The following is a 57671-nucleotide window of genomic DNA, read 5'->3' as shown; positions in this document are numbered from 1 at the left end:
GGCCTGCGCGCCGGACACCCAAATCGCGGGCACAAAAAAGACGCCCACAAGGAGCGCCTTTTCAAGCAGCCTGGAGATGCCCATGGGGCAGCCAGTCTTACTTCGCTTTGGTAGCGCCGAACGCACCGAAACGGGATTTGAACTTGTCGACACGGCCGCCAACGTCAAGCGTCTTCTGCTTGCCGGTGTAGAACGGGTGGCACTCGTTGCACACGTCCAGGCTCAGCGGAGCGGCCAGGGTGGAACGGGTCTTGATGACATTGCCGCAGCTGCAGGTAGCGTCAATGGCTTCGTAAACTGGATGGATATCAGCTTTCATCGGTACTTCCTCGGTCTAACGCGCCGCCATCCAACACTATTGTTGAATACCGCACGGAAATAGGCTGCGGATAGTACCAGACAATTGCAACGACGCAAGCGAACCTTCACACCGGTCGTCTGCTAAGATCGCGCCTCCGTCATCACTCATCATCACAGGGAAACACCGCGTGCCCGACGCCATCCTGCGCCTTGCCCTGCCCTCGCCGCTTCGCCGCCTGTTCGACTACCGCGCTCCTGCGGGCGTGTCGCGTAGCGCCTTGCAGCCTGGCATGCGTCTGCGGGTGCCATTCGGGCGACGGGAAATGATCGGCATTCTGGTGGAAGTGGTCGATCACAGCGAAGTGCCTGCCGACAAGCTCAAACCGGCCATCGCCCTGCTCGACAGCGAAGCGCCATTGCCGCCCGCGCTGTTCAAGCTGTGCCTGTGGACCTCGCAGTATTATCAGCACAGCCTGGGCGACACGCTGAGCTGGGCCTTGCCGGTGTTGCTGCGTCAGGGCGAACTGGCCGAAAGTCGCCAGGAACGCTTCTGGCACGTTGCACCGGGCGCCAGCGTCGGCGACCCGCGCATCGCGCGAGCGCCCAAGCAACGCGAAGCGCTGACCACCCTCGCCCAGCACCCGCATGGCGTGGCGCATCAGTTGCTGAGCAAGCTGATGCTTAATAAAGACAGCCTCAACCTGCTGCTGGCCAAGGAGCTGGTGTATGTCGAGGTTCGCAGCCACGCACCCAGCGCACGCCATGAACACTGGCTGGCCCAGCCTGAATTGCCGCTCAACACCGAGCAACGCGCTGCCTACGAAGCCATCCGTGCCGGGTTCGACAGCTTTCATGCGTTTTTGCTGGCTGGCGTCACTGGCAGTGGCAAGACTGAAGTCTATCTGCAACTGATCCGCGAAACGCTTGAGGCCGGCAAACAGGCGCTGGTGCTGATTCCGGAAATCAACCTGGGGCCACAAACCCTGACGCGTTTCGAACAGCGCTTCAATGCCCGCATCGCGCTGCTGCATTCGGCAGTCAACGACCGCGAACGACTGGATGCCTGGCTGGCGGCTCGCGATGGCGAAGCCGACATTATTATCGGCACGCGCTCGGCACTGTTCACGCCGATGAAGAACCCCGGCCTGATCATCATCGACGAAGAACACGACGGCTCCTATAAACAGCAGGAAGGTCTGCGCTATCACGCCCGTGATCTGGCCCTGGTGCGGGCGCGTCAGGAAAACATTCCGATTGTCCTGGGCTCGGCCACCCCGTCCCTGGAAAGCCTGCACAACGCCTACACCGGCCGCTACGGCCTGTTACGCCTGAACCAGCGTGCAGGCGGTGCGCAACAGCCGCGTTTCATGCGCCTGGACGTCAAAAGCAGGCCACTGGACAGCGGCATTTCCGGGCCGATGCAGCAGGCTATCGGCCAGACGCTTGCGGCAGGTCAGCAGGTGCTGGTCTTCCTCAACCGTCGCGGCTTCGCACCCACCTTGTTGTGCCACGACTGCGGCTGGATGTCTGGCTGCCAGCGCTGTGATGCGCGCATGACCGTGCACCAGCGCTCGGGCGAGCTACGCTGCCATCACTGCGGGTATGTCGAACGTGTACCGCGCCAGTGCCCGTCCTGCGGCAAGGTGGATTTGCGCCCGGTAGGCGCGGGCACCGAACGTGCCGAAGAGCGCCTGGCGATCCTGTTTCCGGACTTTCCCGTGCTGCGCGTGGATCGCGACAGCACCTCGCGCAAGGACGCCATGAATCAGTTATTCGCGACCATCCAGCGCGGCCAGCCCTGCATTCTGGTGGGTACGCAAATGCTCGCCAAAGGGCATCACTTCCCACGGGTAACGCTGGTGTCGATCCTGGATGCCGACGGCGGGCTGTTTTCCGGTGACTTCCGGGCCAGCGAGCGCATGGCGCAGTTGATCGTGCAGGTTGCAGGTCGTGCCGGCCGCGCGGAAGAGCCGGGCAAGGTGATCATCCAGACCCACCTGGCCGACCATCCACTGCTGATCCAGCTGACCGAGCAGGGTTATTTCGCCTTTGCCGAACAGGCCTTGAGCGAGCGCCGTTCGGCGGGTCTGCCACCGTTTTCACACCTCGCACTGCTGCGCGCCGAAGCGCACAAGCCGGGACAGGCCGAGGCCTTTCTCGATCAAGCCTGCAGTGACGCCGAGCAACTGGTTGCGCAAATGGGCCTGGGCGGCATCGAGCTGCTGGGCCCGGTTCCGGCACCGATGGAACGCCGCGCCGGGCGTTATCGTGCGCAACTGCTGGTGCAGTCCAGCGCACGCGCGCCACTGCACAAATTGCTTGCCACTTGGTTGCTCGCGCTGGAGCAAATGCCCAGCGGACGACAGGTCAGATGGTCGCTGGATGTGGACCCGGTGGATCTTTATTAAGCCACGCCGTTGGCAAGCAGGCTTGAGCAACGGATAATGCAGAGTTTTTCCACCCGCGCATCAAAGCGCCACCGCGCTTGCGGTCGAAGAGAGCACAATGAAAGACACCATTCGCCAGCTGGTTCAACAAGCCCTGACCCGTCTCGTCACCGAGGGCGTCTTGCCAGAAGGGCTGACGTCGGCGATTCAGGTGGAAAACGCCCGCGACAAGACGCACGGCGACTTCGCCAGCAATATCGCGATGATGCTCGCCAAGCCTGCCGGGATGAAGCCGCGGGACCTGGCTGAAAAGCTGATCGCCGCCCTGCCTGCCGACGAGCAGGTCAGCAAGGTCGAAATTGCCGGCCCGGGCTTTCTGAACTTCTTCCAGAACACTGCGGCGCTGGCCGCACGCCTCGACGCTGCACTGGCCGACGCGCACCTGTCAGTCCGCAAGGCGGGCGCTGTACAGCGCGTGGTCGTCGATCTGTCGGCACCGAATCTGGCCAAGGAAATGCACGTTGGCCATTTGCGCTCGACCATTATTGGCGACGGCGTGGCGAACGTTCTGACGTTTTTAGGCGACACAGTCATTCGCCAGAACCATGTGGGCGACTGGGGCACCCAGTTCGGCATGCTGCTGGCCTATCTACAGGAAAAACCGGCGACCAGCGACGAGCTGTCCGACCTGGAAAACTTCTACCGCGCCGCCAAGCAGCGCTTTGACGAATCCGAAGAGTTCGCCGAGCGGGCGCGAGGCCTGGTGGTCAAGTTGCAGGCAGGCGATGCCGAGTGTCTGGCCCTGTGGACACGCTTCAAGGACATCTCGCTGTCGCACTGCCAGGAAACCTACGAGCGCCTCAACGTCAAGCTGACCCCGGCAGATGTGATGGGCGAAAGTGCCTACAACGATGACCTGGCCAACGTGGTCAACGATCTGAAAGCCACTGGCCTGCTGGTCGAGAGCAACGGCGCGCAATGTGTGTTCCTCGAAGAATTCCGTACCGCCGATGACACGCCTCTGCCGGTGATCGTGCAGAAGGCCGGTGGCGGCTACCTGTACGCCACCACCGATCTGGCCGCCATCCGCTACCGCAGCAAAGTGCTCAAGGCTGACCGCGTGCTGTATTTCGTCGACCAGCGTCAGGCCCTGCACTTCCAGCAGGTGTTCGAAGTCGCTCGCCGCGCCGGTTTCGTCCACGACGGCATGCAGCTGGAACACATGGGTTTTGGCACCATGAACGGCGCCGATGGCCGCCCGTTCAAGACCCGCGACGGCGGCACGGTCAAACTCATCGACCTGCTCGATGAAGCCGAAGAACGTGCATACACGCTGGTGAAGGAAAAGAATCCGGAAGTCGCTGAAGCAGAATTGCGCAGCATTGCCAAGGCCGTGGGCATCAGTGCGGTGAAATACGCCGACCTGTCCAAGCACCGCGCCAGCGATTACAGCTTCAACTTCGATCAGATGCTCAGTTTCGAGGGCAACACCGCGCCCTACCTGCTGTACGCCTACACCCGTGTGGCGGGCGTGTTCCGCAAGCTGGGCAGCGCGTTTGACGCCAGCAAGGGCCAGATTGTCCTCGCAGCGCCGCAGGAACAGGAACTGGCCGCACGTCTGGCGCAATTCACCGAAACACTGAACAACGTCGCAGAAAAAGGCACACCGCACGTACTTTGTGCTTACCTGTATGACCTTGCGGGTCTGTTTTCGAGCTTTTACGAAAACTGCCCGATCCTTGGTGCGGAAAATCCCGATCAGCAGCAAAGCCGTCTGCGTCTGGCTGCCCTGACCGGCCGCACCCTCAAGCAAGGCCTGGACCTGTTGGGTCTGGAAACTCTGGAGCGTATGTAAGTTGGCAGTTGCGAAGAAGAAACCGGCACCCAAGCGGGGCGCCAGCCGTTATCAGGCACCCGCGAAGAAGCCGATTCCAGGATGGTTGTGGCTGGCGATTGGCTTGACCGTGGGCGCGTTCGTGGTCTTTCTGATGAAGCTTGAACCGGGCGGCGAAGACGTCAAGCGGGTCAAGGCGGACGCCAAGGCCGCGAAGATCGCCGAGGCGAATAAAACACCACCGAGCCCGACGGCTCCGGTCAAGCCGAAGTACGACTTCTACACATTGCTGCCGGAATCGGAAGTGATCGTGCCGAACGAAGCCGTGCCGGAGAAGACCCCGCCGCCTGTGGCACCCACAGCACCGGTCTCGCCGGAGCAGGCAGCCAAGATCGACACGGCACGTGCCCAGGCAGCCCTCAGCGGCTTGACGCCTCCGCCAGCGCCACCGGTTGCCACGACCAAGCCGGCAGCAGTCACGACGTTCTTCCTGCAGGCGGGCTCGTTCCGCAAACAGGCTGACGCCGAGAAAGTCCGCGCGCAGATCATCCTGCTGGGCCAGACGTCTACCGTCGAGTCAGGCACTGTGAAAGATGAAACCTGGTACCGCGTACTGGTCGGCCCGTTCAGCAACCGCGAACAACTGACCACCGCCCAGAAACAACTGGCAAGCGGTGGATTTAGTAACCTGTTGTTGCAACAGCGTCAGAGCCGTTAGTCAAAGCCCCTCTGTTTCCGTGCTCATCGCGATGTTTCGATGAGTACAAAGAACGGAGCTTCTGCCCGCTCGTCGTAGGAGCGGACTTGTCCGCGATCTGCCGGGAACCGGCAGCAAAACCAGCCGCATCGGTTTATCAGGCGCAGCCGAGGCAGCCTATTCTGGGGCCGCTTCGCAGCCCGTCGCGGACAAGTCCGCTCCCACAAAAGCAGGGAGATCGCGGACAAACGAAGCGTCGTCCGGTCCGCTTAAAGGGTTGGGACAAGAATCATACGATCATTTCCCCCCGATTTACCCCCAAGGTTGAAATACTCACCCACACCCCCATATGAGTTTGCATCAGGGCATTTTCGCCCCGCAGTGTGGAGACTCTACCTTGACCACCATCGTTTCAGTGCGCCGCCACGGTAAAGTCGTCATGGCTGGCGACGGCCAGGTTTCTCTGGGCAACACCGTCATGAAAGGCAACGCCAAGAAGGTGCGCCGTCTTTATCACGGCGAAGTAATCGCCGGGTTCGCTGGCGCAACCGCCGATGCATTCACGCTGTTCGAACGCTTTGAAGCCCAGCTGGAAAAACACCAGGGCCATCTGGTTCGTGCAGCTGTCGAGCTGGCCAAGGACTGGCGTACCGATCGCTCGCTGAGCCGTCTTGAAGCAATGCTGGCCGTCGCCAACAAGGACGCCTCGCTGATCATCACCGGCAACGGCGATGTGGTCGAGCCCGAGGACGGCCTGATCGCCATGGGCTCCGGCGGCGCATTTGCTCAGGCCGCCGCACGCGCCCTGCTGCTCAAGACCGACCTGTCGGCACGCGAAATCGCCGAGACCTCGTTGCATATCGCTGGCGACATTTGCGTGTTCACCAACCACAACATCACCATTGAGGAGCAGGACCTCGTCGGCTAAGCCCTTGCCGGGCCGCACAGTCTGCGGCCCCTTCGGCTTGACCGTACCAGAGGACCGTGAATTACCATGTCCATGACTCCCCGCGAAATCGTCCACGAACTTAACCGCCATATCATCGGCCAGGACGATGCCAAGCGCGCCGTCGCCATTGCCCTGCGCAATCGCTGGCGCCGCATGCAGCTGCCTGAAGAGCTGCGCGTTGAAGTGACGCCCAAGAACATTCTGATGATCGGCCCGACCGGTGTCGGCAAGACCGAAATCGCCCGTCGCCTGGCCAAGCTTGCCAATGCGCCGTTCATCAAGGTTGAAGCGACCAAGTTCACCGAAGTGGGCTATGTAGGTCGTGATGTCGAGTCGATCATCCGCGACCTGGCCGATGCGGCTATCAAGCTTCTGCGTGAACAGGAGATCATCAAGGTCCGTCATCGCGCCGAAGACGCGGCCGAAGACCGTATTCTCGATGCCCTGTTGCCGCCTGCGCGTGTCGGTTTCAATGAAGACCCTGCGCAAAGCAATGATTCCAACACCCGTCAGCTGTTCCGCAAGCGTTTGCGCGAAGGCCAGCTGGACGACAAGGAAATCGAGATCGAGATCAACGAAGCCGTAGGTGTGGATATCTCCGCGCCACCCGGCATGGAAGAAATGACCAATCAGCTGCAGAGCCTGTTTGCCAACATGGGCAAAGGCAAGACCAAGAGCCGCAAACTCAAGGTCAAGGACGCGCTCAAGCTGGTACGCGAAGAAGAAGCGGGCCGTCTGGTCAATGACGAAGAGTTGAAGGCCAAGGCGCTGGAAGCCGTCGAGCAACACGGCATTGTGTTCATCGACGAGATCGACAAGGTTGCCAAGCGCGGTAATTCGGGCGGTGTCGATGTGTCCCGCGAAGGCGTACAGCGCGACCTGCTGCCGCTGATTGAAGGCTGCACCGTGAATACCAAACTGGGCATGGTCAAGACTGACCACATCCTGTTCATTGCATCTGGTGCGTTCCATTTGAGCAAGCCAAGTGATCTGGTCCCCGAGCTGCAAGGTCGTCTGCCGATCCGCGTTGAACTCAAGGCGCTGTCGCCGCAGGACTTCGAACGCATTCTCAGCGAGCCACATGCGTCGTTGACCGAACAGTATCGCGAGCTGCTCAAGACCGAAGGCCTGAAGATCGAGTTCAAGCCTGAAGGCATCAAGCGTCTTGCCGAGATTGCCTGGCAGGTCAACGAGAAAACCGAGAACATCGGTGCCCGTCGCCTGCACACGCTGCTTGAGCGTCTGCTTGAGGAAGTCTCGTTCAGCGCTGGCGATCTGGCTATCAGCCCTGACGCAGCACCGATTGAAATCGATGCAGAATACGTCAACAGCCACTTGGGCGATCTGGCCGAAAACGAGGACCTCTCGCGGTATATCCTTTAAAGCTGCAAGCGGTTAGCTACAAGCTGCAAGAGGTTCTCCTCTTGCAGCTTTTTTGCTTCTGCCTGTAGCTTGTAGCTGCTATTCCTTGAGGCTGCTTTCAATGCTCCCCACCGCCATCCAGCTGCACAAAGCTTCCAAAACCCTGACGCTGAAGTACGCGCCGGATGAGGAATATCATCTGCCCGCCGAATTTCTGCGCGTGCATTCCCCTTCTGCCGAGGTTCAGGGCCATGGCAGGCCGATCCTGCAATTCGGCAAACTGGGCGTCGGTCTGAGCAAGGTCGAGCCGGCTGGGCAATATGCACTGAAATTGACCTTTGATGATGGCCACGACTCAGGACTGTTCACCTGGGAGTACCTGTACGAGCTGGCAAGACGCCAGGAGTCCCTCTGGGAGGACTATCTGCAAGAGCTGAAAAAAGCCGGCAAATCCCGCGATCCCTCCGAGCAAGTCATCAAGCTGATGCTCTGATCCCGCCCGCCCGCGCGATCCTCACAGAACATTCAAAACCGTGCAGCCTCACCGCTCGCCGTTTTAGGACGCGCTTTCTAATCGTTTTTGTTTCAATGTTCCGTGCAGCGGCCAATGAGTGGCTGACGCTGCTTGCGATTTTTTGAAATCTCGCGTAACCAATAACCTTGGCAAGTTCCCTGCATCGAAGTCGATGCGAGAAACAGCCTGCAAGGCATGAGTTACACGAGCAGTAGTGCTGGCTAACCGCCTGTGTCACTGGTTCACGGGCAAGGAATGTCAGTGTTCGCATCAAGACAATGGAGCGTCGTAGATGAGTAACGCGAAAGACGATGACCTGCAGCGCCAGGCTTCCGAGCACACCCTGGGCCTCAACCCGGTCGTTGGCCTGCGGCGCAAGGATTTACTGAGCACTGCACGGATGGTTTTGCGTCAGGCTTTCAAACAACCGATCCACAGCATCAAGCACGTCGCACACCTGAGCGTCGAACTCGGCAACGTGATCTTCGGCAAATCTGCCTTGCAGCCAACACCGGATGACCGCCGCTTCGCTGATCCGGCCTGGAGCCAGAACCCGCTGTATCGCCGTTACCTGCAGACTTACCTCGCCTGGCGCAAGGAACTGCATGACTGGATCGGTGGCAGCGATCTCACCCCGCAAGACATCAGTCGCGCGCACTTTGTGATCAACCTCATGACCGAGGCCATGTCACCGACCAACTCTGCCGCTAACCCGGCCGCCGTGAAACGGTTCTTTGAAACCGGCGGTAAAAGCCTGCTCGATGGTCTGTCGCACTTGGCCAAGGACCTGGTGAACAACGGCGGAATGCCTAGCCAGGTCAACATGGACGCGTTTGAGGTTGGCAAAAACCTGGGCACCACTGAGGGGGCCGTGGTGTTTCGCAATGACGTACTGGAACTGATCCAGTACAAACCGATTACCGAGCAGGTTCACGAGCGACCGCTGTTGGTGATCCCACCGCAGATCAACAAATTCTATGTCTTCGACCTGAGCCCGGAAAAAAGCCTGGCGCGCTTCTGCCTGCGCAGTAACGTGCAGACCTTCATCATCAGTTGGCGCAACCCGACCAAGGCGCAACGCGAATGGGGGCTGTCGACCTATATCGAGGCGCTCAAGGAAGCGGTCGATGTGGTGCTGGCGATCACCGGCAGCAAAGACCTCAACATGCTGGGTGCCTGCTCCGGCGGCATTACCTGCACGGCGCTGCTGGGCCACTACGCAGCCTTGGGCGAAAAGAAAGTCAACGCCATGACCCTGCTGGTCAGCGTGCTCGATACAACGCTGGATACCGAGGTCGCGCTGTTCGTCGACGAGCAGACTTTGGAAACCGCCAAGCGCCACTCCTATCAGGCGGGCGTGCTGGAAGGTCGTGACATGGCCAAGGTTTTTGCCTGGATGCGCCCTAACGACCTGATCTGGAATTACTGGGTCAACAATTACCTGCTGGGCAACGAGCCGCCCGTCTTCGACATTCTGTTCTGGAACAACGACACCACACGCCTGCCCGCCGCCTTTCACGGCGACCTGATCGAAATGTTCAAAAACAACCCGCTGACCCGCGCCAACGCGCTGGAAGTCTGCGGCACGCCGATCGACCTCAAGCAGGTAACGGCCGACGTGTTCTGCCTGGCTGGCACCAATGACCACATCACGCCGTGGGCCTCATGCTACAAATCAGCACGGCTGTTTGGTGGCAAGACCGAGTTTGTACTGTCCAGCAGCGGCCATATCCAGAGCATCCTCAACCCGCCGGGCAACCCCAAGTCGCGTTACATGACTCACGACGAGTTGCCAGCAGACCCGGCGGCCTGGCAGGAAAACGCGACCAAGCACACCGATTCCTGGTGGCTACACTGGCAAGAATGGCTGGCCACGCGCTCGGGCAAGTTGAAAAATGCGCCTGCCGGGCTCGGCAACAAAGCCTATCCGGCAGCCGAGGCAGCGCCTGGAACCTATGTTCACGAGCGTTAGACCCGTCAGTCTTGAAAAAAACCGGGGTGCGTTCCCGGCGGTTAAATCAACAGGGCTTAGCGCATGCCGCAACCGTTTGTTTTTCGCTCCATCGACCTGAACGGACACACAATTCGTACGGCCGTGCGCCCAGGCAAGAGCCACCTGACACCACTGCTGATATTCAACGGCATCGGGGCCAACCTGGAGCTGGTGTTCCCGTTTGTCGAAGCACTGGATCCGGACCTGGAAGTCATCGCGTTCGATGTGCCGGGGGTCGGTGGTTCGTCGACACCCAATCGGCCTTATCGCTTTCCGGGGCTGGCCAAGCTCGCAGCGCGCATGCTCGATTACCTCAACTACGGGCAGGTCAATGCGATCGGTGTTTCGTGGGGCGGGGCGCTGGCCCAGCAGTTCGCTCATGACTACCCGGAGCGCTGCAAGAAACTGGTGCTGGCCGCCACGTCGGCAGGCATGGCGATGGTGCCGGGCAAGCCTCGGGTGCTGTGGTTGATGGCCAGCCCGCGTCGCTACATTCAGCCGTCGCATGTGATCCGTATCGCGCCGGAGATCTATGGCGGGGCGTTTCGACGTGACCCCAATCTGGCGGCCAATCATGCTGCCAAGGTGCGCTCGTCCGGCAAGCTGGGCTATTACTGGCAATTGTTCGCGGGCATGGGCTGGACCAGCATTCACTGGCTGCACAAGGTTCACCAGCCGACCCTGGTTCTGGCCGGTGATGACGACCCGCTGATTCCGCTGGTGAATATGCGCCTGTTGGCCTGGCGAATACCCAATGCCCAGCTACACATCATCGATGACGGGCATTTGTTCCTGATCACGCGTGCCGAAGCCGTGGCACCGATCATCATGGGTTTTCTGCAACAGGAACGGCAGCGCGCAGTCATGCACCCGCAGCCAACGCCGCCCAGAACGCGCTGATAGCGCCAGCACGCCCGTTAATGTGAACAGCCCGAGAGAAACAACGTCACCCACTGCGCAACACACTGGAGTTTCAACCGCGCAGAACGACGCCAGCCCCTTCGCAAGCGGACTGGCGCCAACCCATGAGTTGCCTGACGAAGGAGTGTTGCCCTCATGCAAGAAAAATCGGCGAAGGTTGCCAGCGCTGCACCCACAAACTTCATCAACGCGCAGAGCGCCATCACCGGCCTGCGCGGGCGAGACCTGTTTTCTACCTTGCGCAACGTCGCAGCCCAGGGTTTGCGGCACCCGTTTCGTAGCGCTCGCCATGCTCTGGCGCTGGGCAAGCAGTTGGGGCGGGTGGTGGTGCTGGGCGAAACACCCTATCCGCACAACCCCAAAGACCCCCGCTTCGCCGACCCGACCTGGAGCCTCAACCCGCTTTATCGCCGGGGCCTGCAGGTGTATCTCAGTTGCCAGCATCAGGTCAGACAGTGGATCGATGACAGCGATATGTCCACAGAAGACCGGGCGCGCGCGCACTTTCTGTTCACACTGATCAACGATGCGCTGGCCCCTTCCAATACGCTGCTCAACCCGCAGGCCGTCAAAGAGCTGTTCAACTCGGGTGGTACCAGCCTGATCAAGGGCCTGAGCCACATGGCCGATGATCTGTTGCACAACAGCGGGCTACCCAGCCAGACCACCAAAGACGCTTTTGAGGTAGGCCGAACCGTAGCGACCACGCCCGGTGCGGTGGTGTTTCGCAACGAAATGTTCGAGCTGATCCAGTATCGACCGATGAGCGAAAAGCAGTTCAGCCGACCGGTCCTGATCGTGCCGCCGCAGATCAACAAGTTCTACATCTTCGACCTCAGCCCAACCAACAGCTTTGTGCAATATGCCCTCAAGAACGGCCTGCAGACCTTTGTCATCAGCTGGCGCAACCCGGATATCCGCCATCGGGAGTGGGGGCTGTCCAGTTATGTCGAAGCGACCGAGCAGGCGATGAATATCTGCCGGGCGATTAGCGCAGCACGCGAGGTCAATCTGGTGGGCGCCTGCGCGGGCGGTCTGACCGTTGCCGCGTTGCTGGGTCACTTGCAGGCCAAGCGACAGACACGCCGCGTGGCCAGCGCAACCTATATGGTCAGCCTGCTGGACAGCCAGATCGAAAGCCCCGCCACGCTGTTTATCGACGAGCAAACGCTTGAAGCTGCAAAGCGCCGCTCCTATCAGCGCGGCGTGCTGGAGGGCAGCGAGATGAATCGGGTGTTTTCCTGGATGCGCCCCAATGACCTGATCTGGACTTACTGGATCAACAATTACCTGCTGGGCAAATCGCCACCGCCGTTCGACATTCTTTACTGGAACAACGACACCACACGCCTACCCGCTGCGTTGCACGGCGATCTGCTGGACTTCTTCAAGCACAACCCGCTCAGCCATCCGGGTGGCCTGGAGGTCTGCGGGACCCCCATCGACCTGCAGAAAGTCACGGTGGACAGTTTCAGCATCGCTGGCATCAACGACCACATCACGCCATGGGACGCGGTGTACCGCTCTACGCTGCTATTGGGCGGCGAGCGGCGCTTCGTGCTGTCCAACAGCGGCCATGTGCAGAGCATTCTCAACCCGCCGGGCAACCCGAAAGCCAACTATGTCGAGAACAGCAAGCTGAGCAGCGACCCGCGCGCCTGGTACTACGACGCGCAGCATCATGATGGCAGCTGGTGGCCGAACTGGTTGAAGTGGATTCAGGAGCATTCCGGGGCCGAGCACGACACCAGGACGGAGATGGGCAACGCCACTTACCCGCCAATGGAGGCTGCGCCCGGGACTTATGTGCATGTGCGCTGAAACGCTGGATTGCGCCCTGCCCGATCAGGCAAAGCCGGCCCTTTGACTCTTGAACAAGAAGACTGGATGAAAACCCGCGACCGTATCCTTGAATGTGCCTTGACGTTGTTCAACCAGCAGGGCGAGCCGAACGTTTCTACGCTGGAAATTGCCAATGAAATGGGTATCAGCCCCGGCAATCTGTATTACCACTTTCATGGCAAGGAGCCGTTGATTCTGAGTCTTTTCGAGCGGTTCCAGGCAGAGCTGGCACCCCTGCTCGATCCGCCTTCGGATGCCAGGCTTGAGGCCGAAGACTACTGGATGTTTCTGCACCTGATTGTCGAGCGGTTATCGCACTATCGTTTCCTGTTTCAAGACCTGTCCAACCTCGCCGGAAGGTTGCCAAAGCTGGCCCGCGGCATTCGCAACCTGCTCAACTCGATCAAGAAAACTCTCGCGTCACTGCTGGCCCGTTTGAAATCGCGGGGGCAACTGGTCAGCGAAACCCAAGCGTTGGGGCAACTTGTGGAACAGATCACCATGAACCTGCTGTTTTCGCTGGATTACCAACGCATTCTGGGCCGCGAGGGTGATGTGCGGGTGGTGGTCTACCAGATCATGATGCTCGTGACCCCACACCTGCTGCCCACCTCGAGGCAGGCTGCCGAACAGTTGGCGATGGAGTATCTGGGTAGGTAAACCTGGGCACGATAAGAAAACGCATCGGCAGGCTGAACGCAACCCCTTGTGGGAGCGAGCTTGTTCGCGAAGTCGGTGGTTCAGGCGATACATATTCGCGGAATGTGCAGGCCCCTTCGCGAACAAGTTCGCTCCCACGGCCTCCGGCCAGAAGCATTGGCACAGGCGGTGTTCGGGATATCAAAAAAGCCCGGACTGCTTGGCAGGCCGGGCTTCGATGTTGCAGCTGTCTGTCAGGACTGGCTGGCGGGTGTTGCCGGTGCTGATGCAGCGGGGGCCGAACCGGTTGCCGGAGCCGCCGATGCAGCGGGCTTGGCGGCAGGCTTGGCAGCCGGTTTTCTGGCTGCTGGTTTCTTCGCCGTGGCCGGTTTGGCAACCGTCTTGGCCTTGCTGGCGGTGACAGCAGCGGCCTTGCTGGCTGCATCGACCGGTTTGGCCGCAGCTTTCTTGACTGCTGGCTTGGCCGCTGCGGTTTTCTGCGCCGTTTTATCCGCTGTTTTGGCGACGGTTTTAGCCGCAGCCTTGACCAAAGGTTTTGCCGCAGTTTTCGGTGCAGGTTTAGCCGCAGCAGCACGCGAAGCGACCGGTTTGGCTTTCTCACCCGTCAACAGCTCGATCTGCCGGGTCAGTTGGTCGACCTTGCTGTGCAGCGCCTGAACTTCATTGCGGCTCGGCACGCCCAAACGCGAAATGGCACTGTTCAGGCGCTTGTCGAAGGCCCCTTCCAGCTCATTCCATTTACCCACCGCAAGGTCTTTCACATCACCGACCCGCGATTTCGCGGTCTTGGCGGTGTCCTTGACCTCATCCAACTGCTTCTGCGCCTCGACCTTGGTCTGCTTCTCGGCTTTCTCGCCGTCTTTGACCAGTGTCTCGAAAAGCTTGCTGCCGTCATTGCTTATCTTGGAATAAGCGCCCAGGCCCGCCAGCCAGATCTGGCGAGAGTATTTCTCGACCTCACCAATCCATGAGCTGCCGTCTTTGTCGGTTTTTTTCTTGCCAGCCATCCTGCTCTCCTTATTGTCCAGACTCTGAACGTTCGAATCGTTTCGACCCGGAGCGTTCAAGCTTTTTAGGCACGACACGTTCAAGCAATGCCGTCAGCTCGTCGAGCTTGGCAGATAGCGTGTCAACATCATGTTTAGACGGGATTGCGATGCGGTTCAAGGCTTTTGCGACGCGACGGTCGAAAGCACTCTCGATTCTGCCGAGTTGCGCCTCGACACGACCTTTGGCGTAAGACACTTCGCCCTTGATCGAGTCGATTTCGCTGTTGGCCGCAAGACGCTTTTCATCGACCGTTTTGACGACTTCCTTTTCGGCCTGCTCGCCAGTCCTGATCAAGTCCCTGACGTACTGTGTGCCTTCCTCGTTGACCCTGGAATAGGCCCCCAGACCGGCCAGCCAGATCTTGCGGGCATACAGCCTGACGTCGGAAAGCGTGGAGAATTGCTGGTCTTGGATGTTTTTCTTCGTGTTCGCTCTGGCCATGGTGCACCTCATGCTCGAAAGTTGAAGGAACCGCCCAGCTATGGGCATAAGCACAACGTTACGGAGAAAAATTAGAATGCTCACCCTAGGGTCTGTTCCCGTTTCGACGTAACCCATTGATCTCTATGAGAACAGGCCCGTATTGTTGGAGTTCTCACACAACACCAATACGAGCCTGCAATGCCCCGATTAATGCTCAGTGATGAGCACTGGCCGAAGCTTCGAGAAATTTTGCTGCACGAATCGATCTACAACAAGCGAGATTTGCGCACCACGGTTGAAGGCATGCTGTACCGCATGCGTGTGGGTTGCCCTTGGCGAGACCTGCCGAAAGCGTTTGGAAACTGGAGCAAGGTCTACAAGCGGTTCAATGCCTGGTCTGCTTCAGGCAAGTGGGTCAAGGTGCTTGAGGTGCTGATGACCGATCCTGACATGGAGTGGGTTTTCATTGATGGCAGCTATGTAAAGGCTCATCAGCACAGTGCAGGTGCTGCCAGCACGCAGGACCAGGCCATCGGAAAAAGCCGAGCCGGTAACACCAGCAAGATTCACCTGGCTGTAGACGCTTGTGGGCTGCCCATTGCATTTGACGTGACCGGAGGCCAGACCAATGATTGTTCGCAGGCGGCCTCGTTGATTGCCAAGATGCCCAATGCAGAAGTGATCATTGCGGACAAGGGCTACGACACTGAAGCGATACGCGCTCAGGTCGAGCAGCAAGGCAGCAAAGTGGTGATTCCACGAAAGCGCAATTCTCTGAAAGGGAACGCAGATCTGGACAAAGGGTTATATCGCAATCGACATCTCGTAGAAAACGCCTTTGCCCGGTTGAAGCATTTCCGGGCGGCGGCTTCTCGGTTCGACAAACTCAAGAGAAACTATGAAAGCGTCATAGCAATGGCCTGCGCTTTTCTGTGGCTGCCAATGTGAAACGGGAACAGACCCTAGGGCGAATGCTCAGGCGGCCAGTGCTTTATCCAGGACGCGCTCGACTTCAGTCTTGATGGAGCCGCTCATGGCCGACAGGATGAAGTTCAGCTCGATGTTGATACGGATCAACGCGTCTTCGACTTCAACCTTGCCCTTGGCCCCCTTGCCTTCCAGTTTTACGGTATCGCCTGCCCATTCGTGGGCCAGTCCGTATTTGTCGGAAAGCTTCTCGACCAGTTGCTCGGCCCTCTCGCGAGCCTTTTCCCGGCCCAGTGCGTGCGGGCGTTCAACGGTTATCTTGGCCATGCAGGCTTCCTTGATGATCAGATGAAATGCGGCGCAACTATATACAGCCGCCTGCATCCAAGAAAGCGTTGCCGGTGAGCCTTGTCAAGACAAAGCCGGCCCTGGCGATTAGAATGACCCGCACTCTATTCCGGTGAAGCGATATGAACGATCAGCGCAAAGGCAGCGATGCCGAACCTACGACTCACTTCGGTTACAAAAATGTACCGGAAAGCCAGAAGGCAGAAAAAGTCGCTGAGGTTTTCCATTCGGTTGCAGCCAAGTACGACCTGATGAACGACCTGCTGTCCGGTGGCATGCATCGTCTGTGGAAGCGTTTTGCAATCGAGCTTTCGGGCGTCCGTACCGGCAATCGTGTGCTCGACATTGCGGGCGGCACGGGCGATCTGACTCGCAAGTTCTCTAATCTGGTCGGTCCGACCGGGCAGGTCGTGCTGGCAGACATCAACGCCTCCATGCTCAAGGTCGGCCGTGACCGCCTGCTGGACCTTGGCGTGTCGGGCAACGTCGAGTTTGTCCAGGCCGACGCCGAGAAACTGCCCTTCCCGGACAACCATTTCGACTGCGTGACCATCGCCTTCGGTCTGCGCAACGTGACGCACAAGGAAGACGCTCTGCGTTCCATGCTGCGCGTGCTCAAGCCCGGTGGACGCCTGCTGGTGCTGGAGTTTTCCAAGCCGACCAACAAGCTCATGTCCAAGGCCTATGACGCCTACTCGTTCGCGTTCATGCCGCTGATGGGCAAGCTGGTCACCAATGACTCGGAAAGCTATCGCTATCTGGCCGAATCGATCCGCATGCACCCCAACCAGGAAACCCTCAAGTCGATGATGGTGGAAGCCGGTTTTGACCGCGTGACCTACCACAACATGACGGCGGGCGTCGTGGCCTTGCATCGCGGTATCAAACCCTGATGTTGCTTCGGGGGCTGCTCGCCAGTATCGAGCACGGCATCAATCGCGTGTTGCGCCTGGACAGCACCGCGCTACCGCGTATGGCGCGCTTGTCCGGGCATGTCATTGCCGTGGACTGTCGCGATCCGTCCCTGAAAATCTTTATCCTGCCCAGTGACGAAGGTCTGCTGCTGGCCGCAGACTGGGCTGCCGACGCCGACTGCACCTTGCGTGCCCCAGTCTCCAGCCTGCTGCGTCTGGCCCTGAGCAAGGACAAGACCGCTGTGCTGCATGGCCCCGACGTCGAGCTGGACGGTGACAGTGGCGTACTGCTGGAACTGGTCGGCATTCTTCAGGATCTGGAACTGGACTGGGAACACGAACTGTCCAACTGGGTCGGCCCGGTGGCCAGTCAGTTGTTCAGCAGCCGACTGCGCAACAGTGGACGCTGGACACGTGAAAGTTTCACCAGCCTCAGCCAGAACGTTGCCGACTACCTCAGCGAAGAATCGCGTACGCTGGTGGGTAAGCACGAAGCTGAAGCACGATTCGCCGAACTCGATCAGATCAAACTCGATCTGGACCGTCTCGAGGCGCGCTTTGCCCGCCTCGCCCACTCCCTCAATACCAGCGATAACGCATGAAGCTGCTTGCCGTCCGCCGTTTGTTTCGCATTCAACGTGTCGTTATCCGCTATCGCCTTGATGACCTGTTGTTCGCCCTGCCCCTGCCCTGGTGGATGCTCGCGGTGCGTTTCGTGCTGCCCTGGCGCTGGCTGCCGCGGCGTAAATCCGAGCTGAGCCGTGGTGTACGCTTTCGTCTGGCATTGCAGGACCTGGGGCCGATTTTCATCAAGTTCGGGCAACTGCTGTCTACCCGGCGCGACTTGCTGCCCGAAGACATCGCCGACGAACTGATGCTGCTGCAGGACCGCGTGCCGCCGTTCGATCAGCAACTGGCGATCAAGCTGATCGAAGAACAGCTCGGCGCGCGCATCTGTGACGTGTTCAGCCGCTTTGACGAGAAGCCTTTGGCATCCGCTTCGGTCGCTCAGGTGCATGCCGCCTGCCTGAAGACCGGCGAAGAAGTCGTGGTCAAGGTGGTACGCCCCGGCCTCAAGCCGATCATCGGCCAGGATCTGGCGTGGCTGTTCATTCTCGCCCGCACCGCCGAGCGCGTCTCCGCCGATGCCCGCCTGCTCCACCCGGTGCAGGTGGTGATGGATTATGAAAAGACCATCTACGACGAACTCGACCTGCTGCGTGAAGCGGCCAACGCCAGCCAGTTGCGGCGCAATTTCGAAGGCTCCGACCTGCTTTACGTGCCACAAGTCTACTGGGACTGGTGCCGCCCGAAAGTGCTGGTCATGGAGCGCATCTACGGGCTTCAGGTAACCGATCTGGCCGCGCTGGCCGATCAGCGCACCGATATGAAACTGCTCGCCGAGCGCGGTGTGGAGATTTTCTTCACGCAGATATTTCGCGACAGTTTCTTCCACGCCGACATGCACCCCGGCAACATTTTCGTCAGCACGGTCAACCCGTGGGCGCCGAAGTACATTGCCATCGACTGCGGTATCGTCGGCAGTCTGACCCCGGAAGATCAGGATTATCTGGCGCGTAACCTGTTTGCCTTTTTCAAACGAGATTATCGTCGCGTTGCGCAACTGCACATCGATTCGGGCTGGGTGCCGGCAGAGACCAAGCTCAATGAATTCGAAGCGGCCATCCGCACGGTCTGTGAGCCGATTTTCGAGAAGCCGCTCAAGGATATTTCCTTCGGCCAGGTGCTGATGCGTCTGTTCCAGACCGCGCGCCGCTTCAATATGGAAGTCCAGCCGCAACTGGTTCTGCTGCAAAAGACCCTGCTCAACATCGAAGGCTTGGGTCGTCAGTTGTACCCTGATCTGGACCTGTGGAGCACCGCGCAGCCTTATCTGGAGCGCTGGATGCGTGAACGGGTCAGCCCGAAGACCCTGCTGGGCAATCTGCAATCACAGGTCGAGCAACTGCCGCACATCGCGGGCATGACCCGTGACCTGCTGGAGCGCATGTCCCGCCCGCACGCCTCGGATCCGCCGCGCCCGTGGCACGATCGCAAGGACGAGCCGGTCCTGCGGCTGATCGGCGCGGCATTGCTGGTCGGCGGCGCGATACAGTACTGGGTGATGAGCGAGGCCGCTACCCAGTTGCTGACGCTCACCGCGTGGCCGGCGGCGATCATGCTCATCGCCGGGCTGTATCTGATCGTTCGCCGATAGCCAGCAGCGGATGGCGCTGGCACACTGTTCAATCCGCCGGGCATGAACGCCGGCTGCCGGAGGAGATATGAAAGACTGGCTGGACGAGATTCACTGGAACAGCGACGGTCTGGTGCCTGCAATTGCTCAGGATCACAAGACCGGTCGAGTATTGATGATGGCCTGGATGAACCGCGAAGCCCTGAGCCTGACGGCGTCGGAGAATCGTGCCATCTATTGGTCGCGTTCGCGTGGCAAACTCTGGCGTAAAGGTGAAGAATCAGGTCATGTGCAAAAGCTGCACGAACTGCGCCTGGACTGTGATGCCGATGTCATTATCCTGATGGTCGAGCAGATCGGCGGTATCGCGTGCCACACCGGCCGCGAAAGTTGCTTTTACCGAGTGTATGAAAACTCAGGCTGGAAGACCGTCGACCCGGTTTTGAAAGATCCTGACGCTATTTACTCAGCAGGCCACTGAACATGACTGATACGTTGTCCCGTCTGGCCGAGGTGCTGGAATCACGCAAGGACGCCGCTGCCGACAGTTCCTACGTCGCCAGCCTGTATCACAAGGGCCTGAACAAGATTCTGGAAAAGCTCGGTGAAGAATCGATCGAGACCATCATCGCTGCCAAGGACGCTGCAGTCAGCGGAGATTGCAGCGACGTGATCTATGAAACCGCTGACCTGTGGTTTCATAGCATGGTGATGCTCGCGGCGCTGGGTCAGCACCCACAAGCCGTGCTCGATGAACTGGACCGCCGATTCGGCCTGTCCGGCCACGCGGAAAAAGCCGCTCGCACGGCAGAATAACGCTCACCCCTTTCAAGCTTGAAATCTTTTACGAGGACTGTTTCATGGGTATTTTTGACTGGAAACACTGGATCGTCATCCTGATCGTCGTGGTACTGGTTTTCGGGACCAAGAAACTCAAGGGTCTGGGCAGCGACGTCGGCGAATCGATCAAGGGCTTTCGCAAGGCGATGAATGACGATGACAAGCCAGCAGAACAGCCTGCACCTCAGCCACAGCAGGCACAGGCTGCCCCTCAGGGTTCGCCATTGAATCAGCCGCATACCATCGACGCGCAGGCGCACAAAGTCGACGAGCCGATCCGCAAAGACCAGGTTTAAGCCCATGTTCGGTATCAGCTTCTCTGAACTGCTGCTTGTCGGCCTGGTTGCCTTGCTGGTACTGGGCCCAGAGCGCCTGCCGGGTGCGGCACGCACCGCAGGCTTATGGATCGGCCGGTTGAAGCGCAGCTTCAATGCGATCAAACAGGAAGTTGAACGTGAAATCGGGGCCGACGAAATTCGTCGGCAGCTGCACAACGAGCACATTATTTCGCTGGAAGACGAAGCGCGCAAAATGTTCGCGCAGAATCAGCACCCCGAGACCACCTACGAGCCGGTTAGCCCGCAGCCGGCCTCGGTGCAGCCCGACGCCGCCAACACCGGTCACAACACCCTCGGCCCAGCGGAGCCTGCGGCACCAAAACCCGCGCTATCGCTGGAGAAAACCGCGAAGCCAGTCGATGCCGATACACCGGTCCCGACGCCTCCCGTCCACGATTCGTCATTGCCACCGCGAGCCCCATGAGCGCTGATACCCCGGAAAACGATCAGCAAATGCCGCTGATCTCGCACCTCACCGAGTTGCGTACACGTCTGTTGCGTTGTGTTGCGGCAGTGTTCCTGATTTTTGCCGGTCTGTTCTACTTCACGCAGAAGATCTACACATTGGTCTCGGCGCCGCTGCGCGTCTATCTGCCTGAAGGCGCGACAATGATCGCCACCGACGTGGCCTCGCCGTTCATCACGCCGTTCAAGCTGACCATGATGGTCGCGCTGTTTCTGTCCATGCCGGTCATCCTGCACCAGATCTGGGGCTTTATCGCGCCGGGCTTGTATAAGCACGAGAAGCGCGTTGCAGTGCCACTGCTGGTGTCGAGCATCATCCTGTTCTACGCAGGCATGGCCTTCGCGTACTTTTTGGTCTTCCCGCTGATTTTCCACTTCTTCGCCAGCGTTACACCGGAAGGCGTGTCGATGATGACCGACATCGCCAGTTATCTGGACTTCGTGATGACGTTGTTCTTCGCCTTTGGCGTGGCCTTCGAAATCCCGGTGGCCGTGGTGCTGCTGGTGTGGATCGGTATTGTCGACGTCAAGTACCTGAAGAAGATCCGTCCTTACGTGATCATCGGCTGCTTCGTGGTCGGCATGATCCTGACGCCGCCGGACATCTTCTCGCAGACGCTGTTGGCAGTACCGATGTGGCTGCTGTTCGAGCTGGGCGTGCTGTGCAGTTCGATGATCAAGAAGCGTGGTGAACATCCGGACGATCAGGCCGAGGACGCTGACAAGCAGGATCAGCCGCCCGCGACCACACCGTGAACCTGCTGTTGCTTGAGGAAGCCGATTTCATTGCGGCTGACCGGGTGGTCCTGCGTGACCGCCGTCTGAAGCACATGCAGGAGGTGCATCGTGCAGAGGTCGGCGACAGTCTGCGCGTCGGCCGCATTAATGGCCTGCTGGGCAATGCCGAACTGCTGCGCCTTGAACCCCATGAGGCAGAGCTGCGTGTCGAACTGCAGAGTGCTCCGCCGACAAAACTGCCGCTTACCCTGCTGCTGGCGTTGCCACGCCCCAAGATGTTACGCCGGGTGTTTCAGACCGTCGCGACCATGGGCGTGCCGAAAGTCATCCTGCTGAACAGCTACCGGGTAGAAAAAAGCTTCTGGCAGACGCCGTTTCTAGAGCCTGAAGCCATCCGCGAGCAACTGATTCTGGGCCTGGAACAGGCGCGCGATTCGGTGCTGCCTGAGATTGTGATCGAAAAGCGCTTCAAGCCTTTCGTTGAAGATCGCTTGCCACAGATCGCGCTCGACACACTGGGCCTGGTTGGCCATCCCGGTGATTTCCCCGCCTGCCCTCGTGCGGTCACAGAGCAAGTCACGCTGGCCATCGGCCCTGAAGGGGGCTGGATACCCTACGAAATCGATCTGTTGCGTCAGTCGGGTTTGCAGCCTGTGCAATTGGGCGAACGTATCCTGCGCGTCGAAACCGCTGTAACGGCCCTTCTCGCCCGCTTGTTCTAAGCTGTCAGTGTCGACTCAATCGCTTCAGTTAACCGATAACTGGCCGATGCAATTGCATACTTAGAGCAAAAGACGTCAAGGAGTGATCATGTCTCGTGGGTTATCCAAAAGCCTCGCCAATGCGAGTGTCAGCCTGAAATTGGCGATCGGCTTTGGCCTGGTGCTGTTGATGACGCTGATGATTTCGGCCACCGGCTGGTTCAGCAATCAGGCTCTGATCGATCGAGGGGACCGTGTTACTGCGATTGCGCAGGTCAATGAGCTGACCCTTCAGTTGCGCATCAACCGTATGAGCTACGAGGCGCTGTACAACGCAGAGACCGCAGCGCAGGTCAGAAGTACGCTCGATCAACTGGACGCCGCGCTGCAAAGCGCCAGGAACCTGCTGCGATCCCCCGAGAACCTGCAATTGCTGGATGCCCAGACTCAGGCCACCCGCGACTATCGCCAGTCGTTTGAGGACATGAGCAAGGCAATCGAAACCCGCGAAGCGAGCCGCAGCCAGATGGGCGAAAACGCCGACAAGGCGGTGGATCAGGCCGACAGGATCGAAGCCGAGCTGCTCAAGGCAGACAACATTCTGGCCTTCAATGGCATCGTCGGCGTCAGCAAGCTGATTCAGCAGGCGCGTTTTCAGGTACGTGGTTACACCTACAGCGGCCGTCCCGATTTCGAAAAGGACGCCAATAAGGCCATCGATGACGCAGTGACCGGAATCAATACGCTGGCTGGCGATATTTCCTCCGATTATTCGCCCATGCTGCAGCAGGCCATTGCCGGGCTGAATGGCTACCGCGCGGCTGTAGGCAAATACCGCGATGCCCAGGCCGCCTCCAAGGCCGCGCTGGAAAAAATGACCACACTGGGCGTCAGCATGCTCGACACCAGCAACGACCTGATCATCCGGCAGAACAAGAGCCGTGACGCAGACAGCGCCAAGTCGGTCACGATGATCGCTGCCGCTACGGCGTTGGCGCTGGTGCTGAGCATTCTCGCGGCGTGGGTCATCACTCGCCAGATCACCACCCCGTTGCAGGAGACCCTCGAAGTAGTGGAGCGGGTGGCTTCGGGCGACCTGAGTCGCAACCTCAAGGTTGATCGCAAGGACGAACTGGGCAAACTGCAGGCCACGATTCAACGTATGACGGTGAGCCTGCGTGAGCTGGTCGGCGGGATTCGCGATGGCGTCACCCAGATCGCCAGCGCGGCGGAAGAGCTGTCAGCGGTCACAGAGCAGACCAGCGCCGGAGTCAACAGCCAGAAGGTCGAAACCGATCAGGTCGCCACCGCCATGCATGAAATGACGGCAACGGTTCAGGAGGTTGCGCGCAACGCCGAGGAAGCCTCGCAAGCAGCAGTGGCGGCAGACCGTCAGGCCCGTGATGGCGAACGAGTGGTCAACGAGGCCATTGCGCAAATCGAACGTCTTGCCTCCGCGGTGGGCAACTCCAGCGAAGCGATGGGCGCGCTGAAACAGGAAAGCGACAAGATCGGCAGCGTGCTGGACGTCATCAAATCAGTCGCCGAACAGACCAACCTGCTGGCCTTGAACGCCGCTATCGAGGCAGCCCGCGCCGGTGAGGCCGGCCGGGGCTTTGCTGTGGTTGCCGATGAGGTGCGCAGTCTGGCGCAGCGCACGCAGAAATCCACCGAAGAGATCGAAGCACTGATTGCCGGCCTGCAAAGCGGCACACAGCAGGCCACAAACGTCATGGACAGCAGTCGCGAGCTGAGCACCAGCAGCGTGGAACTGACACGTCGGGCCGGAGGATCGCTGGAAAGCATCACCAAAACCGTCTCGGCGATCCAGGCGATGAATCAGCAGATCGCCGCCGCCGCCGAAGAACAGAGCGCCACCGCCGAAGAGATCAACCGCAGCATCATCAATGTCCGCGATGTGTCCGAACAGACGTCTGCGGCCAGCGAAGAGACCGCGGCGTCCAGTGTCGAACTGGCAAGACTTGGCAACCATCTTCAATTGCTGGTGAGTCGCTTTACTGTCTGACCTGGCAGCATCCAGCCCGCGCCAGCACTGAGCGCGGGCTTCTTTTCCCGTAAAAACGTGACACCGTTCACCCCTCCTTCGTGCTCGGAAATATCCTACGACCTTCTCAGGTCACGCAATGAATCACCACGCCGATGCGCTCACAACGCATGTTCTGACTCGCCCGGAACATGCTTTTGTTCGCTCATTGCAGGAGATTCCTATGTTCCGACTGATCAATCACGCGCTCGGCAACATGAACGTCAGATTCAAGCTGTCCCTGGGTTTCGGCCTGGTGCTGTTATTGACGCTGATCATCACACTGACCGGCTGGCATGGTCTGTACACCATGATCGACCGCTCCGAGTCGCTCTCGGACATCGCCCAGCTCAACGGTCTGACCAAAGACCTACGCGCCGAGCGAATCACCGACCGCGTCGAAAAAACGCCGGAGAGCACCGCGCTGGTCACAGAAAAGCTCAATGAAATGAAAGCCCAACTCACCCTGCTGCACACACAGAGTGAGGAGGAGGCAACCATCAAGCTGCTAAACGGCCAGTTCGAGATGCTGAACAGGCTGGAAAAGACCTTCGCGGACGTTCGCACCAACCGACAAACCCGCAACCAGATACGCGCGCGCCTGGAGCAGACGTCCGAACAGGCCTTGCAGGCCATCGCGCAGGTTGAGGTAGAGGTACTCAAAAGCGTCAGCCAGGAACAGGACAGCAGCGAGCGGATGGAGGAGTTCACCAACATTTCCCAACTGAGGCAGCAGGTGCAGACCGCTCGTTATCAGGTGCAGGCGTATACCTTCACCACCCGCGACGCGGATGAGCACGCGGCCATTGCGGCCATCGACGAAGCGCTCAAGGAGATCGGGCAGATCGCTCAGGATCAGGGCAATGAAAGCCTTCAGGGCCTGACCCCGGCGACCGCCGCCTTGCAGAGTTATCGGGAACGGCTTGGCGAGTTCAAGCAGATACAGACCAAGGCCGAAGCGGATCAGGAAATCATGGAAGGTCTTGGCGAAACGCTGCTGGACTCCGTCGCGGCGCTGAACCGCCTGCAGACTGCCCAGCGTGACAGCGAGGCGGCCAACTCCAGCGCCATGCTGAGCAGTGTTGCAGGCCTGGCATTGCTGATCGGATTGCTTGCCGCCTGGATCATGACCCGGCAGATCACCGTGCCGTTGCAGCAGACTCTGGGGGCCGCAGCACGCATCGCCCAGGGCGACCTGAGTCGGGACATATCGGTTACACGCCGTGACGAAATGGGTCAGTTGCAACGCAGCATGCAGACCATGACCATCAGCCTGCGCGAACTGGTTGGCGGCATCAGCGAGGGCGTATCGCAGATCGCCAGCGCAGCCGAGCAGTTGTCAGCAGTGACCAGGCAGACCTGCATCGGGGTCACCAGTCAGAAAGACGAAACCGATCAGGTGGCCACGGCCATGAATGAAATGGCCGCAACCGTGCAGGAAGTCGCGCGCAATGCGCAGGAAGCGTCGCAGGCGGCCGCTCAGGCGGATCAACAGGCGCGCAGTGGCGATGAAGTGGTCGGGCAGGCGATCAGTCAGATCGAGCAGCTGGCTCTCGAGGTGCTGAACTCCACGCAGTCGATGAGCGCGCTCAAGCAGGAAAGCAACAAGATCGTTGGCGTTCTGGATGTGATCAAGTCTGTTTCACAGCAGACCAACCTGTTGGCCCTCAATGCGGCCATCGAGGCAGCCCGCGCGGGAGAGGCCGGGCGCGGCTTCGCGGTGGTTGCCGATGAAGTCCGTGGTCTGGCGCAACGCACGCAAAAGTCCACCGAGGAAATCGAAGAGCTGATCGCCGCCCTGCAAACCGGCACCCAACAAGTCGCAACCACCCTGGATAACAGCCGCACCCTGACCGACAACACGGTTGAGCTGAGCCGTCGCGCGGGTGGCGCACTGGAGCAGATCACCCGCACCGTGGCGACGATCCAGCACATGAACAAACAGATCGCTACCGCCAGCGAGGAACAGAGCGTAGTCGCCGAACAGATCAACCGTAACGTCATCAGCGTACGCGACATCTCCGAACAGACCGCCGCCGCCAGCGAGCAAACCGCAGCCTCCAGCGTCGAACTCGCCAGACTGGGAACTCACTTGCAGACACTGGTGGGGAAATTCAGGGTGAGTTGAACCACCATTGCACCAGCAGGCGGCCCGGCTAACACTATCGCGCCCATGCTCCGCGCGGGCATGCCGGTCTGGACGCTCCGAATCCTCTTGCGACGCAGAGCGTCGTGAACTGCATTCCCACGCTGGAGCGTGAGGAACGAGCGTCGTCAGGGATAACACTATCGTGCCCATGCTCCGCGTGGGCATGCCGGTCTGGACGCTCCGCGTCCTCTGACGACGCAGAGCGTCATGAACTGCAATCCCACGCTGGGGCGTGAGGAACGAGCGTCGTCAGGGATAACACTATCGTGCCCATGCTCCGCGTGGGCATGCCGGTCTGGACGCTCCGCGCCCTCTTGCGACGCAGAGCGTCGTGAACTGCATTCCCACGCTGGAGCGTGAGGAACGAGCGTCGTCAGGGATAACACTATCGTGCCCATGCTCCGCGTGGGCATGCCGGTCTGGACGCTCCGCGTCCTCTGACGACGCAGAGCGTCATGAACTGCAATCCCACGCTGGGGCGTGAGGAACGAGCGTCGTCAGGGATAACACTATCGTGCCCATGCTCCGCGTGGGCATGCCGGTCTGGACGCTCCGCGCCCTCTTGCGACGCAGAGCGTCGTGAACTGCATTCCCACGCTGGAGCGTGAGGAACGAGCGTCGTCAGGGATAATACCATCGTGCCCATGCTCCGCGTAGGCATGCCGGTTTGGACGCTCCGCGTCCTCTGACGACGCAGAGCGTCATGAACTGCATTCCCACGCTGGAGCGTGAGGAACGAGCGTCGTCAGGGATAACACTATCGTGCCCATGCTCCGCGTGGGCATGCGGTCTGGACGCTCCGCGTCCTCTTGCGACGCAGAGCGTCGTAAACTGCAATCCCACGCTGGAGCGTGAGGAACGAGCGTCGTCAGGGATAACACTATCGCGCCCATGCTCCGCGTAGGCATACCGGTCCGGACGCTCCGCCTCCTCTGACGACGCAGAGCGTCATGAACTGCAATCCCACGCTGGAGCGTGAGGAACGAGCGTCGTCAGGGATAACACTATCGTGCCCATGCTCCGCGCGGGCATGCCGGTCTGGACGCTCCGAATCCTCTTGCGACGCAGAGCGTCGTGAACTGCATTCCCACGCTGGAGCGTGAGGAACGAGCGTCGTCAGGGATAACACTATCGTGCCCATGCTCCGCGTGGGCATGCCGGTCTGGACGCTCCGCGTCCTCTTGCGACGCAGAGCGTCGTGAACTGCATTCCCACGCTGGAGCGTGAGGAACGATCGGGGTTCTGGAGAACCCGTCTTGACCATGTCCTGTGCATTTATGTGCCGCAAAGCCCAATAAAAAGCCCCCGACGCGCTAAGCGTCAGGGGCTTTTTTCGTAGCCGGGCGGTTTTAGACCGGGACCGGCTCCGATGCTTTACCTACTGGTTGCAAAGGCAGCAACGGCGCATGTGGATCAGCTTCGATGGAAGCTCTCCAGGCGGCCAGCCACTCTTCGTGACCTTCGCTCCAGACGCGCTCATGCAGGCGCCCAAGGGCGACCGGGTCGCTCAGCAGCATCAGACGTTCCTGATTGCCGAGTTTGGCCGGACCTACCTTCAGAGCATGATCAACACGCTCCATGCGCACCACTTCGATCGGCTGTGCCTGACGGTGACGCGAGGTTGCCAGGGCGCAGGCCAGAGCATTCTGGCGAGGATCCACCACAGCCCGAATGAAGCCTTGTTTCAGCGCATGCCAGCGGTTCTCGTAGGTGTACTGATCCGTCGAGATCAACTCTTGCGGCGGTTCGAACTCTTCAGGAATCAGGAAGAACTTCTCGTCACGCGCCTTGACGCCCAGATTGGTACGGCTGGAAATCACCGATACCGGAATCGACAGCATCAACGAGACCACAATCGGCGCAAGCCACCACAGGAAGCTCGGGTTCAACCAGAACACCAGCAAGGCCCAGCACGCGCCCAGCAGTGTCTGTGGACCATGACGCTTAACGGCTTCGATCCACGGCGTGGAGTCGTCGTCGCGTTGCGGAGAGTTCCAGGTTGCGGCCCAGCCCAGGAAAGCGGCCAGTACGAAGCGGGTGTGGAACAGCATGCGCACCGGTGCCAGCAGCACCGAAAAGAGCATTTCCAGCAGCATCGAAACGGTGACCTTGAACTTGCCACCGAAGCCTTTCGCGCCCTTGGCCCAGATCAGAATGACGCTGAGCAGTTTAGGCAGGAACAGCAGGACGATGGTCGTCGAGAACAACGCAACAGCTTTTTCCGGGTGCCATTGTGGCCACAGCGGATACAACTGACGCGGTTCAAGGAAGTAGGTCGGCTCCATCAGTGTGTTCACCGCCAGCAAGGCCGTGGACAGCACGAGGAAGAAGAACCACAACGGTGCCGACAGATACGACATCACACCGGTCAGGAACACCGCACGGTGAACCGGGTGCATGCCCTTGACCAGGAACAGCCTGAAGTTCATCAGGTTGCCGTGGCACCAACGGCGGTCACGCTTGAGTTCGTCCAGCAGGTTGGGCGGCAATTCTTCATAACTGCCCGGCAGGTCGTAAGCAATCCACACGCCCCAGCCGGCACGGCGCATCAGCGCAGCTTCGACGAAGTCGTGAGACAGGATCGCACCGGCAAAGGCACCTTTACCCGGCAGCGGCGCCAAGGCGCAATGCTCGATAAACGGCTTCATGCGGATGATCGCGTTGTGACCCCAATAGTGGGATTCACCCAACTGCCAGAAGTGCAGACCGGCCGTGAACAGCGGACCGTAGACCCGCGTAGCGAACTGCTGCATGCGTGCATACAGCGTGTCCATACCCGACGCACGTGGCGCGGTCTGGATGATACCGGCGTCCGGCGTGGCTTCCATCAGGCGAACCAGACTGGTCAGACACTCTCCGCTCATGACGCTATCGGCATCGAGCACGACCATGTAGCGGTATTCACCACCCCAACGACGGCAGAAGTCGTCCAGGTTGCCGCTTTTGCGTTTTACGCGACGACGACGACGGCGATAGAAGATCTTGCCGAAACCTTTGGTCTCGCGGCATACGTCCAGCCAGGCCTGTTGCTCGGCAACGGCAATGTCGGTCTCGTTGGTGTCGCTGAGTACGAAGAAATCGAAACGATCCAGATCACCCGTAGCCGCGACCGACTCGAACGTAGCGCGCAGGCCGGCGAAAACCCGTGGCACGTCTTCGTTGCAGATCGGCATGACCAGCGCAGTACGTGCGCCCTTTTCGATCGGCTCGTTGCCAGCACTGGCACCCGAGATACGGTATTTGTCGCGACCGGTGAGCAGCTCAAGGAAGCCCATCAGTGCGGTCCAGAAACCGGCCGACACCCAGCAGAAGAGAATCCCGAATAGCAACAGAATGCTGGTCTGCAAGGCATAAGGCATGACCTGCAAAGCAGTCTGCACGAAGGTCTGACGGGTGATTTCGTCGAGCGAAACCAGCGACCAGCCCTGATACGGGAGAATGCCCTTCATATACCAGCCAGCCACGATCGTTTGACCCAGCATCAGGATCAGCAGGATGTAACGACGGATCGAACCGACGGTGCGCCAGCGCGCCTTGGGCAGATCACGAGGCAGATCGTCGGGCTCTGGCTTGGGCGGGTTGGTCTTGCCGGTCAGGCGACGCCAGCCGCGTACCAGAATGTTGGTGCGCCATGGCTCTGGCACGACCTTGGTCCGGCGAATCGGCGGTGTGGCCTTGAGGCACAGGCGACCGCTGGCATCGACGCCGAGCATCTCGGCGTCCTCCAGCTGGTCTGCGGTGGTCAGCGTAAGGCGGCGACCCACCGAAGCCTGAGCGGCCTCGGCAGGGTCATTGACCGGCTGCGCAGAAAGACGCTCATGCAACTCGGCGAAGGTCTTGCAGCCGGCAAGTTCTGCCCGCTGCTCGTCGCTCATCGGTAAATGCGCCAGGTACTCGTTCAGAGACACTGGCACCGGTAGAGAATTACTCATCGCTCGGCAACTGATAGCTCCAGGTCTCGGTCATGACTTGCAACGTCTTGGCCGGTTCCGGATGGGTGGGTGCTGCCTCGGTTTCAGGCTGCTGAATCTCTTTACCGTCCTTGTCCTTGGCTGCATCGGTTTTGGCAACTTCGCCTTTACCTTTCGCAGCGTCGGCCTTGCCAGCTTCAGGCTTGGCGGTCTCGGGTTTGGCGGCTTCAGGCTTCGGCGCGTCGGCCTTGGCGATTTCTACCTGGTCGTTGGCAGATTCCTTGGCAACTGCCGGTTTGGCAGCTTCCTTGGCAGCAGCCTTCTTCTCTTCAGCTTTGTCTGCAACGAGCAGCGCAGGTTCCTTGCCCGGTTCGGTAGGGATCTCACGCAGCAGGTAAGCGCGCATTTCGGTTGGCTTGCCGGAATCCTTGACCTTCACACGCAGGGTCAGGCGGTAGCCTTTGGTGACCGGGTTATAGCGCAGGTTGTTTTCCACCAGTTCGACGTTGTCGTCAGTGGTCACCTGGCTGCGAATGGTCTTGTCTTCCGGCAATGCGGCCAGTACCGGGCCCACGAAGTCGACCAGGAAGGCAAGGCTGCCATCCGGCTGACGGATCAGGTTGGACTGACGCACATCACCGATGGAGCGTTGGGTCTGCTTGACCCAGCCCAGATCCGGCGAGTGGATCGAGTTTTCCTGCATGGTCCAGTGCAGACGGTAATCGAATGCCATTTCCTTGCCCGGCTCTGCGAGAGTCTCAGGCTTCCAGTAGGCCACGATGTTGTCGTTGGTCTCGTCGGCAGTCGGAATTTCGACCAGCTCGACGGTGCCCTTGCCCCAGTCACCTTTCGGCTCGATCCAGGCGCTTGGACGCTTGTCATAGCGGTCATCCAAGTCTTCGTACTGGCTGAAGTCACGGCCACGTTGCAGCAGACCGAAACCACGCGGGTTTTCGACCGAGAAGCTGCTGATGGACAGATGTTTAGGGTTGTTCAGCGGACGCCACAACCACTCACCGTTGGCAGCCTGAATCGACAGACCGCTGGAGTCGTGCAGCTCGCGACGATAGTTAGGTACACGCGAAGGCTGGTTGGCACCGAACAGGAACATACTGGTCAATGGCGCAACACCGAGCTTGTTGACCTTGTCACGCAGGAACATGCGCGACTTGACGTCAACCAGAGTGTTGGTGCCAGGACGCAGGGTCAACTGATAAGCACCGGTAGCGCGCGGCGAGTCGAGCAGCGCGAAGATCACCAGATGATTGTCATCCGGACCCGGCTTCTCGATCCAGAATTCCTTGAAGCGCGGGAACTCCTCACCAGACGGCGATGCAGTGTCGATTGCCATGCCGCGTGCGGACAGGCCATAGACCTGACCCTTGCCGATCACGCGGAAGTAGCTCGCGCCCAGCATGGTCATGATTTCGTCCTGCTTGTCATCCTTGTTGATCGGATACAGGACACGGAAACCGGCATAACCCAGTTTCTCGGTGGATTTGGGGTCGATCTTCAGATCGCCGAAATCGAAACGACTGGAGTCGTACTTGATTTCGTCGACGCTGGTAGCGGTCACTTCGTTGATCTTGACCGGCGTGTCGAAGTGCATGCCCTGGTGGTAGAAAGACACTTTGAACGGAGTCTTCTCGCCCGCCCATTCGGCCTTGTCATCACGGAAGCGAATCTTCTGATAGTCGGCAAACTTCATATCGCGAAGCTCGTTCGGCAGATTGCTCCTTGGAGCCTCGAACTTCTGCCCGGCCAGTTCTTTGGCTTTTGCCGTTACATCATCAAGATTGAACGCCCACAGCTGACCTGCACTGAACAGGCATACAAGGGCCGAGCTTGCCAGAAGTGCACTACGCAACCGCTTGACAGGTGTCTTTGGAGCATCACAGGGACTAACAATCACGAGCAACCCTCGCCGAAAAACAGATGAAAAAACCAACGGCCAGCTATCAATGCCGGGTTGGCGAGCATTGTTCCGACTCCGAATGGGCTTAATGATTCCCCAACCCGGTGCCAGAACCGCTTTTGTCATACCAAATGGACCAACAGTGTCGATCCCCGTAACGCGCGATTATCCAGCAGCGCGCGCCACAACGCATCAGGTATGACAAAGAAATTTATTTCCCGTGCGACCGGAAAATTCAGGGGAGAAACGATGAAATCGTAGCTTATGTATCGAACAAAAATATCACTGGGCCATCATTTATCAAATGCACTTGCATGTCCGCACCAAATTGGCCCGCAGCCACAGTGGTATGCGCGATTCTGGCCTGACTCAATAGATAGTCGAACAGCTCGGCGCCCAGCGCTGGAGCAGCGGCTTTCGAGAACCCCGCACGCAACCCGCTTTTGGTATCCGCGGCCAGCGTGAACTGCGAAACCAGCAACAAGCCACCGCCTACCTCGCGCAAGGATAGATTCATCTTGCCGTCGGCATCGCTGAACACTCGATAATTAAGCAGCTTGTGCAGCAACTTATCGGCACTGGCGCGGGTGTCTTGAGGCTCTATGCCCACCAGCACCAATATGCCCTGATCGATAGCACCGACAACTTCGCCGCCCACCTCAACGCGTGCGTTTCGCACGCGCTGCAACAAACCTTTCATAAATGCCTTTCCAGACTCAAAACCAATACCAGGCTGCTGTCATGCTTCTTCGGGCGGGAGGTCGAGCAGGTTGCGCGCAATTTCTGCAGCGGCACGCACCAGCGCATCGGCGATACCGGATTCCGACGCCGAATGGCCAGCCTCACGAATGACCTGCAGTTCGCTGCCGGGCCAGTTCTGATGCAACTCCCAGGCATTATCCAGCGGGCAGATGACGTCATAACGACCGTGAACGATGATTGCCGGCAGGTGCGCGATCTTTGGCATGTCGCGAATCAACTGGTTTTCCTCAAGGAACGCCTTGTTCATGAAGTAATGGCATTCGATGCGCGCAATGGACAGCGCACGGTGCGGTTCGGCGAAGCGATCGACCACTTGCGGGTTGGGGCGCAAGGTTGCACAACGCCCTTCCCAGGTCGACCAGGCTTTGGCAGCGTGCATCTGGGCGATCTGGTCCGGCCCCGTGAGGCGCTTGTGGAAGGCAGCCAGTAGGTTATCGCGCTCATCCAGCGGGATCGGCGCTACATAATCCTGCCAGTAATCAGGGAACAGACGGCTGGCACCCGCTTGATAGAACCAGTCGATTTCTTGCTGACGGGCCAGGAATATGCCTCGCAGGATCAGCGCGTGTACGCGGTCTGGATGGGTCTGCGCGTAAGCCAGGGCCAGAGTCGAGCCCCACGAGCCGCCGAACAGCACCCATTTGTCGATTCCGAGGTGCTCGCGAATCCGCTCCAGGTCCTCCACCAGTTTCCAGGTGGTATTGTTCTCAAGACTGGCATGCGGTGTGGAGCGACCGCAGCCACGCTGATCGAACGTTACGATACGGTACAGGTTAGGATCGAAATAGCAGCGACTGTGCGCATCGCATCCGGAACCAGGGCCGCCATGAATGAATACCACTGGCAACCCTTCTGGCGAGCCACTTTCATCGACGTAAAGCACATGCGGTTGTTCCACGGCCAGATCGTGCCGGGCGTAGGGTTTGATCTGCGGGTACAAAGTCTGCATAAGTGCTCCATAAGTCCAGTTCAGAGGCTTCTATTATTCTGCCGTTGGCATCATAAACCCGAAACGAAGAATCAGCATGCTGCACGTCATTGATCGGGATGGAACGATCGATGCAAGCGTTTTGCCAATTTGGTCAGCGCGCGAACCAGAGCCGTTGCCCTGGGTCGAAGCGAGGGCGCTGCCTTCAATTATTTCTACTATTTTCAGGAAATAACTGACGACACGCCTACAGTCTAAGAATCCCGTTTTCCATTCGTCAGACTACTTGAGGTTGTACCGATGTCTCAGGAACCACTTGTTCGTGACGCTGATGTGGCTGCTTTCCGCGCCGCTGTGCTCGCCAAACTCACCTATTCGGTGGGCAAGGACCCCGACCATGCGTTTGAGCATGACTGGTTTGAAGCTGTTGCCCTTGCCGCCCGCGACCACATGGTCGAACACTGGATGGACCACACGCGACAGATTTATCGCAAGGTCCAGAAGCGCGTTTACTACCTGTCTCTGGAATTCCTCATTGGCCGACTGCTCTACGACAGCCTGAGCAACCTCGGCCTGCTGGAAGTGGCTCGCGAAGCATTGACCGAGCTGGGTGTGGATATCGAACGTATCCGCTTGCTTGAACCGGATGCTGCGCTGGGCAACGGCGGCCTGGGTCGTCTGGCAGCGTGCTTCATGGAAAGCATGTCGACCCTGGGCATTGCCGGGCACGGTTATGGGATTCGTTACGAGCACGGGCTGTTTCGTCAGGGCATCGTCGACGGCTGGCAGCAGGAACAGACCGAAAACTGGCTGGACTTCGGCAACCCGTGGGAATTCGAGCGTCCTGAGGTGGTTTACTCCATCGGTTTCAGTGGCAGCGTCGACACTGTGGTGACCGAAGCGGGCGACTCGCGTCAGGTCTGGCGTCCGGGCGAAACCGTTCGGGCCATTGCTTACGACACCCCTGTGGTCGGCTGGCGCGGGAAAAGCGTCAACACCCTGCGCTTGTGGCGCGCCCGTGCGGTGGAAGACCTGCATCTGGAACGCTTCAACGCTGGCGACCACTTTGGCGCCGTCGCCGAAGTAGTGCGCGCCGAAAGTATTTCCCGCGTGCTGTACCCGAACGATGCAACCGAAGCGGGCCAGGAACTGCGCCTGCGCCAGGAATACTTCTTTGTTTCCGCATCGCTGCAGGATTTGCTGCGCCGCCATCTGAACCAGCACGCCACGCTGACCGATCTGCCAGACCATGCAGCGATTCAGATGAACGACACGCACCCGTCCATTGCAGTGGCCGAGCTGATGCGTCAGTTGATCGACAACCACAACATCCCGTGGGACACCGCCTGGAAAATCACCGTCGGCACCCTTGGCTACACCAACCATACGCTGCTGCCGGAAGCGCTGGAGACCTGGTCGGTCGGCCTGATGGAGCGGATGCTGCCGCGCCACATGCAGATCATCTACCTGATCAACGCACAACACATCGACACACTGCGCGCCAAAGGCGTCGACGACGTCAACGTGCTGCGTGCGGTATCGCTGATCGAAGAAGACAATGGTCGTCGGGTACGCATGGGCAACCTGGCGTTCCTCGGCTCGCACAGCGTCAATGGCGTTTCGGCGCTGCATACCCAACTGATGCGCAAGACCGTGTTTGCCGAGCTGCACAAGATCTATCCGGAGCGGATCAACAACAAGACCAACGGCATCACCTTCCGCCGCTGGCTGTTCCAGGCCAACCCGAAGCTGACCGAAATGCTCGTCGAAGCGCTGGGTGAGGACGTTCTGGATAATGCCGAGACTCGCCTCAAAGAGCTTGAGCCGTTCGCCGATAAGTCTTCGTTCCGCAAGCAGATGGCCGACCAACGCCTGCACAGCAAGCGCGCACTGGCAGCGATCATTCATGAACGCTTGGGTATTGCCGTCAATCCTGCAGCGATGTTCGACGTCCAGGTCAAACGGATTCACGAATACAAACGCCAGTTGCTGAACATGTTCCACACCGTCGCGCTGTATCAGGCGATTCGTGCCGAGCCAGGCACAGACTGGGTTCCGCGGGTGAAGATCTTCGCTGGCAAGGCGGCGGCCAGTTATCACTCGGCCAAGCTGATTATCAAGCTGACCAACGATATCGCCCGGACCGTGAACAACGACCCGACGGTGCGTGGCCTGCTGAAAGTGGTGTTCATGCCCAACTACAACGTCAGTCTGGCGGAGAGCATCATCCCGGCAGCCGACCTGTCCGAGCAGATTTCCACGGCAGGCCTGGAAGCTTCAGGGACCAGTAACATGAAGTTCGGCCTCAACGGCGCACTGACCATCGGCACGCTGGACGGTGCCAACGTGGAAATGAGCGAGCAGGTCGGGCTGGAGCACATGTTCATCTTCGGCATGTCCTCGCAACAGGTCGAAGCCCGCAAGCGCGCAGGCGAATTCAACGCACATGGAGACGTGGCGGCATCGGGGCGTTTGAACGATGTACTACAAGCGATTCGTGGTGGCGTGTTCTCGCCGGATGATCCGAACCGTTACGTGGGACTGATCGATCAGCTGCTGGATTATGACCGCTTCCTGGTCTGTGCCGACTTCGATTCGTACTGGGCAGCACAGGCCAAAGTCGAGGAACGCTGGCACGATTCCAAGGAATGGTGGCGCTCGGCGGTGCTCAACACCGCACGCATGGGCTGGTTCTCTTCGGACCGGACTATTCGCGAGTACGCCGGCGACATCTGGAAGGCGCTGGACTGACTCGGAGCCTGAACATACTTACACAACCCCCGTGGGAGCGAGCTTGCTCGCGAAGAGGCCATTAAGGTCTCCGCAAAGAAGGCGCTCGAAACGACGCCTTCGTGAGCAAGCTCACTCCCACAAGCGCCTCAAGGATCTGTCTCAGTCCTGCAGAGACTCTGGTGCCCCCCGGCATAAAACATTACAAACGATGTCCGCCCGCCCCTATATACTGCGCTCGATGAACCTTCACACATCGAAAAGGATGTCGTCGCGTGCTTTGGATTTGTCTGGTGGTGGGCGGTGCAGCGCTGGGCTACGCGCTGAGCTATGACGAGTGGGCAGGTGCGCTGATCGGCGCAGTCATGGGCTGGGCCGTCTGGGCAGGCATTCGCATGCGCCTGCTTGGCAGGCAATCCGCCGACCAACTGCAACAACTGCTCGCAACCCGCCAATCCCTCGACGCCGTTCAACAGCGCCTGAGCGTGCTCGAACGTCAGTCCGCGCCCGGCGTGCCACCTGCGCAGGACGCCGCACCGCTCCCAGTGGATGCGGTCATTATCGAGACACCCACTGAAGGCCCAGAGCTGATCTGGGACTTGCCGGACGAAGAGCCGCAGGTAGCAAAGCCTGTCGAACCCGCTCCCGATATCCACCAGCCTTCAAAGGCCGCTCAGCCCAATCTGCTGGACAGCGCCATCAATCGCGCAAAAGACTGGCTGCTGGGCGGCAATACGGTACTGCGCGTGGGCGTAGTGGTGCTGTTTCTCGGGCTGGCCTTTCTGTTGCGCTACGCCACCGAAGGCATGGTCGTACCGATTGAAGCACGCTACGCCGCAGTCGCCGCCAGCGCGCTGGCCTTGCTCGGTCTGGGTTGGTGGCTGCGTTTGCGCAACGGTCCTTACGCGCTGATGTTGCAAGGCGCAGGCGTAGGCGTGCTATACCTGACCGTCTTTGCGGCGATGAAATTGCACGCCCTGCTCGATCCGGCACCGGGCTTTGTGCTGCTGGTAGCGATCACCGCTTTCTCGGCCATTCTGGCGTTGACACAGAATGCTCTGGCCCTGGCCTGCGCCGGTGCGCTGGGTGGATTCGCAGCACCACTGCTTGCTTCGACCGGGCAAGGCAGCCACATCTCGCTGTTCAGTTACTTTGCCCTGCTCAACGCGGGCATCATTGCCATCGCCTGGTTCAAGGCCTGGCGTATTCTCAACCTGATCGGCTTTTTCGGCACTTTCGGCATCGGTTTCGCCTGGGGCATACGGGCTTACACCCCCGAGCTGTTCTGGAGCACCGAGCCCTTTCTGATTCTGTTCTTTGTGATGTACCTGGCCATCGGCCTGCTGTTTGCGCGTCGCAAGCTGCTGGAACTCACTGACGCGCCACCGGATGCCAGTCGCGAAACACTGCTGCGCTGGTCGGCACGTCAGGGTGATTACGTCGACGGCACCCTGCTGTTTGGCACGCCAATCGTCGGGTTCGGCCTGCAATACGCGCTGGTCGAACACCTTGAGTTCGGTGCCGCGCTCAGCGCGCTCGCGCTGGGCCTGATCTACATGGGTCTGGCACGCTGGCTGGCGGCACGTGCGAACGGCCGAACCGTTTTGTTGATGGAAACCTGCCTGGCGCTGGGCGTGGTGTTTGCCACGCTGGCCATCCCGCTGGGTCTCGGTTCGCAATGGACGACCTGCGCGTGGGCCGTGGAAGGCGCAGCGGTTTTCTGGCTGGGCCTGCGCCAGCATCGCAAACTGGCCCAGGTTTTCGGCCTGGTGTTGCAGGTGTGCGCCAGCGCAATGCTGATCAGTGATTCAGACAATTCCAGCTGGGCTGGCGACTACTGGACACCGATGATTCTGGCCATCGCGGCCCTGATCAGCGCCTGGAGCGTGTTCCGTTTCAACACCCTGATGATCATCGATCAGAAAATCGCCAGAACGGTACTGACGATATGGGGCGCGATCTGGTGGGCGGCTTCATTGATCAGCGTCGTGCAACTGTACGCACCGAACAGCGTGCAGACGCCACTGCTGTTGATCGCGGCTGCGCTCAGCGTAGCTATCTGGGCAGTGCTGGCCCTGCGTTTGCACTGGCCAGACCTCGCCGTATTGTGCAGCGTACTCACCCCAGTCAGCGCCCTTCTGTTACTGGGCTCGCTGAGTGAGCATTACCACCCGGCCGCGAACTGGGGCTGGCTGGCCTGGGCAGCCGTGTTCGCCATGCATCTGCTGACCTTGCACTATCTGGCAGACACGCTGCCGATCCTCGCGCAACGTATCGCTCACACCACAGGCTGCCTGTTGATCATCAGCGTACTGGCACTGGAATTGCGTTTCGGCCTGTTGCAGCTGTCCGAGTCTTACAACGCCTGGCGCTGGCTGGGCTGGGCGATTCTGCCCAGCCTGTTCCTGCTGGCGATGAGCTCAGAGCGTCAGTGGCCATGGCCGGTGAAGGCTTGCCCCGAGGCCTACCGTGTCGGGGCCGCGGCACCACTGGCGGCATTGATGCTGGCGTGGTTCTGGCTGGCGAACACGTTCAGCGACGGTGCGGCGGAACCGCTGCCCTATATCCCGCTGCTCAACCCGCTGGAAATCGGCCTGCTGCTGGCTCTGGCCGGGGTATGCCTGTGGATGCGCAAGTACCTCACACGCCCTCGCAATGCTGCCTTGCTGGTGGCAGGCGCTTCACTGTTTGCACTCGTCACGGCAATGGTCATGCGCACGGCCCATCATTGGGCTCAAGTGCCGTGGCACACCGAGGCGCTGCTTGAGTCGATGCGCGTTCAGGCCGGGTTATCGATCGTCTGGACGCTGATGGCACTGGCCCTGATGATCGGCGGTCACATGCGCAGCAACCGCGAGCTCTGGCTGGGCGGCGCAGCATTGATCGGCGTGGTGGTGATCAAGCTGTTCTTCGTCGAGCTGAGCAACCGTGGCGGCATGGAGCGAATCGTCTCGTTCATCGGTGTTGGCATTCTGCTACTGGTGGTGGGATATTTCGCACCATTGCCGCCGAAACACTCTGCCAGAGAGGTCGGCGAAGAACCCGGCCCAGGCCCGACCGCCGCGCCGGATAAGCTATGAGGAAAACGTTCTTGAGTCATCCCGCCATGAAGATCGCCGTGCTTGGCCTGGCCTTGTGCACGGCGATAACTGCCGTCGCCCAGGACAAACCGACGGACTTTGCCAGCCAGACCCCACTGAGCCTCAGCGGCGACGGGCCTTGGTATCGCATCGAGTTACCGCTTGCCGTGCAGTTGAATGCCCGGCAGAGCGACCTGGGTGATCTGCGCGTGTTCAATGCCGAAGGCCAGCCGCAGGCTTATTCGATCACGCCGCGACAGCCTGCACGCGAGCAGGAACCCACGCCAATCCCGGTCAAATGGTTTGCCCTTTACAGCACGCAGGAAGCAGGCGATGCCGCGCCGGTCATCCGTATCGAGCGCTCAAGCAACGGCAGCGTGATCGAGGTCCAGCCGCAAAGCGATATCGAGGCTGGTGAAGAAGTGCTGCGCGGCTGGTTGCTGGACACCAGCGCGATCAAGGCGCCACTGGAGCAGCTGGTGATCGACTGGAGCACCGAGCGTGAAGGTTTCCAGAACTTCAGCATCGAAGCCAGCGATGACCTGCAGCACTGGCGCAACTGGGGCGAAGGGCAGGTTGCCCGGCTGTCATTTGCCGACGAAGTGATCGAGCAACTTGAAGTCGGCCTGCCCGGCCAGAGCGCCCGCTACCTGCGTCTGTTGTGGCGCGCCCCGCACAGCGCCCCCCTGTTGATCTCCGCCCACCTGCTCAGCGCCAGCACTGAAAGCCCGACCCCGCCGCTGACCTGGTCGCCACCGGTCAAGGGCGTCGTCGAAAGCCCCAACGAATATGTCTGGCAACTGCCGAGCGGCTTGCCGGTAGGGCGCGTCAAGGTCGATATTGCCCAGCCAAACAGCCTCGCACCGGCGACGCTTTACGGTCGGATGGACGCGAAACAACCCTGGCAGCCGATCAGCAGTGGCCTGTTGTACCGGTTATCGCAGAACAACAGCGATGTCTTGCAGGACCAGCTGCAATTGTCCGGGCGCATCGTTCAACAGCTAAAACTGGTGGTGGATGATCGCGGCGGCGGGCTGGGCAGTGAAGCGCCGCAGTTGAGCGTGGCCGTGCCTGCCACGGAAATCGTATTCCTGGCACGCGGTGAAGGGCCCTTCACGCTGGCCATCGGCAACCCGAACGTCAAAGCGGCGAACCTGTCGCTGGCCACCCTGATCCCCGACTTGAGTCCGGAAAAACTGGCCTCGCTCGGGACAGCGGAACCCGCTACGGCATCTGTTGCCAACATGGCAGCTGCGCCGATAGCGGTGCCGCAGAGCATGGACTTCAAACGCCTCGGGCTTTGGGCTGTTCTGCTGCTCGGGGTACTGTTTCTGGGCTGGATGGCGTTCAGCACGCTGCGCGCATCAAAACGCTGAAACACACAGGCTGTCGGGTGCGCTTTGCCCGACATCTGAACTGAAACAGTCATAAGCCAGTCTGATAGCAGTATTACGTCGCCACTCGCGTTAAACTGCGCGGGTTTTCATACCCCCTATTTTCGGAGCTATCCATGTCCCGCGTTACACTAAGTCGTTACTTGATTGAGCAGACTCGCAGCAACAACACCCCTGCCGATCTGCGCTTCCTGATCGAAGTTGTGGCGCGCGCATGCAAGGAAATCAGCCACGCCGTCTCCAAAGGCGCGCTGGGCGGCGTACTTGGCAGCATGGGCACCGAAAACGTTCAGGGCGAAGTGCAGAAAAAGCTCGATGTGATCTCCAACGAGATCCTGCTCGAGGCCAACGAATGGGGCGGTCACCTGGCCGGCATGGCGTCCGAAGAAATGGACAACGCCTACCAGATCCCGGGCAAATACCCGAAGGGCGCGTACCTGCTGGTTTTCGACCCGCTGGACGGCTCGTCGAACATCGACATCAACGCTCCGGTCGGCACCATCTTTTCGGTACTGCGTTGCCCGAACGAATACCTCAGCCAGAACGAAGCGCTGAATGAAAAGGCCTTCCTGCAGCCGGGCACCGAACAGGTCGCCGCCGGTTACGCCATCTACGGCCCGCAGACCATGCTGGTGCTGACCCTGGGCGACGGAGTGAAAGGCTTCACCCTGGACCGCGAAATGGGCAGCTTCGTGCTCACTCACGAAGACATCAAAATCCCGGAGTCCACCCAGGAATTCGCGATCAACATGTCCAACCAGCGCCACTGGGAAGCCCCGGTACAGCGCTACGTGAACGAGTTGCTGGCCGGTGCAGACGGCCCGTTGAAAAAGAACTACAACATGCGCTGGGTCGCTGCGATGGTGGCCGACGTGCACCGTATCCTGACCCGTGGCGGTCTGTTCATGTATCCGCGCGACAGCCGCGAGCCTTCCAAGCCGGGCAAACTGCGTCTGATGTATGAAGCCAACCCGATGTCCTTCCTGGTCGAGCAGGCTGGCGGCGCGTCCACCGACGGTCATCAGCGCATTCTCGACATTCAGCCGGAAGGCCTGCACCAGCGCGTAGCGGTGTACCTGGGTTCGAAAGAAGAAGTCGAGCGCGCTACTGCGTATCACAAAGAGTAAGAAGGCTTGCTGTGCGCCAGTGGTGATTCGGCCCGTCTGAATCACCACCCGGCGACAGGCAAACGAGCATTCGATGTTGCGTTCGGCACAGGCCTGCGGGCCAACCATCTGATCTACGGCATAAATCCTTGCGCCGTCCGGGAACCAGATTCCCTTTTTCTCTTCTAAGCTTGCGGTACTGCGCCAGCCTGCCTCCGCTTGCACTGCGACGCGACCCCCTTCCGTTCAGGAGCTACACCCATGTCCTTGCGCACTGTCGCGTTACTCTCGTTCTGCGTATTTCTGGCTGCCTGCAGCAAGATCACCCAGGAAAACTACTCGAAAATTTCAGCCGGCATGCCCAAGGCACAGGTCGAATCCTTGCTGGGCAGCCCGACGGAATGCTCCGGCGCACTGGGCATGTCCAGTTGCACATGGGGTGACCAGAACACCTTTATCAGCGTGCAGTATGCGGCAGACAAGGTTGTCCTGTTCTCGGGTCAGGGTCTGAAATAAAACATGATCAAGGTACTGGTACGTTTCGGAATTTTTGTCATGGCCAGCTTTCTGGCCATCGGTTTTGCCCACTCGGCTGACAACCTCGAGCCAAGGACAGTCGACAGCGTCGACCTCAAGCAGTATCAGGGCACCTGGTACGAGATCGCCCGCCTGCCAATGTTTTTCCAGCGCAAGTGCGCCCAGTCCGAGGCGCTTTACGCGCTCAAGGACGACGGCAACATTGCAGTGACCAACCGTTGCCGCACTATCGAGGGCAAGTGGGAAGAAGCAAAGGGCACTGCCTCGCCCCAAGTACCGGGCAAGACCGACAAGCTGTGGGTAGTGTTCGATAACTGGTTCTCGCGCCTGCTGCCGGGCGTTGCCAAGGGTGACTACTGGATTCTGGACGTCAGCGAAGGCTACCGGACCGCCGTGGTCGGCAACCCGGACCGCAAATACCTGTGGCTGCTGTCGCGCACGCCGACAGTGTCTGCATCGGTCAAGGAAAACATGCTGAGCAAGGCTCGCCAGCAAGGCTACGACACCTCCCGCCTGATCTGGCGCGAAGATGATTCGAAGATCGGCAAGGGCGAGAAGTAAGCGGACTCCGCTTATTGTGCTCACGCTTGATCATTGTGCGACGCTCTGCGTCGCATGCCTTTCTGGACGCTCCGCGTCCGATTTTCGATTGGCGGCGCGACGCAGATTTGTGACGCGGAGCGTCACCCACGGCATTCCCACGCTGGAGCGTGAGGAACGATGAGCGTCGTGGCTGGAAAGTGAGGAACGCCAAGCGTCCGCAAGAACACTATCGTGCCCATACTCCGCGTGGGCATGCCGTTCTGGACGCTCCGCGTCCGATTTTCGATGGGCGGCGCGGCGCAGATTTGTGACGCGGAGCGTCACCCACAGCATTCCCACGCTGGAGCGTGAGGAACGATAAGCGTCGTGGCTGGAAAGTGAGGAACGCCAAGCGTCCGCAAGAACACTATCGTGCCCATACTCCGCGTGGGCATGCCGTTCTGGACGCTCCGCGTCCGATTTTCGATGGGCGGCGCGGCGCAGATTTGTGACGCGGAGCGTCACCCACAGCATTCCCACGCTGGAGCGTGAGGAACGATAAGCGTCGTGGCTGGAAAGTGAGGAACGCCAAGCGTCCGCAAGAACACTATCGCGCCCATGCTCCGCGTGGGTATGCCGTTCTGGACGCTCCGCGTCCGATTTTCGATGGGCGGCGCGGCGCAGATTTGTGACGCGGAGCGTCACCCACAGCATTCCCACGCTGGAGCGTGAGGAACGATAAGCGTCGTGGCTGGAAAGTGAGGAACGCCAAGCGTCCGCAAGGACACTATCGTGCCCATGCTCCGCGTGGGCATGCCGTTCTTGACGCTCTGCGTCCTCTCTTGCATCAGCCGAGCAATTCCCTCAATACCTGCGCGAACTCGCGGTTGCTTTGCTCTTCTGCGGCATGTCGCCCTTCGCGTATGACCCAGCGCCCATTCACGGCTACGTCGCGAATCTGTCGGTCGCTGCCGGCGAACAGCCAGCGGTTGAGGATGGCGTCGCCCGAAGCCGTGGCGATGTACGGGTCGTTGCCATCCAGCACCAGCCAGTCGGCGCGTTGCCCCACTTGCAGCGTACCAACCTGCTGCCCCAACGCCTGCGCGCCACCCGCGAGCGCGGCGTCGTACAAAGTGCGGCCAACCATCGGCTGATCACTGCGATACAGCCGGTTACGACGCTGATCGCGTAGACGCTGGCCGTACTCCAGCCAGCGCAACTCCTCGACCACGCTGAGCGAAACGTGACTGTCCGAGCCAATTCCCCACCGGCCACCCTGGGCAATGTAGTCCACCGCCGGAAAGATACCGTCGCCCAGATTGGCCTCGGTGGTCAGGCATAACCCGGCCACCGCGCCACTTTGCGCCATCAGTTGCACCTCATCTGCCTCGGCGTGGGTCGCATGCACCAAGCACCAGCGGTTATCCACAGGGGCATTTTCATACAGCCATTGCAGCGGACGCCGACCGCTCCAGCTCAGGCAGTCATCGACTTCCTTCTGCTGTTCCGCAATATGAATATGCACAGGGCACTGCTGGTCGCTGGCCGCCAGTACTTCACTGATCTGCTGTGGCGTCACCGCACGCAGCGAGTGGAAGCACAGACCCAACTGCTGCGTGGGCTGAGCCGCCAGAAGCGGGCGTAGACGAGCCTGCAAATCCAGATAGCTGTCAGTGCTGTGGATAAACCGCCGCTGCCCTTCGTTGGGTGCCTGCCCGCCAAACCCCGAGTGGCTGTAAAGCACCGGCAGCAGGGTCAGGCCGATGCCGACCGAACTTGCCGCCTGACTGATCTGCACGGCCAGTTCGGCAGGATCTGCATAGGGTTTGCCATCCAGGTCCTGATGCACGTAATGAAATTCGGCAACCGAGGTGTAACCGCCCTTGAGCATTTCGATGTACAGCTGACGAGCGATAACGCCCAACTGCTGCGGGCTGATGCGCCCCACCAGGCGATACATGAGGTCGCGCCAGGTCCAGAAACTATCGTTGGGGTTGCCCGCCACTTCCGCCAGCCCGGCCATCGCCCGCTGAAACGCATGAGAGTGCAGGTTCGGCATGCCAGGCAGCAACGGGCCACTGACGATTTCGGCACCCTGCCGATCCGCATTGGCCTCGACGCGGGTCAAAACGCCTTCCTGGCTGACCTCCAGACGCACATTGTTGGCCCAGCCGTCGGGGAGTAACGCGCGCTCGGCAAAGAAGGCTGACATTGACTTCACACCTCATCACTGTAATTTGTATATACATATACAGACGTTTAAGCGACCGGTAAACCTTCGGCACGCTTGCCGAGCAGCAGGTTAATGGTTAGCGTGGCGCTCTCAGGCGTCTGAATCATCGTCAAAACGTCATTTTGAAAACAAGGACTCACACGTGTCGACTCCGCCCGCCTCTTCTTCCCTGACAGCCCAGATGGGCGAAAGTCCCGCACCCTTGTACGCCCGCGTCAAACACATGATCGCCCTGCAGATCCAGAATGGCACCTGGCCGCCGCACCATCGCGTACCGTCGGAAAGCGAGCTGGTGACGCAACTGGGTTTCAGCCGCATGACGATCAACCGCGCCCTGCGTGAGCTGACCGTTGAAGGTTTGCTGGTGCGCATGCAGGGTGTTGGCACTTTTGTCGCCGAACCCAAAAGCCAGTCGGCGCTGTTCGAAGTGCATAACATTGCTGACGAGATCGCCGCGCGCGGCCATCGCCATACCTGCAAGGTCATGGTGCTAAAGGAAGAAGCCGCAGGCTCGGAGCGCGCTCTGGCGCTGGACATGCGCGAAGGCCAGCGGGTGTTCCATTCACTGATCGTGCACTACGAGAACGACATTCCGGTACAGATCGAAGACCGCTTCGTCAACGCCCAGGTCGCCCCGGACTACCTCAGGCAGGACTTCACCCTGCAGACACCTTACGCCTATCTGTCGCAGGTTGCGCCGCTCACCGAAGGCGAGCATGTGGTCGAGGCGATCCTCGCCGAAGCCGATGAATGCACGTTGTTGCAGATCGATGCCGGAGAGCCCTGCCTGCTGATTCGTCGCCGTACCTGGTCAGGCCGCCAGCCCGTCACCGCTGCGCGCCTGATACACCCCGGCTCCCGCCATCGCCTGGAAGGACGCTTTACCAAATGAGCCAGACTCGCCTCCTGCGTGCCGTCGACTACCCGCGCATGCCGTGGAAAAACGGCGGTGGCAGCACTGAAGAAATCGCTCGCGATGCAGGCCAGGACCTCGACGGTTTCGGCTGGCGGCTGTCGATTGCCGACATTGAAACCTCGGGCGGCTTCTCGGTGTTCGCCGGTTATCAACGCATCATTACCGTCTTGCAGGGCGCGGGCATGACGCTGGACGTGGACGGTGTGTCCAGCCGCCCATTGCTGCCATCGGACCCGTTTGCGTTCAGCGGCGACAGTGAAGTCAGTTGCACACTGCTGGACGGGCCGATTCGCGACTTCAATCTGATCTATGCTCCTCATCGTTACACGGCACGCCTGCACTGGATAGACGTGCGTCATCCGCAACGGCTGTTCAGTTCAGCCAGCACCTTCGTGCTGTTCAGCATGGCCGAACAAGTAGCGATAAGCGTGAACGGCCAGCCGTGGGAAATTCTCGGTAAACTTGATTGCGCTCAAGTGGATAATTCTGGCGGTTTGCTGGAAATCGAACTGCAATCACCTCGCGCCAGTCGTTGCTGCCTGATCGAACTCACCGCCACGGGCCTGTAGACGCATTCCTGGCACCTCATAAAAAAATAGCCTTGCACTCAAGGATGACCATGACTCAAGTTTCCAACCGGGAAACGCCCAGAGGCGTTGCCGTCCTCACCCGTTTCCTCGCCTCCGAATCAGCAGGCGGCATCGTCCTGATGGCGGCGGCGCTGGCCGCCCTTATCGTCGCCAACTCTCCTCTCTCAGCGAGCTACTTCTCGATTCTGCACAGCGTCTGGCTGGGCCTGTCGGTGGAGCTGTGGATCAACGACGGGCTGATGGCCATCTTTTTTCTGATGGTCGGCCTGGAGATCAAACGCGAAGTGCTGGCCGGCGGCCTGGCAACCTGGGGACAACGCGCCCTGCCCGGCTTTGCAGCGGCGGGCGGCATGCTGGTGCCTGCGCTGATCTACATCGCGATTAACTGGGGCAACCCGCAAACCCTCAGCGGCTGGGCGATTCCAGCGGCCACCGACATCGCCTTCGCCCTCGGCGTGCTGTCGCTGCTGGGCAGTCGGGTGCCGACCTCGCTGAAGGTCTTTCTGGCCGCGCTGGCGATTCTCGATGACTTGGGTGCTGTAACCATCATCGCGTTTTTCTACAGCTCGGGGCTTAACCTGCCGATGCTGGCCGCCGCATTCGTGACCCTCGCCGTACTGATCGCGCTGAATCGCCTGAACGTCCGCCGTCTGCTGCCCTATTTGCTGCTCGGCGCACTGCTATGGTTCTTCGTCCTGCAATCGGGCGTACACGCCACGCTGGCCGGCGTGGCGCTGGCGCTGTGCATACCGATGGGCAAGCCCGAGGAGGAAGCACGCTCGCCGCTGCTGTTTCTTGAAGAAAAAATGCATTACTGGGTGGCGTTCGCTGTGGTGCCGATCTTCGGCTTTGCCAATGCGGGTGTATCGCTTTCCGGCATCACCCTGGCAAACCTGATCGACCCGGTGCCGCTGGGTGTCGCGTTGTGCCTGTTCGTCGGCAAGCAGATCGGAGTGTTCCTTGCCGCAGTGCTGGCGATTCGTGCCGGGCTGGCGACATTGCCGGAAGGCAGCAATTGGGTGCAGTTGTACGGCGTCGCTATTCTGTGCGGCATCGGCTTTACCATGAGCCTGTTCATCGGCAACCTGGCGTTTCCTGGTTCGCAGCACCTGATCGATGAAGTAAAAGTCGGTGTGCTGATCGGCTCGGGCCTCGCGGCAATTGCCGGTATTTTGCTGCTGCGCAGCCGTTTCAGCCGGCACTGAAAAAATATTTTCAAATCACTGCATCCAGATGGGTTTCTCGCGGGTAGTACATTCAGCAGCCACTTCGAGTTGCTGAGCGCGGTTAAACCCTCTGGAGATTTCTGCATGAACGCAAAACGCTTGCTCTGCCTTGCTGGTAGCACCCTGGCTTTCACTTGCCTGTCATCCATTGCCATGGCTCAGACTGACCTGCCCGAAAGCGTCAGGGTACCGGCCGGCAACAAAGTCAGCATGACCACCACCGGGGTCGGCGAGATCACTTACGAGTGCCGCGCCAAGGCCAATATGCCCAATGAGATGGAGTGGGCATTCGTCGGTCCCAAGGCCGCGCTCAATGACAAGAGCGGCAAACAGGTCGGCACCTACTACGGCCCACCGGCCACCTGGGAAGCCAAAGACGGCTCGAAACTGACCGGTACTCAGGTTGCTGTGGCCCCGTCGAGCGCAGGCAACCTGCCGTACCAACTGGTCAAGGCCAACCCGGCTGAAGGCAAGGGCGCAATGACGGGCGTCACTTACATTCAGCGCGTGGCCTTGAAAGGCGGCGTAGCCCCGGCCAAAGCCTGTGCAGAGAGCAACAAGGGCGCGAAGGAAGTGGTCAAGTATCAGGCCGACTACCTGTTCTGGACCGCCAGCTGATCAATGCGCTTAATCAGGTGACCGTGCAACAGTAGGCTATGCTGCTGCACGGGAGCCTCGTGATGTCAGCGAGGCAATAGTCTTCCTTCGATGGCGGATCATCTTGTCCTCGCACGAATCTCTCTTTGATTACGAAGCAACGTTGCAGGCCTGCGCTCGCGGTGACAAGCAGGCCTTGCAGCGTCTTTATCAACAGGAAAGCGCGCGGCTGCTCGGCGTCGCTCAGCGGCTGGTGCGTGACCGGGCGCTGGCTGAAGACATCGTGCATGACGCATTCCTGAAAATCTGGAGCCACGCGGCCAGCTTCGACGCGGCGCGCGGTTCGGCGCGTGGCTGGATATTCAGCGTGACCCGGCATCTTGCGCTGAACACGCTGCGCAACACGGCGCGCGAGGTACGTGTCGAGGATGACGGCAGCGACGATCATCACGAACAGGCAACCCTGGAAGGCTGGCAGGAAACCGGGGATGCTTTCGATTGGCGGGTCAATCCAGGACGGATGACTTCATGCATGGAGCAACTCGAGCCGGTACGCCGAAACTGTATCTTTCACGCTTACGTAGACGGCTATTCGCATCAGGAAATCGCGCAGAAGATCGGCGCGCCATTGGGTACGGTCAAAGCCTGGATCAAGCGCAGCCTGACGGCTTTGCGGGAGTGCATGGGATGAACCGGCCTTTAGACGACAACATTCATGACCTGGCGGGCGAGTATGTGCTCGGCACCCTGTCGCCACAGGAAAGGCTCGACGTACAACGTCGCCTGCCCCACGAGCCTGATCTGCAGGCGGCCATCGATGCCTGGGAACAGCGCCTGCTGCCCCTGACAGAGTTGGCCGAACCGGTTACGCCATCGCCCGGCCTGTGGGATCGCATCGAACGTAACTTGCTGGAGCTGGCAGCACCCGCCAAAGCGCTGCACAGACAGCGAGTGCGCTGGTGGGACAACCTGTCGGTCTGGCGCGGGCTGGCGGGTGCCGGATTAGCGGCGTCGCTGGTGCTGGGCATGACGTTGCTGACCCGCGCGCCGGCGCAACCGTCCTACCTCGTGGTATTGGTCGGGCCGCAGGACAAGGCTCCCGGCTGGGTTGTGCAAGCCAGCAACTCGCAGGAAATCCAGCTTATTCCGCTTGGCGTGTTCGAGGTTCCGAACGACAAGGCGCTGGAGTTCTGGACCAAGGGTGACGACTGGCAAGGCCCGGTCTCACTCGGGCTGGTCAAGCCGGGTCAGAGCCTGCATGTTCCGCTGGACAAACTGCCGCCATTGCAACCCAATCAGCTGTTCGAACTGACCCTGGAGAAATCCACCGGTTCGCCAATAGGCAAGCCTACCGGGCCGATCCAGTTCATCGGCCGGGCAGTGAAGGTGATCTGATAACGGAGCGATCTCACTTCTTGCTGCAATCATCCTGTTGCAGCAAATTGGCCTGGGTCAGGTTGCAGCCCGCCGGTACGCTGCGGGTCAGCCAGACATTGCCGCCGATGGTCGAGCCCTTACCGATAGTGATGCGCCCCAGAATGGTCGCACCCGCGTAGATCACCACGTCGTCTTCAACGATTGGATGCCGTGCATGGCCTTTCTGCAACTGGCCGTCCTCGTCCGACGGGAAGCGCTTGGCGCCCAGGGTCACGGCCTGATAGATCCGCACCCGCTCGCCGATGATCGCGGTTTCGCCAATTACCACGCCTGTTCCATGGTCGATAAAGAAGCTCGGGCCGATCTGCGCGCCCGGATGAATGTCGATACCGGTCGCCGAATGGGCAATCTCCGAGCTGATGCGCGCCAGCAATGGCAAACCGGCGCGATACAAATGGTGCGCCAGACGATGGTGGATCACCGCCAGAATGCCGGGGTAGCACAGCAGCACTTCATCGACGCTGCGTGCGGCCGGGTCGCCGTGGTAGGCGGCCAGCACGTCAGTGTCCAGTAACAGACGAATACCCGGCAGGGCCATGGCGAAACCCTGAATCAGCTCGAGCGCTCGCGCATCGATGCTCTTCAGGTCACCGCCCTGCTGATGGGCGACGTAGCGCAGCTCCAGGCGGGCCTGGGCCAGCAGCGCATTGAGTGCCACATCCAGCGTATGCCCCACGTAAAAATCTTCGCTTTCTTCACGCAGGTCCACCGGGCCAAGCCGCATCGGGAACAACGCCCCGCTCAGCGCTTCAAGAATTTCGCCCATGGCTGCACGCGAAGGCAGTTCGCGCCCGCCGTGCTCGCCGCTTACCCGACGGTTGCGCGCCCGCCAGTCTTCTCTCGCGCCGCGCAACTGGCTGACGATCCGCTGCAACTGCCAGTGGCTGGAACTGCCGTCGGCGGATGCTTCTGGAATATCGCTCACGCTTGACTCTCCTTGATGTGAAGGGTGGCGACCGACAGTGCTGGCCGCTGCTGTTGCCACTCTACGGCAAACATTCAGACGAAAAAAACAACAATTTCTGTAGGAATACGCCAACAGAGCAGTGAGCACAGATAAGTTGCCGTGCGGGAAACGTCTGCCTATAGTCCGGTGACTCTCTACACGGCTTACCGACCACCATGATCAAAAATCAGCTTGCCCGTTTCAATCGCCTGGACTTGATCAGCGCGCCGACGGCTCTGGAAAAGCTTGAGCGCCTGTCGATCTGGGCAGATCGCGATATCTACATCAAGCGTGATGACACCACTACCCTGGCGCTGGGCGGCAACAAGGTTCGCAAACTCGAATACCTCGCAGCAGACGCGCTGGCCCAGGGTGCCGACACGCTGATCACTGCGGGCGCTATCCAGTCCAACCATGTTCGCCAGACCGCGGCCCTGGCGGCGCGCCTGGGCCTTGGCTGCGTGGCGCTGCTGGAAAACCCCATCGGCACTGAAGACCCGAGTTACCTGAAAAACGGCAATCGCCTGCTGCTGGAGCTGTTCGATGCCAAGGTCGAGCTGGTTGAAAACCTCGACAACGCCGACGAACAACTGCACGCGCTGGCTGCGCGTCTGCGCTCCAGCGGCAAGAAGCCTTATCTGGTACCCATCGGTGGATCAAGCCCGGTCGGTGCGCTGGGTTATGTTCGCGCCGGGCTGGAACTGGCTGAGCAGATCAAGCAGACCGGCATCGACTTTGCGGCGGTTGTTCTGGCCTCCGGCAGCGCGGGCACCCACAGCGGCCTGGCGTTGGCACTGGCTCACGAGTTGCCGCAATTGCCGGTTATCGGCGTGACCGTTTCGCGCAGTGAAGAAGCACAACTGCCCAAAGTGCAGGGCTTGGCCGAGCGTACGGCAGAATTACTGGATATCGCCCTGCCGGAGCACTTCAAGGTTGAACTGTGGGACGAATATTTCGCTCCGCGTTATGGAGAACCGAACGCCGGTACGCTGGCAGCGATCAAGCTGGTGGCCAGCCATGAAGGGCTGTTGCTGGACCCGGTTTATACCGGCAAGGCCATGTCCGGCTTGCTGGATGGCATTGGCCGTCAGCGCTTCAACGACGGCCCGCTGATCTTTCTGCACACTGGCGGTGCTCCTGCGCTGTTTGCCTACCCGGATGCGTTTGATCAGTAACTTTTCAGCCTGTGCAGCGTTTATGCCTTTTGGAAGGGGAAATAACTTTTTTTGTTATTTTTCCTCATAAGCAGATGGCTATATAGTCGCGCCCGGCAGACAACAACACTGACGGAACACCTGACGTAACTGCCTGAAAAAAGCTGAATAATCAGCACGAAGTTGCTTGAGTCGGGTCAGAAAAAGGCCAGACACTTCCATACCAACAAGGGGCTCGCATGAACATTTCCGCTATTCGTCGCACGTTTCTTTTCTCGGCACTGAGCTTGATGCTCGGTACCGGTATCGCCGGGCAAGCCATGGCTGGCGAGCAACTGCAGAAAATCAAGGATAGCGGCACGCTTAATGTGGGCCTTGAAGGCACTTACCCGCCGTTCAGCTTCGTCGATGAAAACGGCAAGCTCACCGGCTTCGAAGTCGAGTTTTCCGAAGCGCTGGCCAAGGAACTGGGCGTGAAAGCCAAGATCCAGCCATCGAAATGGGACGGCATTCTGGCCGCTCTGGATTCCAAGCGTCTGGATGTGGTGATCAATCAGGTGACCATCTCCGAGGAGCGCAAGAAGAAGTACGATTTCTCTGAGCCCTACACCGTATCCGGCATTCAGGCGCTGGTTCTGAAGAAGAACGCAGACACCATCAAGACAGCCAAGGACCTGACCGGCAAGAAGGTTGGCGTGGGGCTGGGCACCAACTACGAACAATGGTTGAAGGAAAACGTCCCGGGCGCAATCGTCAAAACCTATGACGATGACCCGAGCAAAATCCAGGACCTGAGTGTAGGCCGTATCGACGCGATTCTCGTTGACCGTCTGGCAGCTCTGGAAATGGCCACCAAGACCAAAAACAAACTGGTGCCCGCAGGTGACGCGTTTTCCCGTCAGGAGTCCGGCATTGCCCTGCGCAAAGGCGAACCCGAGTTACAGGCAGCTATCGACAAGGCGATCGACAAACTGCGCGCCGACGGCACCCTGGAAAAACTGTCGAAGAAATACTTCAACGCTGACGTCACCAAATGATCGAAGAGAGCCTTCAGCTCGCGCTGGACTCCGCGCCCTTTCTGCTCAAGGGCGCGTATTACACCGTCTTCCTCAGCCTGGGCGGGATGTTTTTCGGGTTGCTGCTGGGCTTCGGCCTGGCATTGATGCGCCTGTCGCGCCTCAAACTGGTGAACTGGATTGCACGCATCTACGTGTCGTTCTTTCGCGGTACGCCCTTGCTGGTTCAGCTGTTCGTGATTTATTACGGCCTGCCGGAACTGGGTATCCAGCTTGAACCCCTGAGCGCGGCACTGATCGGCTTTTCGTTGAACATGGCCGCTTATGCTTGTGAAATTCTGCGTGCGGCCATCAGCTCCGTGGAACGCGGTCAGTGGGAGGCTGCCGCAAGCATCGGCATGACCCGCTGGCAGACCATGCGCCGGGCCATACTGCCGCAAGCAGCACGCACGGCCTTGCCGCCGCTGGGCAACAGCTTCATTTCGCTGGTCAAGGACACCGCGCTGGCCGCCACCATTCAGGTGCCGGAGCTGTTTCGCCAGGCGCAGTTGATCACCGCACGCACCTTTGAAATTTTCACCATGTACCTGGCCGCCGCACTGATCTACTGGATCCTTGCCACGGCGCTCTCGCACCTGCAAAACAAGCTGGAAGCCAGGGTCAACCGGCATGATCTGGAGACCTGACGCATGATAGTCGTTGAAAAACTCACCAAGAAATTCAAGGGCAATCAGGTGCTCAAGGGCATCGATCTGCGTATCGAAGCCGGGGAAGTCGTCGCCATCATCGGTCCCAGTGGCTCGGGCAAGACCACCCTGCTGCGCTGCCTGAACCTGCTGGAGACGCCGGATAGCGGCAGGATCAAGATGGGTGACATCGAGATCGATGGAACACGTTCCATGAACCAGCAACAGGGGTTGGTTCGCCAGTTGCGCCAGCAGGTAGGGTTCGTGTTTCAGAACTTCAATCTGTTTCCGCATCGCACAGCGCTGGAAAACGTCATTGAAGGCCCGGTAGTGGTCAAGAAGGTCGCGCGGGAAGCCGCCGAGGCGCTGGGCAGGAAACTGCTCGCCAAGGTCGGTCTGACCGGCAAGGAAGACGCCTACCCGCGTCGTCTCTCGGGCGGGCAGCAGCAGCGCGTGGCGATTGCACGGGCGCTGGCGATGGAGCCGCAAGTGATTCTGTTCGACGAGCCAACCTCGGCACTGGACCCGGAACTGGTTGGCGAGGTGCTGACCACTATTCGCGCCCTGGCCGAAGAAAAGCGCACGATGGTGATCGTCACCCACGAGATGAGCTTTGCACGGGAGGTCGCCAACCGGGTGATCTTCATCGACAAGGGGGTGATCGTGGAGCAAGGCGAAGCCAAAGCACTGTTCGCCGACCCTAAGGAAGAGCGCACACGGCAGTTTCTTGAGCGCACTCGTCACTGATCATGCCGGTAGGTCCCCAAAAAAGCAGCGTCCATCAACGGCGCTGCTTTTTTCTTACATTTCAGAAGGCGTTAATCGTTCAAGATCCTTGCTCAATTCCCGCGTAATTTTCCGAAAAATCATCGAAATAATAAAATCGGCCTACGTCAGCTCTCATACCTGATTCGTAGTCGGCTGGCCTGAGACACACGTCCCTTGCCGAACACCCTCTTCTGAGCCCTCCTCCGTCGGTTACTGCCTGTTGCTATTGGTACTTTGTGGTAGGACGGTTGTTTATCGCGAAGTAAACAGTTCCAAATAAACCGTGTAGGAAGTCTCCGGTTTTCAAGTAAAACACTAGCAAACGCCACCCACATATTGACAAGTGCCTGCAAAGCCCATTAGCTCATACACATCACTCAGCTAGTGAGACACTAAAGTTTCAAGCCCTCTTTTCATACCATTTGTAATGCTTGCCATAAGTTGGATATTTAAGGTACTTATCCCACCGCCTCAAGCGCACCTCTTATTACTTCAACATGACAATTTATGACGAATCGTTACTTGAACTATTGATTATCAGGAGCACCCGTACATGAGCCAAATAATTTGCAAACCGACCCCTCTGGACCTGTCCGCCCCGTCCATACCGCTGGCCAGCCGACATGGCATAGGCGTGAGAGGTGTCTCTCAACTGCTTGTTCATGTGGCCCCCTATGACAGCATGGACGAGGGAGACCTGATCGAACTGTTCTGGGACGGCTGTTACGTCGCGTCAAAAATATTGAAGGCATCCGACGTCGGCAAACCCGTTGTCCTACGCGTGCCGGAAAGCTTTCTACAGAACGGCAAAGCAAGAACTTACTACCGGGTCATGAAAATAGGCGGTTTGCCCATAACCTCGCCCTGCCACAAGCTGTGGGTGAAGCTGAACGCACCAGGTGGGCAATTGGTCAGCACCAACACGGAAGAAAACCAGGGGCTGGCACCGCTGTATGTTGTGCCATCGGTAATACGTCGAGGACTGTCGCGCAGGCACCTGGAAGGCGGTTTACCGATGACCATCGAGCCGTACCTGAACATGGCTGTTCACGACGAGATCACTGTGCGCTGGGGCGATTTGCGTATGGACCTGCCGCCGCTTGTTGCCGAAGACGTCGGTGAGCCTGTCGATCTGGTCGTGCCGCCCGCGCTGATACTGGAAGGCGGAGAGGAACAACAACTGGAAGTGACTTACTGTGTTATAGACCGAGTGGGTAACAACTCGCTCTGGGCTCCGCCACGGGTAATACGGGTTCAGCCACTGGGCCATTCAACTGATTGAATACGACGAATCGAATAATCGAGGCTCCTGAAAAAATCACCTGCAAAATAGCCGGCACGGTGATAGCAGTCATCCATAAAATAAACATTGGCAACTTATGTCCGCTACTTTTTAAACCTATGCCGCGCATGCAATAAACGGCGAAATCGCGCAGGCGTCAGCGGTGTTCATTTCGCATTTGATTCTGCACCTCGGTCTGGCACCTCGGGTGACGTCGGTTGAGGCGCTGAACGGACGCAGACGACTGACAATTACTGTCTATGCTTATTCCAAAAAGCACGTTTTAAAAAATTTTATACACGCTTAGGGTATATATACCGGACCACCGGACATCGTGATGTTTTCCAGCCGCACTTGATGCGGTCTACTGCTACGAGGTTCCGATGGTCCCTTTCACAACTACCCCTGTGGATAAACCCAGGGCTGTACCTACTGACGGTGAGCGACGCGAGTCTGATCCGGCGGCGGTAGCAGCCCACCACGTCGAGGCTTCACAAGAGCCTGACGTAGCTCCCCGACTGCTTGCGGCCAAGGTGTTGCAAAACGACGCCGAGGCCATTGCAGCCGCTCATGAACTGGCAGCGGCAGCCAGGATCAACGCTGCAAACCGCGACCGGCAACGCGCTTTGCCGTGGGCTGAAATCGAACAATTCACCCGTAGCGGATTGGGCAGCATATCCATCCCGCGCGCGTACGGCGGGCCGCAAGTATCGTTCGTCACGGTGGCCGAGGTGTTCAGGATTATTTCTGCTGCCGACCCCGCATTGGGACAAATTCCGCAAAATCAGTTTGGCATCCTGCACCTGCTGCAGGGCAGCGCCACCGAACAGCAGAAAAAAACACTGTTTCAGAGCGTGCTGGACGGCTGGCGCATCGGCAACGCCGGGCCGGAGCGTGGCACCAAAAACACGCTGGAACTCAAGGCACGGATCACCGCCAATGGCGAGCGCCTGACCATCACCGGACAAAAATTCTATTCCACCGGCGCGTTGTTTGCGCATTGGGTCGCGGTCAAGGCGCTGGATGATCAGGGCCGGCAGATCATGGCCTTCGTCAAACGCGGCACACCGGGGCTGCGCATCGTCGATGACTGGTCGGGCTTTGGCCAGCGCACCACCGCAAGCGGCACCGTGCTGCTCGACAACGTTGCGGTCGACGCCGGGCAGGTGGTCGACAACTGGCGTCTGGCCCTGACGCCCAATATTCAGGGTGCGGTATCGCAGTTGATCCAGGCCGCGATAGACGCGGGCATTGCTCGCAGTGCAATTGATGATGCGATTGCGTTCGTTCGCGAGAAATCCCGTCCGTGGATCGACGCCAACGTCGAGCGCGCCAGCGACGA

Annotated in this window: 51 protein-coding genes and 2 pseudogenes (2 of these 53 only partly in view); 42 read left to right on the top strand and 11 right to left on the bottom strand. The window is 59.5% G+C overall.

All coding sequences use genetic code 11. The features are described 5' to 3' along the window. Together AC4ANK_RS02935 and rpmE are read right to left on the bottom strand one after the other, a co-directional pair. On the bottom strand, positions 1 to 84 hold the 5' portion of the coding sequence (locus tag AC4ANK_RS02935) for a thermonuclease family protein (RefSeq protein WP_002551649.1). 720 nt of this gene lie to the left of the window's left edge; the window shows 84 of its 804 coding nt (coding positions 1–84); the start codon lies at positions 82 to 84; the stop codon falls past the left edge of the window. Positions 85 to 97: 13 nt separating this feature from the next. Beyond that, positions 98 to 319: a 50S ribosomal protein L31 gene (gene rpmE, locus AC4ANK_RS02930; protein ID WP_002551648.1), complete on the bottom strand. Its 222-nt coding sequence runs from the start codon at positions 317 to 319 to the stop codon at positions 98 to 100. 169 nt (positions 320 to 488) lie between these two features. Between rpmE and AC4ANK_RS02925 the strand changes: the two genes are divergently transcribed. The 10 genes from AC4ANK_RS02925 (at position 489) to AC4ANK_RS02880 (ending at position 13459) form a co-directional block, all read left to right on the top strand. Next, entirely contained in the window at positions 489 to 2708 is a 2220-nt protein-coding gene (locus AC4ANK_RS02925; RefSeq protein WP_002551647.1) for a primosomal protein N', read from the top strand. Positions 2709 to 2805: 97 nt separating this feature from the next. Beyond that, the gene (argS, locus tag AC4ANK_RS02920) at positions 2806 to 4542 is read left to right on the top strand and encodes an arginine--tRNA ligase (protein ID WP_460384161.1); all 1737 of its coding nucleotides are present in this window, start codon (positions 2806 to 2808) and stop codon (positions 4540 to 4542) included. A gap of 1 nt (position 4543) precedes the next feature. Beyond that, positions 4544 to 5239: an SPOR domain-containing protein gene (locus AC4ANK_RS02915; protein WP_002551645.1), complete on the top strand. Its 696-nt coding sequence runs from the start codon at positions 4544 to 4546 to the stop codon at positions 5237 to 5239. 376 nt (positions 5240 to 5615) lie between these two features. Beyond that, on the top strand, positions 5616 to 6146 hold the full coding sequence (gene hslV / locus AC4ANK_RS02910; RefSeq protein ID WP_002551644.1) for an ATP-dependent protease subunit HslV: 531 nt from the start codon (positions 5616 to 5618) through the stop codon (positions 6144 to 6146). A gap of 66 nt (positions 6147 to 6212) precedes the next feature. After that, positions 6213 to 7550, top strand: a complete 1338-nt coding sequence (hslU, locus tag AC4ANK_RS02905) for an ATP-dependent protease ATPase subunit HslU (protein ID WP_002551643.1) — start codon at positions 6213 to 6215, stop codon at positions 7548 to 7550. Positions 7551 to 7650: 100 nt separating this feature from the next. Continuing rightward, positions 7651 to 8022: a gamma-butyrobetaine hydroxylase family protein gene (locus AC4ANK_RS02900; protein WP_002551642.1), complete on the top strand. Its 372-nt coding sequence runs from the start codon at positions 7651 to 7653 to the stop codon at positions 8020 to 8022. Between the two features lie 313 nt (positions 8023 to 8335). Further along, on the top strand, positions 8336 to 10015 hold the full coding sequence (phaC, locus tag AC4ANK_RS02895) for a class II poly(R)-hydroxyalkanoic acid synthase (protein ID WP_031594987.1): 1680 nt from the start codon (positions 8336 to 8338) through the stop codon (positions 10013 to 10015). A 63-nt stretch (positions 10016 to 10078) separates the two neighbouring features. Further along, positions 10079 to 10936: a poly(3-hydroxyalkanoate) depolymerase gene (gene phaZ / locus AC4ANK_RS02890; protein WP_004654231.1), complete on the top strand. Its 858-nt coding sequence runs from the start codon at positions 10079 to 10081 to the stop codon at positions 10934 to 10936. A gap of 156 nt (positions 10937 to 11092) precedes the next feature. Continuing rightward, positions 11093 to 12778, top strand: a complete 1686-nt coding sequence (gene phaC / locus AC4ANK_RS02885; protein WP_031594986.1) for a class II poly(R)-hydroxyalkanoic acid synthase — start codon at positions 11093 to 11095, stop codon at positions 12776 to 12778. A gap of 66 nt (positions 12779 to 12844) precedes the next feature. After that, on the top strand, positions 12845 to 13459 hold the full coding sequence (locus AC4ANK_RS02880; RefSeq protein WP_002551639.1) for a TetR/AcrR family transcriptional regulator: 615 nt from the start codon (positions 12845 to 12847) through the stop codon (positions 13457 to 13459). A 233-nt stretch (positions 13460 to 13692) separates the two neighbouring features. On the opposite strand, the gene AC4ANK_RS02875 is transcribed toward AC4ANK_RS02880, so the two are convergent. Together AC4ANK_RS02875 and AC4ANK_RS02870 are read right to left on the bottom strand one after the other, a co-directional pair. Beyond that, positions 13693 to 14466, bottom strand: a complete 774-nt coding sequence (locus AC4ANK_RS02875) for a phasin family protein (RefSeq protein WP_002551638.1) — start codon at positions 14464 to 14466, stop codon at positions 13693 to 13695. Between the two features lie 10 nt (positions 14467 to 14476). Beyond that, positions 14477 to 14950, bottom strand: a complete 474-nt coding sequence (locus AC4ANK_RS02870; RefSeq protein WP_002551637.1) for a phasin family protein — start codon at positions 14948 to 14950, stop codon at positions 14477 to 14479. 180 nt (positions 14951 to 15130) lie between these two features. Here AC4ANK_RS02870 and AC4ANK_RS02865 point away from each other — a divergent pair, with 180 nt between their 5' ends. Next, complete coding sequence (locus AC4ANK_RS02865) at positions 15131 to 15880, top strand: IS5 family transposase (RefSeq protein WP_460382697.1); 750 nt, start codon at positions 15131 to 15133, stop codon at positions 15878 to 15880. Positions 15881 to 15907: 27 nt separating this feature from the next. Here AC4ANK_RS02865 and AC4ANK_RS02860 read toward each other — a convergent pair whose 3' ends face one another. Next, positions 15908 to 16186 (bottom strand): polyhydroxyalkanoic acid system family protein, encoded by a 279-nt coding sequence (locus AC4ANK_RS02860; RefSeq protein WP_002551636.1) that lies wholly within the window; start codon positions 16184 to 16186, stop codon positions 15908 to 15910. A gap of 143 nt (positions 16187 to 16329) precedes the next feature. Here AC4ANK_RS02860 and ubiE point away from each other — a divergent pair, with 143 nt between their 5' ends. From ubiE to AC4ANK_RS02795, 13 genes and pseudogenes are all read left to right on the top strand, one after another. Further along, a complete protein-coding gene (gene ubiE, locus AC4ANK_RS02855) occupies positions 16330 to 17100 on the top strand; it encodes a bifunctional demethylmenaquinone methyltransferase/2-methoxy-6-polyprenyl-1,4-benzoquinol methylase UbiE (RefSeq protein ID WP_002551635.1) in 771 nt (256 codons plus the stop codon). Then, the gene (locus tag AC4ANK_RS02850; RefSeq protein ID WP_031594985.1) at positions 17100 to 17723 is read left to right on the top strand and encodes a ubiquinone biosynthesis accessory factor UbiJ; all 624 of its coding nucleotides are present in this window, start codon (positions 17100 to 17102) and stop codon (positions 17721 to 17723) included. Before ubiE ends, AC4ANK_RS02850 begins: the two co-directional genes overlap by 1 nt. Then, the gene (ubiB, locus tag AC4ANK_RS02845; RefSeq protein WP_002551633.1) at positions 17720 to 19339 is read left to right on the top strand and encodes a ubiquinone biosynthesis regulatory protein kinase UbiB; all 1620 of its coding nucleotides are present in this window, start codon (positions 17720 to 17722) and stop codon (positions 19337 to 19339) included. The genes AC4ANK_RS02850 and ubiB overlap by 4 nt, the downstream gene beginning before the upstream one ends. A gap of 67 nt (positions 19340 to 19406) precedes the next feature. Further along, positions 19407 to 19799, top strand: a complete 393-nt coding sequence (gene hisI / locus AC4ANK_RS02840; protein ID WP_002551632.1) for a phosphoribosyl-AMP cyclohydrolase — start codon at positions 19407 to 19409, stop codon at positions 19797 to 19799. Positions 19800 to 19801: 2 nt separating this feature from the next. Continuing rightward, complete coding sequence (locus AC4ANK_RS02835) at positions 19802 to 20134, top strand: phosphoribosyl-ATP diphosphatase (protein WP_002551631.1); 333 nt, start codon at positions 19802 to 19804, stop codon at positions 20132 to 20134. 44 nt (positions 20135 to 20178) lie between these two features. After that, complete coding sequence (locus tag AC4ANK_RS02830; RefSeq protein WP_002551630.1) at positions 20179 to 20454, top strand: twin-arginine translocase TatA/TatE family subunit; 276 nt, start codon at positions 20179 to 20181, stop codon at positions 20452 to 20454. 4 nt (positions 20455 to 20458) lie between these two features. Next, positions 20459 to 20920 (top strand): Sec-independent protein translocase protein TatB, encoded by a 462-nt coding sequence (gene tatB / locus AC4ANK_RS02825; protein WP_002551629.1) that lies wholly within the window; start codon positions 20459 to 20461, stop codon positions 20918 to 20920. Next, entirely contained in the window at positions 20917 to 21717 is an 801-nt protein-coding gene (gene tatC / locus AC4ANK_RS02820; protein ID WP_002551628.1) for a twin-arginine translocase subunit TatC, read from the top strand. Before tatB ends, tatC begins: the two co-directional genes overlap by 4 nt. Then, positions 21714 to 22421: a 16S rRNA (uracil(1498)-N(3))-methyltransferase gene (locus AC4ANK_RS02815; protein ID WP_002551627.1), complete on the top strand. Its 708-nt coding sequence runs from the start codon at positions 21714 to 21716 to the stop codon at positions 22419 to 22421. The genes tatC and AC4ANK_RS02815 overlap by 4 nt, the downstream gene beginning before the upstream one ends. A gap of 88 nt (positions 22422 to 22509) precedes the next feature. After that, a pseudogene (locus AC4ANK_RS02810) lies at positions 22510 to 23523 on the top strand (methyl-accepting chemotaxis protein); the annotation flags it as partial. Between the two features lie 39 nt (positions 23524 to 23562). Beyond that, complete coding sequence (locus AC4ANK_RS02805; protein WP_445939972.1) at positions 23563 to 24426, top strand: methyl-accepting chemotaxis protein; 864 nt, start codon at positions 23563 to 23565, stop codon at positions 24424 to 24426. A 118-nt stretch (positions 24427 to 24544) separates the two neighbouring features. Then, positions 24545 to 25714, top strand: a pseudogene (locus AC4ANK_RS02800) (methyl-accepting chemotaxis protein); the annotation flags it as partial. Continuing rightward, a complete protein-coding gene (locus AC4ANK_RS02795; protein ID WP_369812043.1) occupies positions 25697 to 26572 on the top strand; it encodes a methyl-accepting chemotaxis protein in 876 nt (291 codons plus the stop codon). The pseudogene AC4ANK_RS02800 and the gene AC4ANK_RS02795, both read left to right, overlap by 18 nt. A gap of 1370 nt (positions 26573 to 27942) precedes the next feature. Here AC4ANK_RS02795 and mdoH read toward each other — a convergent pair. From mdoH to pip, 4 genes are all read right to left on the bottom strand, one after another. Further along, entirely contained in the window at positions 27943 to 30525 is a 2583-nt protein-coding gene (gene mdoH / locus AC4ANK_RS02790) for a glucans biosynthesis glucosyltransferase MdoH (protein WP_002551624.1), read from the bottom strand. Next, entirely contained in the window at positions 30518 to 32422 is a 1905-nt protein-coding gene (locus tag AC4ANK_RS02785; RefSeq protein ID WP_274521415.1) for a glucan biosynthesis protein G, read from the bottom strand. The genes mdoH and AC4ANK_RS02785 overlap by 8 nt, the downstream gene beginning before the upstream one ends. 259 nt (positions 32423 to 32681) lie before the next feature. Then, entirely contained in the window at positions 32682 to 33119 is a 438-nt protein-coding gene (dtd, locus tag AC4ANK_RS02780) for a D-aminoacyl-tRNA deacylase (RefSeq protein ID WP_002551622.1), read from the bottom strand. Between the two features lie 39 nt (positions 33120 to 33158). Beyond that, positions 33159 to 34130, bottom strand: coding sequence for a prolyl aminopeptidase (gene pip, locus AC4ANK_RS02775; RefSeq protein WP_005730969.1), 972 nt, complete (start codon positions 34128 to 34130; stop codon positions 33159 to 33161). 279 nt (positions 34131 to 34409) lie between these two features. On the opposite strand from pip, the gene AC4ANK_RS02770 reads away from it, so the two are divergent. The 6 genes from AC4ANK_RS02770 (at position 34410) to AC4ANK_RS02745 (ending at position 43517) form a co-directional block, all read left to right on the top strand. Next, positions 34410 to 36860: a glycogen/starch/alpha-glucan phosphorylase gene (locus tag AC4ANK_RS02770; protein WP_460384153.1), complete on the top strand. Its 2451-nt coding sequence runs from the start codon at positions 34410 to 34412 to the stop codon at positions 36858 to 36860. Positions 36861 to 37114: 254 nt separating this feature from the next. After that, the gene (locus AC4ANK_RS02765) at positions 37115 to 39919 is read left to right on the top strand and encodes a DUF2339 domain-containing protein (RefSeq protein WP_002551619.1); all 2805 of its coding nucleotides are present in this window, start codon (positions 37115 to 37117) and stop codon (positions 39917 to 39919) included. Between the two features lie 26 nt (positions 39920 to 39945). After that, positions 39946 to 41295: a DUF3999 domain-containing protein gene (locus AC4ANK_RS02760; protein ID WP_031597673.1), complete on the top strand. Its 1350-nt coding sequence runs from the start codon at positions 39946 to 39948 to the stop codon at positions 41293 to 41295. Positions 41296 to 41429: 134 nt separating this feature from the next. Continuing rightward, complete coding sequence (locus tag AC4ANK_RS02755; RefSeq protein WP_002551617.1) at positions 41430 to 42440, top strand: class 1 fructose-bisphosphatase; 1011 nt, start codon at positions 41430 to 41432, stop codon at positions 42438 to 42440. A gap of 240 nt (positions 42441 to 42680) precedes the next feature. After that, complete coding sequence (gene bamE / locus AC4ANK_RS02750; protein ID WP_002551616.1) at positions 42681 to 42935, top strand: outer membrane protein assembly factor BamE domain-containing protein; 255 nt, start codon at positions 42681 to 42683, stop codon at positions 42933 to 42935. Between the two features lie 3 nt (positions 42936 to 42938). Further along, positions 42939 to 43517, top strand: a complete 579-nt coding sequence (locus AC4ANK_RS02745; RefSeq protein ID WP_002551615.1) for a lipocalin family protein — start codon at positions 42939 to 42941, stop codon at positions 43515 to 43517. A gap of 808 nt (positions 43518 to 44325) precedes the next feature. Here the strand turns inward: AC4ANK_RS02745 and AC4ANK_RS02740 are convergent. Then, positions 44326 to 45690, bottom strand: coding sequence for a formimidoylglutamate deiminase (locus AC4ANK_RS02740; protein ID WP_002551614.1), 1365 nt, complete (start codon positions 45688 to 45690; stop codon positions 44326 to 44328). A gap of 202 nt (positions 45691 to 45892) precedes the next feature. Between AC4ANK_RS02740 and hutC the strand changes: the two genes are divergently transcribed. The 6 genes from hutC to AC4ANK_RS02710 all read left to right on the top strand — a co-directional run bounded on the left by hutC (position 45893) and on the right by AC4ANK_RS02710 (position 50435). Beyond that, entirely contained in the window at positions 45893 to 46603 is a 711-nt protein-coding gene (hutC, locus tag AC4ANK_RS02735) for a histidine utilization transcriptional repressor HutC (protein ID WP_161796169.1), read from the top strand. Beyond that, positions 46600 to 47196: a HutD/Ves family protein gene (locus AC4ANK_RS02730; RefSeq protein WP_002551612.1), complete on the top strand. Its 597-nt coding sequence runs from the start codon at positions 46600 to 46602 to the stop codon at positions 47194 to 47196. Before hutC ends, AC4ANK_RS02730 begins: the two co-directional genes overlap by 4 nt. Before the next feature lie 50 nt (positions 47197 to 47246). Further along, positions 47247 to 48422: a Na+/H+ antiporter NhaA gene (nhaA, locus tag AC4ANK_RS02725; RefSeq protein ID WP_460384149.1), complete on the top strand. Its 1176-nt coding sequence runs from the start codon at positions 47247 to 47249 to the stop codon at positions 48420 to 48422. A 105-nt stretch (positions 48423 to 48527) separates the two neighbouring features. Continuing rightward, positions 48528 to 49061, top strand: coding sequence for a DUF3455 domain-containing protein (locus AC4ANK_RS02720; RefSeq protein ID WP_002551610.1), 534 nt, complete (start codon positions 48528 to 48530; stop codon positions 49059 to 49061). Between the two features lie 103 nt (positions 49062 to 49164). After that, complete coding sequence (locus tag AC4ANK_RS02715) at positions 49165 to 49731, top strand: sigma-70 family RNA polymerase sigma factor (RefSeq protein ID WP_002551609.1); 567 nt, start codon at positions 49165 to 49167, stop codon at positions 49729 to 49731. Then, a complete protein-coding gene (locus AC4ANK_RS02710; protein WP_002551608.1) occupies positions 49728 to 50435 on the top strand; it encodes an anti-sigma factor in 708 nt (235 codons plus the stop codon). The genes AC4ANK_RS02715 and AC4ANK_RS02710 overlap by 4 nt, the downstream gene beginning before the upstream one ends. Before the next feature lie 13 nt (positions 50436 to 50448). Here the strand turns inward: AC4ANK_RS02710 and epsC are convergent, their stop codons facing one another. Next, complete coding sequence (gene epsC / locus AC4ANK_RS02705; RefSeq protein WP_002551607.1) at positions 50449 to 51402, bottom strand: serine O-acetyltransferase EpsC; 954 nt, start codon at positions 51400 to 51402, stop codon at positions 50449 to 50451. Positions 51403 to 51599: 197 nt separating this feature from the next. Here epsC and AC4ANK_RS02700 point away from each other — a divergent pair, with 197 nt between their 5' ends. The 6 genes from AC4ANK_RS02700 to AC4ANK_RS02675 all read left to right on the top strand — a co-directional run. Continuing rightward, complete coding sequence (locus AC4ANK_RS02700) at positions 51600 to 52598, top strand: D-cysteine desulfhydrase (protein WP_002551606.1); 999 nt, start codon at positions 51600 to 51602, stop codon at positions 52596 to 52598. A gap of 218 nt (positions 52599 to 52816) precedes the next feature. Continuing rightward, a complete protein-coding gene (tcyJ, locus tag AC4ANK_RS02695) occupies positions 52817 to 53614 on the top strand; it encodes a cystine ABC transporter substrate-binding protein (protein ID WP_002551605.1) in 798 nt (265 codons plus the stop codon). After that, positions 53611 to 54279, top strand: a complete 669-nt coding sequence (gene tcyL / locus AC4ANK_RS02690; protein ID WP_002551604.1) for a cystine ABC transporter permease — start codon at positions 53611 to 53613, stop codon at positions 54277 to 54279. The genes tcyJ and tcyL overlap by 4 nt, the downstream gene beginning before the upstream one ends. A 3-nt stretch (positions 54280 to 54282) precedes the next feature. Then, positions 54283 to 55026 carry an L-cystine ABC transporter ATP-binding protein TcyN gene (tcyN, locus tag AC4ANK_RS02685; RefSeq protein ID WP_031597312.1) on the top strand — a complete coding sequence of 248 codons (744 nt, stop codon included), beginning with the start codon at positions 54283 to 54285 and terminating at the stop codon, positions 55024 to 55026. A 574-nt stretch (positions 55027 to 55600) separates the two neighbouring features. Next, the gene (locus tag AC4ANK_RS02680; RefSeq protein WP_460384144.1) at positions 55601 to 56329 is read left to right on the top strand and encodes a hypothetical protein; all 729 of its coding nucleotides are present in this window, start codon (positions 55601 to 55603) and stop codon (positions 56327 to 56329) included. 533 nt (positions 56330 to 56862) lie between these two features. Further along, a protein-coding gene (locus AC4ANK_RS02675) for an SfnB family sulfur acquisition oxidoreductase (protein ID WP_005730957.1) crosses the window boundary here: on the top strand, positions 56863 to 57671 show its 5' portion. It continues 364 nt past the right edge of the window; 809 of the gene's 1173 nt are visible here — the first part of the coding sequence; its start codon is at positions 56863 to 56865; the stop codon falls past the right edge of the window.

The organism is Pseudomonas sp. Pmew2, assembly GCF_058129885.1.
The sequence above is the reverse complement of the archived record's forward strand: the minus strand, read 5'-3'. Positions and strand labels throughout refer to the sequence as shown.

Bases quoted from the DNA above. Each gene is read 5' to 3' on its own strand.
- AC4ANK_RS02870 (WP_002551637.1), bottom strand. From the start codon at position 14,950: ATGGCCAGAGCGAACACGAAGAAAAACATCCAAGACCAGCAATTCTCC.
- AC4ANK_RS02835 (WP_002551631.1), top strand. From the start codon at position 19,802: ATGACTGATACGTTGTCCCGTCTGGCCGAGGTGCTGGAATCACGCAAG.
- AC4ANK_RS02860 (WP_002551636.1), bottom strand. From the start codon at position 16,186: ATGGCCAAGATAACCGTTGAACGCCCGCACGCACTGGGCCGGGAAAAG.
- AC4ANK_RS02865 (WP_460382697.1), top strand. From the start codon at position 15,131: ATGCCCCGATTAATGCTCAGTGATGAGCACTGGCCGAAGCTTCGAGAA.
- phaZ (WP_004654231.1), top strand. From the start codon at position 10,079: ATGCCGCAACCGTTTGTTTTTCGCTCCATCGACCTGAACGGACACACA.
- ubiB (WP_002551633.1), top strand. From the start codon at position 17,720: ATGAAGCTGCTTGCCGTCCGCCGTTTGTTTCGCATTCAACGTGTCGTT.
- tcyN (WP_031597312.1), top strand. From the start codon at position 54,283: ATGATAGTCGTTGAAAAACTCACCAAGAAATTCAAGGGCAATCAGGTG.
- AC4ANK_RS02740 (WP_002551614.1), bottom strand. From the start codon at position 45,690: ATGTCAGCCTTCTTTGCCGAGCGCGCGTTACTCCCCGACGGCTGGGCC.
- rpmE (WP_002551648.1), bottom strand. From the start codon at position 319: ATGAAAGCTGATATCCATCCAGTTTACGAAGCCATTGACGCTACCTGC.
- AC4ANK_RS02700 (WP_002551606.1), top strand. From the start codon at position 51,600: ATGATCAAAAATCAGCTTGCCCGTTTCAATCGCCTGGACTTGATCAGC.
- AC4ANK_RS02720 (WP_002551610.1), top strand. From the start codon at position 48,528: ATGAACGCAAAACGCTTGCTCTGCCTTGCTGGTAGCACCCTGGCTTTC.
- tatB (WP_002551629.1), top strand. From the start codon at position 20,459: ATGTTCGGTATCAGCTTCTCTGAACTGCTGCTTGTCGGCCTGGTTGCC.
- tatC (WP_002551628.1), top strand. From the start codon at position 20,917: ATGAGCGCTGATACCCCGGAAAACGATCAGCAAATGCCGCTGATCTCG.
- hslU (WP_002551643.1), top strand. From the start codon at position 6,213: ATGTCCATGACTCCCCGCGAAATCGTCCACGAACTTAACCGCCATATC.
- hutC (WP_161796169.1), top strand. From the start codon at position 45,893: ATGGGCGAAAGTCCCGCACCCTTGTACGCCCGCGTCAAACACATGATC.
- ubiE (WP_002551635.1), top strand. From the start codon at position 16,330: ATGAACGATCAGCGCAAAGGCAGCGATGCCGAACCTACGACTCACTTC.
- AC4ANK_RS02730 (WP_002551612.1), top strand. From the start codon at position 46,600: ATGAGCCAGACTCGCCTCCTGCGTGCCGTCGACTACCCGCGCATGCCG.
- AC4ANK_RS02880 (WP_002551639.1), top strand. From the start codon at position 12,845: ATGAAAACCCGCGACCGTATCCTTGAATGTGCCTTGACGTTGTTCAAC.
- bamE (WP_002551616.1), top strand. From the start codon at position 42,681: ATGTCCTTGCGCACTGTCGCGTTACTCTCGTTCTGCGTATTTCTGGCT.
- phaC (WP_031594986.1), top strand. From the start codon at position 11,093: ATGCAAGAAAAATCGGCGAAGGTTGCCAGCGCTGCACCCACAAACTTC.
- AC4ANK_RS02680 (WP_460384144.1), top strand. From the start codon at position 55,601: ATGAGCCAAATAATTTGCAAACCGACCCCTCTGGACCTGTCCGCCCCG.
- dtd (WP_002551622.1), bottom strand. From the start codon at position 33,119: ATGAAAGGTTTGTTGCAGCGCGTGCGAAACGCACGCGTTGAGGTGGGC.
- argS (WP_460384161.1), top strand. From the start codon at position 2,806: ATGAAAGACACCATTCGCCAGCTGGTTCAACAAGCCCTGACCCGTCTC.
- mdoH (WP_002551624.1), bottom strand. From the start codon at position 30,525: ATGAGTAATTCTCTACCGGTGCCAGTGTCTCTGAACGAGTACCTGGCG.
- AC4ANK_RS02900 (WP_002551642.1), top strand. From the start codon at position 7,651: ATGCTCCCCACCGCCATCCAGCTGCACAAAGCTTCCAAAACCCTGACG.
- AC4ANK_RS02755 (WP_002551617.1), top strand. From the start codon at position 41,430: ATGTCCCGCGTTACACTAAGTCGTTACTTGATTGAGCAGACTCGCAGC.
- AC4ANK_RS02795 (WP_369812043.1), top strand. From the start codon at position 25,697: ATGCAGACCATGACCATCAGCCTGCGCGAACTGGTTGGCGGCATCAGC.
- AC4ANK_RS02710 (WP_002551608.1), top strand. From the start codon at position 49,728: ATGAACCGGCCTTTAGACGACAACATTCATGACCTGGCGGGCGAGTAT.
- AC4ANK_RS02830 (WP_002551630.1), top strand. From the start codon at position 20,179: ATGGGTATTTTTGACTGGAAACACTGGATCGTCATCCTGATCGTCGTG.
- AC4ANK_RS02770 (WP_460384153.1), top strand. From the start codon at position 34,410: ATGTCTCAGGAACCACTTGTTCGTGACGCTGATGTGGCTGCTTTCCGC.
- tcyJ (WP_002551605.1), top strand. From the start codon at position 52,817: ATGAACATTTCCGCTATTCGTCGCACGTTTCTTTTCTCGGCACTGAGC.
- AC4ANK_RS02875 (WP_002551638.1), bottom strand. From the start codon at position 14,466: ATGGCTGGCAAGAAAAAAACCGACAAAGACGGCAGCTCATGGATTGGT.
- tcyL (WP_002551604.1), top strand. From the start codon at position 53,611: ATGATCGAAGAGAGCCTTCAGCTCGCGCTGGACTCCGCGCCCTTTCTG.
- phaC (WP_031594987.1), top strand. From the start codon at position 8,336: ATGAGTAACGCGAAAGACGATGACCTGCAGCGCCAGGCTTCCGAGCAC.
- nhaA (WP_460384149.1), top strand. From the start codon at position 47,247: ATGACTCAAGTTTCCAACCGGGAAACGCCCAGAGGCGTTGCCGTCCTC.
- pip (WP_005730969.1), bottom strand. From the start codon at position 34,130: ATGCAGACTTTGTACCCGCAGATCAAACCCTACGCCCGGCACGATCTG.
- AC4ANK_RS02805 (WP_445939972.1), top strand. From the start codon at position 23,563: ATGACGGTGAGCCTGCGTGAGCTGGTCGGCGGGATTCGCGATGGCGTC.
- AC4ANK_RS02745 (WP_002551615.1), top strand. From the start codon at position 42,939: ATGATCAAGGTACTGGTACGTTTCGGAATTTTTGTCATGGCCAGCTTT.
- AC4ANK_RS02850 (WP_031594985.1), top strand. From the start codon at position 17,100: ATGTTGCTTCGGGGGCTGCTCGCCAGTATCGAGCACGGCATCAATCGC.
- AC4ANK_RS02760 (WP_031597673.1), top strand. From the start codon at position 39,946: ATGAAGATCGCCGTGCTTGGCCTGGCCTTGTGCACGGCGATAACTGCC.
- hisI (WP_002551632.1), top strand. From the start codon at position 19,407: ATGAAAGACTGGCTGGACGAGATTCACTGGAACAGCGACGGTCTGGTG.